This is a genomic window from Azotobacter chroococcum, from assembly GCF_004339665.1.
Lineage (GTDB): Bacteria > Pseudomonadota > Gammaproteobacteria > Pseudomonadales > Pseudomonadaceae > Azotobacter > Azotobacter chroococcum.
The window spans coordinates 56,856-113,622 of record NZ_SMMU01000004.1 but is presented as its reverse complement, the minus strand read 5'-3'; the positions used below and the strand labels follow the sequence as shown (position 1 = coordinate 113,622).

The 56,767-nt window shown below is 70.3% G+C and carries 48 protein-coding genes (1 of these 48 running past the window's edge); 12 read left to right on the top strand and 36 right to left on the bottom strand.

Features of this window, described 5'->3' with window-relative positions; genetic code table 11:
• The 7 genes from EV691_RS05815 to EV691_RS05785 all read right to left on the bottom strand — a co-directional run.
• On the bottom strand, positions 1-973 hold the start of the coding sequence (locus EV691_RS05815) for a non-ribosomal peptide synthetase (RefSeq protein WP_131300745.1). It extends 6,839 nt beyond the left edge of the window; the window shows 973 of its 7,812 coding nt (coding positions 1-973); its start codon is at positions 971-973; its stop codon lies off the left edge, out of view.
• Positions 974-976: 3 nt separating this feature from the next.
• Positions 977-4,324: a non-ribosomal peptide synthetase gene (locus EV691_RS05810; protein WP_131300744.1), complete on the bottom strand. Its 3,348-nt coding sequence runs from the start codon at positions 4,322-4,324 to the stop codon at positions 977-979.
• A gap of 442 nt (positions 4,325-4,766) precedes the next feature.
• Positions 4,767-9,320 carry a type I polyketide synthase gene (locus EV691_RS05805; RefSeq protein ID WP_131300742.1) on the bottom strand — a complete coding sequence of 1,518 codons (4,554 nt, stop codon included), beginning with the start codon at positions 9,318-9,320 and terminating at the stop codon, positions 4,767-4,769.
• On the bottom strand, positions 9,317-14,602 hold the full coding sequence (locus EV691_RS05800) for a non-ribosomal peptide synthetase (RefSeq protein ID WP_131300740.1): 5,286 nt from the start codon (positions 14,600-14,602) through the stop codon (positions 9,317-9,319). The genes EV691_RS05805 and EV691_RS05800 overlap by 4 nt, the downstream gene beginning before the upstream one ends.
• Before the next feature lie 28 nt (positions 14,603-14,630).
• Positions 14,631-15,608, bottom strand: coding sequence for a TauD/TfdA family dioxygenase (locus EV691_RS05795; RefSeq protein ID WP_131300738.1), 978 nt, complete (start codon positions 15,606-15,608; stop codon positions 14,631-14,633).
• An 81-nt stretch (positions 15,609-15,689) separates the two neighbouring features.
• Positions 15,690-16,427, bottom strand: a complete 738-nt coding sequence (locus tag EV691_RS05790; RefSeq protein WP_131300894.1) for a thioesterase II family protein — start codon at positions 16,425-16,427, stop codon at positions 15,690-15,692.
• Positions 16,428-16,435: 8 nt separating this feature from the next.
• Positions 16,436-16,687, bottom strand: coding sequence for an MbtH family protein (locus EV691_RS05785; RefSeq protein ID WP_131300736.1), 252 nt, complete (start codon positions 16,685-16,687; stop codon positions 16,436-16,438).
• A gap of 281 nt (positions 16,688-16,968) precedes the next feature.
• Here EV691_RS05785 and EV691_RS05780 point away from each other — a divergent pair, with 281 nt between their 5' ends.
• The 5 genes from EV691_RS05780 (at position 16,969) to EV691_RS05760 (ending at position 21,566) form a co-directional block, all read left to right on the top strand.
• Positions 16,969-17,370, top strand: a complete 402-nt coding sequence (locus EV691_RS05780) for a FecR/PupR family sigma factor regulator (protein ID WP_131300734.1) — start codon at positions 16,969-16,971, stop codon at positions 17,368-17,370.
• Between the two features lie 103 nt (positions 17,371-17,473).
• On the top strand, positions 17,474-18,667 hold the full coding sequence (locus EV691_RS05775) for an efflux RND transporter periplasmic adaptor subunit (RefSeq protein ID WP_377802444.1): 1,194 nt from the start codon (positions 17,474-17,476) through the stop codon (positions 18,665-18,667).
• A gap of 87 nt (positions 18,668-18,754) precedes the next feature.
• Positions 18,755-20,188 carry an efflux transporter outer membrane subunit gene (locus EV691_RS05770; RefSeq protein WP_242672619.1) on the top strand — a complete coding sequence of 478 codons (1,434 nt, stop codon included), beginning with the start codon at positions 18,755-18,757 and terminating at the stop codon, positions 20,186-20,188.
• 253 nt (positions 20,189-20,441) lie between these two features.
• Positions 20,442-20,987 carry an RNA polymerase factor sigma-70 gene (locus EV691_RS05765; RefSeq protein WP_131300892.1) on the top strand — a complete coding sequence of 182 codons (546 nt, stop codon included), beginning with the start codon at positions 20,442-20,444 and terminating at the stop codon, positions 20,985-20,987.
• A gap of 96 nt (positions 20,988-21,083) precedes the next feature.
• On the top strand, positions 21,084-21,566 hold the full coding sequence (locus tag EV691_RS05760) for a hypothetical protein (RefSeq protein WP_131300729.1): 483 nt from the start codon (positions 21,084-21,086) through the stop codon (positions 21,564-21,566).
• A gap of 248 nt (positions 21,567-21,814) precedes the next feature.
• Here EV691_RS05760 and EV691_RS05755 read toward each other — a convergent pair whose 3' ends face one another.
• The 5 genes from EV691_RS05755 to EV691_RS05735 all read right to left on the bottom strand — a co-directional run bounded on the left by EV691_RS05755 (position 21,815) and on the right by EV691_RS05735 (position 27,692).
• Positions 21,815-23,119 (bottom strand): lysine N(6)-hydroxylase/L-ornithine N(5)-oxygenase family protein, encoded by a 1,305-nt coding sequence (locus EV691_RS05755; RefSeq protein WP_131300727.1) that lies wholly within the window; start codon positions 23,117-23,119, stop codon positions 21,815-21,817.
• Positions 23,120-23,218: 99 nt separating this feature from the next.
• A complete protein-coding gene (locus EV691_RS23775) occupies positions 23,219-23,443 on the bottom strand; it encodes a GNAT family N-acetyltransferase (protein WP_341352488.1) in 225 nt (74 codons plus the stop codon).
• 663 nt (positions 23,444-24,106) lie between these two features.
• Positions 24,107-25,099, bottom strand: coding sequence for a TonB-dependent siderophore receptor (locus tag EV691_RS05745; RefSeq protein WP_165496598.1), 993 nt, complete (start codon positions 25,097-25,099; stop codon positions 24,107-24,109).
• Between the two features lie 211 nt (positions 25,100-25,310).
• The gene (locus EV691_RS05740; RefSeq protein WP_131300721.1) at positions 25,311-27,416 is read right to left on the bottom strand and encodes a condensation domain-containing protein; all 2,106 of its coding nucleotides are present in this window, start codon (positions 27,414-27,416) and stop codon (positions 25,311-25,313) included.
• Between the two features lie 72 nt (positions 27,417-27,488).
• Complete coding sequence (locus tag EV691_RS05735; RefSeq protein ID WP_131256102.1) at positions 27,489-27,692, bottom strand: MbtH family protein; 204 nt, start codon at positions 27,690-27,692, stop codon at positions 27,489-27,491.
• A gap of 244 nt (positions 27,693-27,936) precedes the next feature.
• On the opposite strand from EV691_RS05735, the gene EV691_RS05730 reads away from it, so the two are divergent.
• The 4 genes from EV691_RS05730 to EV691_RS05715 all read left to right on the top strand — a co-directional run bounded on the left by EV691_RS05730 (position 27,937) and on the right by EV691_RS05715 (position 30,933).
• Positions 27,937-28,677 carry a sulfite exporter TauE/SafE family protein gene (locus EV691_RS05730; RefSeq protein ID WP_131300719.1) on the top strand — a complete coding sequence of 247 codons (741 nt, stop codon included), beginning with the start codon at positions 27,937-27,939 and terminating at the stop codon, positions 28,675-28,677.
• A gap of 121 nt (positions 28,678-28,798) precedes the next feature.
• Positions 28,799-29,362 (top strand): HupE/UreJ family protein, encoded by a 564-nt coding sequence (locus EV691_RS05725; protein ID WP_131300718.1) that lies wholly within the window; start codon positions 28,799-28,801, stop codon positions 29,360-29,362.
• Between the two features lie 299 nt (positions 29,363-29,661).
• Positions 29,662-30,060: a hypothetical protein gene (locus tag EV691_RS05720; RefSeq protein WP_089169965.1), complete on the top strand. Its 399-nt coding sequence runs from the start codon at positions 29,662-29,664 to the stop codon at positions 30,058-30,060.
• A gap of 480 nt (positions 30,061-30,540) precedes the next feature.
• A complete protein-coding gene (locus EV691_RS05715) occupies positions 30,541-30,933 on the top strand; it encodes a hypothetical protein (RefSeq protein ID WP_131300716.1) in 393 nt (130 codons plus the stop codon).
• A 735-nt stretch (positions 30,934-31,668) separates the two neighbouring features.
• Here EV691_RS05715 and hypE read toward each other — a convergent pair.
• From hypE to EV691_RS05635, 16 genes are all read right to left on the bottom strand, one after another.
• Positions 31,669-32,694, bottom strand: coding sequence for a hydrogenase expression/formation protein HypE (hypE, locus tag EV691_RS05710; protein ID WP_131300714.1), 1,026 nt, complete (start codon positions 32,692-32,694; stop codon positions 31,669-31,671).
• Entirely contained in the window at positions 32,691-33,830 is a 1,140-nt protein-coding gene (hypD, locus tag EV691_RS05705; RefSeq protein WP_131300712.1) for a hydrogenase formation protein HypD, read from the bottom strand. The genes hypE and hypD overlap by 4 nt, the downstream gene beginning before the upstream one ends.
• Positions 33,827-34,081 (bottom strand): HypC/HybG/HupF family hydrogenase formation chaperone, encoded by a 255-nt coding sequence (locus EV691_RS05700; protein WP_131300710.1) that lies wholly within the window; start codon positions 34,079-34,081, stop codon positions 33,827-33,829. The genes hypD and EV691_RS05700 overlap by 4 nt, the downstream gene beginning before the upstream one ends.
• Entirely contained in the window at positions 34,081-36,387 is a 2,307-nt protein-coding gene (hypF, locus tag EV691_RS05695; RefSeq protein WP_131300708.1) for a carbamoyltransferase HypF, read from the bottom strand. The genes EV691_RS05700 and hypF overlap by 1 nt, the downstream gene beginning before the upstream one ends.
• A gap of 20 nt (positions 36,388-36,407) precedes the next feature.
• On the bottom strand, positions 36,408-37,322 hold the full coding sequence (gene hypB / locus EV691_RS05690) for a hydrogenase nickel incorporation protein HypB (RefSeq protein WP_131300706.1): 915 nt from the start codon (positions 37,320-37,322) through the stop codon (positions 36,408-36,410).
• Between the two features lie 2 nt (positions 37,323-37,324).
• A complete protein-coding gene (gene hypA / locus EV691_RS05685; protein WP_242672618.1) occupies positions 37,325-37,666 on the bottom strand; it encodes a hydrogenase maturation nickel metallochaperone HypA in 342 nt (113 codons plus the stop codon).
• Positions 37,659-38,705 carry a nickel-dependent hydrogenase large subunit gene (locus tag EV691_RS05680; RefSeq protein ID WP_131300704.1) on the bottom strand — a complete coding sequence of 349 codons (1,047 nt, stop codon included), beginning with the start codon at positions 38,703-38,705 and terminating at the stop codon, positions 37,659-37,661. Before EV691_RS05680 ends, hypA begins: the two co-directional genes overlap by 8 nt.
• Positions 38,702-39,163 carry a [NiFe]-hydrogenase assembly chaperone HybE gene (gene hybE, locus EV691_RS05675; RefSeq protein WP_131300703.1) on the bottom strand — a complete coding sequence of 154 codons (462 nt, stop codon included), beginning with the start codon at positions 39,161-39,163 and terminating at the stop codon, positions 38,702-38,704. The genes EV691_RS05680 and hybE overlap by 4 nt, the downstream gene beginning before the upstream one ends.
• A gap of 6 nt (positions 39,164-39,169) precedes the next feature.
• On the bottom strand, positions 39,170-39,388 hold the full coding sequence (locus EV691_RS05670) for a rubredoxin (RefSeq protein WP_131300701.1): 219 nt from the start codon (positions 39,386-39,388) through the stop codon (positions 39,170-39,172).
• On the bottom strand, positions 39,385-40,239 hold the full coding sequence (locus EV691_RS05665; RefSeq protein WP_131300699.1) for a hydrogenase expression/formation protein: 855 nt from the start codon (positions 40,237-40,239) through the stop codon (positions 39,385-39,387). Before EV691_RS05665 ends, EV691_RS05670 begins: the two co-directional genes overlap by 4 nt.
• The gene (locus EV691_RS05660) at positions 40,236-40,685 is read right to left on the bottom strand and encodes a thioredoxin domain-containing protein (RefSeq protein ID WP_131300697.1); all 450 of its coding nucleotides are present in this window, start codon (positions 40,683-40,685) and stop codon (positions 40,236-40,238) included. Before EV691_RS05660 ends, EV691_RS05665 begins: the two co-directional genes overlap by 4 nt.
• Positions 40,682-41,008, bottom strand: a complete 327-nt coding sequence (locus EV691_RS05655) for a HypC/HybG/HupF family hydrogenase formation chaperone (protein WP_131300695.1) — start codon at positions 41,006-41,008, stop codon at positions 40,682-40,684. Before EV691_RS05655 ends, EV691_RS05660 begins: the two co-directional genes overlap by 4 nt.
• Before the next feature lie 2 nt (positions 41,009-41,010).
• Positions 41,011-41,640: a HyaD/HybD family hydrogenase maturation endopeptidase gene (locus EV691_RS05650; protein WP_131300693.1), complete on the bottom strand. Its 630-nt coding sequence runs from the start codon at positions 41,638-41,640 to the stop codon at positions 41,011-41,013.
• 147 nt (positions 41,641-41,787) lie between these two features.
• Entirely contained in the window at positions 41,788-42,510 is a 723-nt protein-coding gene (gene cybH / locus EV691_RS05645) for a Ni/Fe-hydrogenase, b-type cytochrome subunit (RefSeq protein ID WP_131300691.1), read from the bottom strand.
• 16 nt (positions 42,511-42,526) lie between these two features.
• Positions 42,527-44,335, bottom strand: a complete 1,809-nt coding sequence (locus EV691_RS05640; protein WP_131300689.1) for a nickel-dependent hydrogenase large subunit — start codon at positions 44,333-44,335, stop codon at positions 42,527-42,529.
• Positions 44,332-45,408 (bottom strand): hydrogenase small subunit, encoded by a 1,077-nt coding sequence (locus EV691_RS05635; RefSeq protein ID WP_039806931.1) that lies wholly within the window; start codon positions 45,406-45,408, stop codon positions 44,332-44,334. The genes EV691_RS05640 and EV691_RS05635 overlap by 4 nt, the downstream gene beginning before the upstream one ends.
• A gap of 277 nt (positions 45,409-45,685) precedes the next feature.
• On the opposite strand from EV691_RS05635, the gene EV691_RS05630 reads away from it, so the two are divergent.
• Positions 45,686-46,996 carry an MFS transporter gene (locus EV691_RS05630; RefSeq protein WP_131300687.1) on the top strand — a complete coding sequence of 437 codons (1,311 nt, stop codon included), beginning with the start codon at positions 45,686-45,688 and terminating at the stop codon, positions 46,994-46,996.
• 10 nt (positions 46,997-47,006) lie between these two features.
• Here EV691_RS05630 and modC read toward each other — a convergent pair whose 3' ends face one another.
• Genes modC through EV691_RS05610 form a run of 4 tightly spaced genes read right to left on the bottom strand, consistent with a single transcriptional unit; the run spans position 47,007 to position 50,477 of the window.
• Complete coding sequence (gene modC / locus EV691_RS05625; RefSeq protein WP_131300685.1) at positions 47,007-48,149, bottom strand: molybdenum ABC transporter ATP-binding protein; 1,143 nt, start codon at positions 48,147-48,149, stop codon at positions 47,007-47,009.
• Positions 48,150-48,168: 19 nt separating this feature from the next.
• Positions 48,169-48,849, bottom strand: a complete 681-nt coding sequence (modB, locus tag EV691_RS05620) for a molybdate ABC transporter permease subunit (RefSeq protein ID WP_039806939.1) — start codon at positions 48,847-48,849, stop codon at positions 48,169-48,171.
• A gap of 18 nt (positions 48,850-48,867) precedes the next feature.
• The gene (modA, locus tag EV691_RS05615; RefSeq protein ID WP_039806941.1) at positions 48,868-49,623 is read right to left on the bottom strand and encodes a molybdate ABC transporter substrate-binding protein; all 756 of its coding nucleotides are present in this window, start codon (positions 49,621-49,623) and stop codon (positions 48,868-48,870) included.
• A gap of 41 nt (positions 49,624-49,664) precedes the next feature.
• Positions 49,665-50,477, bottom strand: coding sequence for a TOBE domain-containing protein (locus EV691_RS05610; protein ID WP_039806945.1), 813 nt, complete (start codon positions 50,475-50,477; stop codon positions 49,665-49,667).
• A gap of 204 nt (positions 50,478-50,681) precedes the next feature.
• Here EV691_RS05610 and EV691_RS05605 point away from each other — a divergent pair, with 204 nt between their 5' ends.
• Both EV691_RS05605 and EV691_RS05600 read left to right on the top strand, forming a co-directional pair.
• A complete protein-coding gene (locus tag EV691_RS05605; protein WP_131300683.1) occupies positions 50,682-51,110 on the top strand; it encodes a TOBE domain-containing protein in 429 nt (142 codons plus the stop codon).
• 68 nt (positions 51,111-51,178) lie between these two features.
• Positions 51,179-51,946: an ATP-binding cassette domain-containing protein gene (locus EV691_RS05600; protein WP_131300681.1), complete on the top strand. Its 768-nt coding sequence runs from the start codon at positions 51,179-51,181 to the stop codon at positions 51,944-51,946.
• Here the strand turns inward: EV691_RS05600 and EV691_RS05595 are convergent.
• The 4 genes from EV691_RS05595 to modA (EV691_RS05580) form a co-directional block, all read right to left on the bottom strand.
• The gene (locus tag EV691_RS05595; protein ID WP_131300679.1) at positions 51,900-52,793 is read right to left on the bottom strand and encodes a substrate-binding domain-containing protein; all 894 of its coding nucleotides are present in this window, start codon (positions 52,791-52,793) and stop codon (positions 51,900-51,902) included. The genes EV691_RS05600 and EV691_RS05595 overlap by 47 nt on opposite strands.
• Positions 52,794-52,810: 17 nt before the next feature.
• Entirely contained in the window at positions 52,811-55,060 is a 2,250-nt protein-coding gene (locus EV691_RS05590) for a TonB-dependent receptor (protein WP_131300677.1), read from the bottom strand.
• A gap of 63 nt (positions 55,061-55,123) precedes the next feature.
• A complete protein-coding gene (locus EV691_RS05585; protein WP_131300675.1) occupies positions 55,124-55,819 on the bottom strand; it encodes a molybdate ABC transporter permease subunit in 696 nt (231 codons plus the stop codon).
• On the bottom strand, positions 55,816-56,412 hold the full coding sequence (gene modA, locus EV691_RS05580; protein WP_131300673.1) for a molybdate ABC transporter substrate-binding protein: 597 nt from the start codon (positions 56,410-56,412) through the stop codon (positions 55,816-55,818). The genes EV691_RS05585 and modA (EV691_RS05580) overlap by 4 nt, the downstream gene beginning before the upstream one ends.
• Between the last annotated feature and the right edge of the window lie 355 nt (positions 56,413-56,767).

Genomic DNA, 56,767 nt, shown 5'->3' with positions numbered 1-56,767 from the left:
GGTTGGCGATCGGCGCACCGACCCGCAGATCGGTCTGGCCGCCGAAGCGGTAGAGGGTGAGCTTGAGCAGCGCCAGCATCACCATGAACAGCGAGGCATTCTGCGCGCGCGCCAGGCCGCGCAGCCCATCGCTCAGCGTGGCCGGCAGGCGGAAGTCGTGGCGCCCTTCGCGGTCGTCGGGCGACAGGCCGCGCGGCCGGTCCAGCGGCAATGCCGTGGGCGGATGCTCGTTGCCGAGACGATCGCACCACCAGGCGAGCTGACGCTCGCGTTCGCCGGCCTCGAACCAGTTGCGCTGCCAGAGCGCATGGTCGGCGAACTGGATCGGCAGCGGCGCGAGTTGCGCCGGGCGACCGGCGCAGGCGGCCTCGTAGAGGGCGAAGAGTTCGTCGACCAGCACCTGGATCGAGCCGCCGTCGCCGGCGATGTGGTGCAGCGACAGGCCGAGAATGTGTTCGTCGTCCGCCAGCCGCCACAGGGCGGCACGCAGCGGCGGCTCGCCGTCGAGCTGGAACGGCGTCTGTGCGAAAGCCTGTTGCAGGCGCCGCGCCTCGTCCGAGCGCGCCTCGGCCGGCATGTGCCGCAGGTCGGTGAGCGGAACCGCGATCGCCCCCCGGTCAAGAATCCGCTGCTCCGGCTCGCCGCCGTCGCCCGCCGGATAGGTCGTGCGCAGGACTTCGTGCCGCTCGACCAGGGCCTGGAGTGCGGACTCCAGCGCGCCAACATCGAGGAGGCCCCTGAGCTGGAGCGCCCCGGGCATGTTGTAGGCCGGGCTCGCCGGGTCCAGCCGCCAGGTCAGCCACAGGCTGCGCTGGGCATAGGACAGCGGCAGCGCACCGCCGCGCTCGGCCGCCACGATGGGCAGCTCGGCGAAGCTGAGACCGGCCGCCTCGAGCTTGGCGAGGAAGCCACGCCGCGCCTCGGGCGTCAGAGCGGCAAAACGCCGGGCAATCTGCTGATCGTCAAGTGCCATGAATCAAACCTCAAATTCGCTCAGAAGGGAGTCGATCTCCGACAGGCGCTGCGCCCTGGAGCCCTGCGCCAGCAGGCCTCCGGCAGGCAGATGCGCAGCGAGCGCCTTGACGGTCGGAGCGTCGAAGAAATGTCGGACGGCCAGTTCGCAGGCATGCCGCTGGGCGAGCAGCGCGGTGATCCGGATGGCCAGCAGGGAGTGCCCGCCCAGCTCGAAGAAGTTGTCGCAGCGGCCCACCCGCTCGACACCCAGCACCTCGGCCCAGATCGCCGCCAGCGCCGCCTCGGCGTCGCCCTGCGGCGCCTCGTAGGCCTGGCTGCCGGCCAGCTCCGGCTCGGGCAGGGCCTTGCGATCGACCTTGCCATTGGCGTTCAGTGGCAGGGCCTCCAGCACTATCAGAGCGCCCGGCACCATGTAGTCCGGCAGCATCCGGCCGAGGCGCTCGCGCAGCATCGCGCCGTCGAGGGACTGACCCGCGCGTGCCGACACATAGCCCACCAGCCGCGTCCCGCCCGGCCCCTCCTTGGCCAGCACCACCGCCTCGCGCACCTCGGGCTGGGCCAGCAGCTGCGCCTCGATTTCGCCCAGCTCGATGCGGAAGCCGCGCACCTTCACCTGGTGGTCGATGCGCCCCAGGTATTCGAGCTGGCCTTGCGTACTCCAGCGCACCAGATCGCCGGTGCGGTACAGCCGCCCGCCCTGCGGATCGAAGGGGTCGGCCACGAAGCGCTCGGCCGTCAGGCCGGGCCGGTTCAGGTAGCCGCGCGCCAGGCCTTCTCCGGCCACGTAGAGTTCGCCGGGCATGCCGATGGGCACGCGGTTGAAGGCCCCGTCCAGCACGTGCAGCCCCAGGTCCGGGATGGCCACGCCGACCGGGCTGCGCTGCCCATCCAGGTCGCTCCGGGTGACCGGCCGGTACGTCACGTGGACTGTCGTCTCGGTGATGCCGTACATGTTGATCAGCCGGGGCTGCTCGTCGCCCCAGCGCTCGATCCAGGGGCGCAGCCGCTCGGGCTCGAGGGCCTCGCCGCCGAAGATCACGACACGCAGCGCCAGGGGTTCCTCGTACACACCCGGCACGCGGATCAGTTGGCCGAACGCCGAAGGCGTCTGGTTGAGCACCGTCACCTGCTGCCTGCGCAGCAGCTTCAGGAAGTCCTCCGGCGAGCGGCTGATCCAGAACGGCACTATCACCAGCTTCCCGCCCGTGCAGAGGGCACCGAAGATCTCCCAGACCGAGAAGTCAAAGGCATAGGAGTGGAACATGGTCCACACGTCGTCCCGGCCGAAGCCGAACCAATGCTCCGTGGCGCTCAGCAGCCGGGTCACGTTGCGATGGCAGAGCTGGGCCCCCTTGGGCCGACCGGTGGAGCCCGAGGTGTAGATCACGTAGGCGAGGTTGTCGGCGTTCAGTTCGACGTGCGGGTCGTGCCCGGACTCGTCGTCGAGGTCGAGGCGGTCCAGCTCCAGCAGGGTCAGTGCCTGGCTGCCGGGAATGCGCCCGCCGAGATGGCTCTGCGTCAGCAGCAGCCCGATGCCGCTGTCCTCGACCATCCAGGCCAGGCGCTCGGTCGGATACTCCGGATCCAGCGGCACGTAGGCCCCGCCGGCCTTGAGAATGGCCAAAAGGCCCACCACCATCTCGATGGAGCGCTCCACCGCGATGCCCACCCGGGTCTCGGGCGCAACGCCCAGCTTGATCAGCCGGTGTGCCAGGCGGTTGGCCCGGCGGTTGAGTTCGGCATAGCTCAGTTCCCGATCGTCGCAGACCAGCGCCATCGCCTCCGGCTGCTCGCGAGCCTGCCGCTCGATCAGCCGGTGGATCGGCCCGGCATCCGGGTACGGTTGCGTGCGGGCACCCCATTGCTTCAGCAGGGCCCGCTCGGTCTCGCCCAGGATCTCGATGTCGTCCAGCGCCTGTTCCGGGCACTCGGCGAGCGCCTGCAGCAGCGCCTGGTAGTGCTCCGCCAGGCGCTCGATGGTCTGCGGCTCGAACAGCTCGCGGGCGTAACGGAAGCGCACCTCGACCCTGCCGTCTTCGCTCTCCCAGGTCTCCAGGGTCAGCTCGAACTGCGCGGCCTGCTCCTCGAAGTCCAGCCGCTGCACCTCGAGATCCGGCCACTGCGCCAAGGAACTGTGGTCCCGGCGCAGGTGGGTGAACACCACCTGGAAGAACGGGTGGGTATTCAGGCTGCGCTCCGGCTGCAGCGCCTCGACCAGTTGCTCGAAGGGCAAGTCCTGGTGCGCCTGGGCGCCTAGCGCCGTGTCCCGGGTCTGCATCAGCAGCTCGGCCAGCGTCATCCGCCCGTCGAGGCGGGCACCCAGTACCTGGGTGTTGACGAAGAAGCCGACGATGCCGATGGTTTCCACGCGGTTGCGGTTGGCGATGGGTACGCCGACACGGATGTGCGTCTGGCCGCTATGGCGAAACAGCAGCGCCTGGAAGGCCGTCAGCAGGGCCATGAACAGGGTGGCTCCGTGCCCCTGCGCCTGCTGCCTGAGCCGCTCCGTCAGCTCCTCGGGCAGCAGCAGGCTGTGCAGGGCCGCGGCATAACGGCCGTCGGCCCGGCGCGGCCGGTCGGTGTGCAGCGCCAGCACCGGCTGCTCGCCGCCCAGCTGCTGCCGCCACCAGGCGAGCTGGCGCTCGCCCTCCGCTCCCGCGAGCCACTGTCGCTGCCACACGGCATAGTCGGCGTACTGGATCGGCAGGTCCGCCAGCCCTGGCTCCATCCCCTGCAGACAGGCCCGATAGCGGACCGCCAGCTCGTCGAGGATGATCTGGGTGGACCAGCCGTCCGAGACGATGTGGTGCATCACCACCAGCAGCAGGTGCTCGTTCTCCCCGGTCTTGAGCAGCGCCACGCGCAGCAGCGGGCCGCACGCCAGGTCGCAGGGCGTCGCACAGATCCGCCGCACTTCGTCCGCGATGCGCGCTTCGCGCGCGCCGGCTTCGAGGCCGGCGAGATCGATGCAGGGCAGCTCGATGTCCGACGCCGGCTGGACGAACTGCTCCGCCACGCCGTCGCCGCCCTCGCGGAACAGGGTGCGCAGCGACTCGTGGCGGGCGACGAGGGCTTCGAGGCTGGCGTGAAGCGCGGGAATGTCGAGGCGGCCGACGAACTTCAGGCCGCCGCTCAGGTGGTAGGCCGCGCTCGCCGGATCGAGCTTCCACAGGAACCACTGGCGCTGCTGGGCGAACGACAGGGGGGCCTGGTCGCGCTGTGGACGACAGGGGATGGCATGCGGCAGCGTGGCGGCGGCGGGCCCGCCGCGCAGGCGGGCCTGCAGCTTGGCGCGCTGCTCGGGCGTGAGCCTGGCGCGACGTTCGGAAAGGTCTTGCGGGTCGGGCATGACGAGCCTCTCAAGCGGTTGCGGGCGCGCGATCGGGCCACGGCGGGCGGATCGGCGTTCTCGAGTTCTTCGATCGGTCGGGGTTCGACGGGCACCGCCAGCGCGGCGACCGCCGGGGGTCTTGGAGAGGGGCGGCCAACTGGCCGGCGGGGGCTGCCCGGGCGCCGTCAGCGCCTTGGCGTAAGCGGCCGCGGCGCCGGGGCGGCCTTCCAGCGGGACGGCAGGGGGATCGGTTCTACAGGGCCGGCGAGAGCACCGAACGTCTCGTCTTGGCGATCAAAGCAGCTGGGGGACATGGGCAGCCTCGTGCAGTCGGAGGAAGGCGGATCCGCGTGCCGGCTGGGGAACCGGCACGCGGATCGTCTGCCTTCAAAGACGAAGCAGCCGGCGCTTTGTTTAGCCGGCCGGCGACAGACCGGCCCCTGTCCCCCTCGAGAACCTCTCAGGCGGTTTCGGCGTCCTCGATCTCTTCGATCAGGCGGGTCTCGACCAGCATCGCCAGCGCGGCGACCGTCGGGGTCCTGAAGAGGGCCGCCGGGTGCAGCTCCACGCCATAGGCGCTGCGCACCCTGGCGAGCAGCTGGATCGCCAGCAGGGAGTCGCCGCCCAGCTCGAACAGGTTGTCGTCGACGCCGATCGGCGAAATCCCGAGGAACTCGCTCCACAGCGCCGCCAGATCCTCCTCCAGCTCGCCGTCCGGCGCCACGTACTCGGTTTGCAGCGCCGGGCGCGCATGCTGCTGGCGCCTGGCTACCGGCTCGGACAACAGGCGCTCGGCGAGCTCGGAGGTGCGCATCTGCGCGAACTGGCGCTCGAGATCGAGGGTGGAGACCAGGGTCTGCGCCGTCTGCGGACCGCCCAGCAGCGCCTCGAGCAGCCGCCCGCCCTGCTCCGGCGCGATGCCGACCTCCTCCGGCAGCCGCTGTCCGGCCGCCATGCCGGTCTCCCGCCAGGTGTCCCAGTTGACCGACAGCACGAACCTGTCGGCCTGCCGGGACGCCTCGGCCGCCAGCGCATCCAGGAAGCAGTTGGCGGCGCAGTAGTCGGCCTGGCCGAAACCGCCGGTGATCGCCGTGAGCGAGGAGCACAGCAGCACGAAATCCGGCGTCTCGTCCGCGAGGGCTTCCAGCAGATGGCGGGTGCCCTGGAGTTTCGGGGCGAAAACCTTCTCCGCGTCCGCACGGCTCTTGCCGGCGAGCACGCCGCCGCCGGCCGCGCCGGCGGCGTGAACCACCCCGTGCAGGGCCCCGAAGCGCCGCCGCGCCGCGTCGATGGCCTGGCGCAGCTGGGCCGGATCGGCGACGTCCGCCTGCAGGACCAGGACCTCGGCGCCGAGAGCTTCCAGCTCCAGCAGTTGCTGCAGCCGGGCCGCCAGGGCGGCGTCCCGCTCGGCCGAGGCGATGCATGCGGGCCACTGGTCCCGCGGCGGCAGCGCGCTGCGGCCGAGCAGCACCAGCCGCGCCTGCCAGTTCCCGGCCAGATGGCGCGCCAGCGCCAGGCCGATGCCGCCCAGGCCGCCGCTGATCAGATAGACGCCCTGCCGGCGCAGCCGCGGGCTGTCCGCGCCGTCGCGGCGCACGGGCTCGAAGGTCTTGAGCCAGCGGTGCGGACCCCGGTAGGCCAGCACGGGCGTGCCCTCCTGCGGCTCGATCCGCGTCGCCATCTCCGCGGCGATCTGCCCGGCGAGCCGCTCTTCCGCCGCGCTCCCGGCGGGCGGCAGGACGACGTCGATCAGCCGGCAGGCGATGTGCGGGTACTCCTGCGGAATGACCTTGCACGGGCCGTGCAGGGTCGCCTTCTCCGCGCAGAGCGGCTCGACGCCGGTGACGTCCTCCACCTGGTTGGCCACCACGCTGAGCACGACACCCCGCCGGCCGTCCGCCGGGGCCGTCGCCTCCAGGGCCTGTGCCAGGGCGAGCAGGCTGTGGAAGCCGCGCTCCAGCACCTCGTCCGGCGCCGGCAGGCCTGCCGGATCGAGGCTCCACAGGTGGCAGATGTCGGCCAGCGGGCCACTCTCGGCCTCGACGGCGCGCAGCAGCCGCTCGAAATCCTCCCGCTCGCCGGGACGCAGCGCGTAGTGGCGCTCGCCGAGCCGGGCGAACTCCGCGCCCCGCTCCACCCGGATCACCGGCCGCTGCGCGGCCTGCAGGTGCCGGGCCAGCCGCTCGCCCAGGCCGTGCGCGTCGCTCAGCAGCAGCACGCTGCCGCTTTGCTCCGTCGGCTCCGCGGCTTCGCTGCGCTTCCAGGCCGGCACATGGAACCAGTCGGCGATGTCGCGCCGGCTCGTCGCCGGCGGCAGCGGCCTGCCGGCCGCCTCCCCGCTCGGCGCGGCGATCCAGTACGACTGCCGCTCGAACGGATAGGTCGGCAGGGGCACCCGGCGCGGCCGCTCGCCGCCGAACAGGCCGGCGGCGTCGATCGCGACGCCGGACAGCCAGAGCTGCGCCAGGCAGCGCGCCGGCTGCTCGGCGTTCAGCGCGCGACGCTGCGGATGGCATTGCGTGGCGAGGACGGGCCGTGCGCCGGCCTGCGGATGGCGCCGCGCCAGGGCGCTCAGGGTTTCGCCCGGCCCGACCTCGAGGAGGATGCGGTCGGGCTTGCCGAGCAGTTCGCCCAAACCGTCGGCGAAGCGCACCGTGCCGCGCACATGGCGCACCCAGTAGTCCGGGCTGCAGGCCTCCTCGGCGGTGATCCAGCGTCCGCTCAGGTTGGAGACGAAGGGAATCCGCGGCGCGCCGAGCGCGACCCGCGCCAGCAGGGTCTCGAACTCGCCGAGCATCGGCTCGACGAGCGCGGAGTGGAAGGCGCAGGAGACGTGCAGGCGGCGCATGGCGACGCCGCGGTCCGCCAGGTCCCGCTCGGCGGCCTCGATGGCCGCGCTCGGGCCGGCGAGCACGCACAGGTCGGCCGCATTGACCGCCGCCAGGTCGCAGCCGGCCGGCATGCGGGCGCACAGCTCGGCCTCCGGCAGGCTGACGGCCAGCATGGCGCCAGCCGCGGTCGCCTGCAGCAGGCGACCGCGCGCGGCGACCAGCGCGAGCGCATCCTCCAGCGAGAAAACGCCCGCCAGGCAGGCCGCCACGTATTCGCCGATGCTGTGGCCGAGCAGCGCGTCGGGCTGCACGCCCCAGCTCATCCACAGCTGCGCCATCGCGTACTCGACGGCGAACAGCGCCGGCTGGGTGATCGCGGTCTGCTCCAGGCGCGCGGCCGCCGCGGATTCGTCCGCCGCAGCGAACAGCAGCTCGCGCAGATCCAGCCCCAGGTGCGGCGCCAGCAGCTCGCAGCAGCGATCCAGGGTTTCCCGGAACAGCGCTTCACGCTCGTAGAGGGCGCGGCCCATGTCCAGGTGCTGCGCCCCCTGGCCGGGGAACAGGAAGGCCAGCGTCGGCCGCTCCGACAGCACCTGGCCGCTGAAGAAGGCGTCCGGCGCGCGCGACGCCAGGACGCGGGCCGCATCTGCGGGATCGCGGGCGAGTGCGACGGCGCGATGGGCGAAGCGCTCGCGCCCCGCGCGCAGGGTGTGCGCCACGTCGGCCAGCGCCTGTTGCGGATGCTGCCGCAGGTGGGCGGCGAGCCGCTCGGCCGCGGCGTCCAGCGCCGTCGCGCTGCGCGCCGAGAGCGCCAGCAGCCTGAGGCCGGCGTCCTCTCGGGCGGCGGCGGCGGACGGCACCGGGGCTTCCTCGAGGATGACATGCACGTTGGTGCCGCCCATGCCGAACGAGCTGACGCCGGCGCGCCGCGGCGCCCCGGAAGCCGGCCAGGGCCGAGCCTCGGTGTTCACGTAGAAGGGACTTTCGGCGAAGTCGATCTGCGGGTTGGGTTCGCGGAAGTTCAGGCTGGGCGGCAGGGTCTTGTGCCCGAGCGCCAGCGCCGCCTTGATCAGGCCGGTGACCCCGGCCGCGGCGTCGAGATGGCCGATGTTGGTCTTCACCGAGCCGATGGCGCAGTAGCCGCGCCGCTGGGTGCCGGCGCGGAAGGCCTGGGTCAGCGCGGCGATCTCGATCGGATCGCCGAGGGTGGTGCCGGTGCCGTGGGTCTCCACGTAGCCGATGCTGTCGGCCGACACCTCGGCCATCGCCTGGGCGGCGAGGATCGCCTCCGCCTGGCCGTCGACGCTGGGGGCGGTGTAGCCCACCTTCGCCGCGCCGTCGTTGTTGAGCGCGGAGCCCTTGATCACCGCGTGGATGGTGTCGCCGTCGGCGAGGGCGTCGGCCAGGCGCTTGAGCACCACGATGCCGGCGCCACTGCCGAGCACGGTGCCGGCCGCCTCGGCGTCGAAGGCGCGACAGTGCCCGTCGGGGGACAGGATCGCCCCGGGCTGGTAACGGTAGCCGCCCTCCTGCAGCAGGTTGAGCCACACCCCGCCGGCCAGGGCCATGTCGGCCTCGTAGTTCAGAAGGCCCCGGCAGGCCAGGTGCACCGCCACCAGCGAGGTGGAACAGGCAGTCTGCACCGACACCGCCGGCCCGCGCAGGTCGAGCTTGTAGGCGACGCGGGTGGCGAGCGAATCCTTGTCGTTGCCGTTCATCAGACCCAGCAGGGAGGAGACGTCGCTGGCCCGCCAGTCCACCATCGGCAGCAGGTGGCGCAGCAGGTAGAGGCTGGCGCCGCTGCCCGCGTAGACGCCGGTGAGCGCCGGCGCGGCGCCGGAGTAGCCGGCGTGTTCGAGGGCCTGCCAGGCGGTCTCCAGGAACAGGCGCTGCTGCGGATCGAGCTGCTCGGCGTCGCGCGGCGAGTAACCGAAGAAGCCGGCATCGAAGCGGTCCATGTCCTCCAGCACGACCCCCGCCCTGACGTAGCCGGGATCGGCGAGCAGGTCGGCGGGCACCCCCCGGGCGCGCAGCGTTTCGTCGTCGAAGCGCCTGACCGACTCGACGCCGTCGCGGATGTTGCGCCAGAACGCCTCGACGTCCGGGGCGTCCGGGAAGCGGCCGGCCATGCCGACGATGGCGATCTCGACGCCGGTCATCTCGTTGTCCATGGAATCACTCATGTGGGTGTCCTCTCGCTGGCCGGCTTGCGTTGCAGAAAGGCGCCGCGCTGGCGCCTGGCCCGGTCCTCGGCGCGCTGCAGCGAAGCGCCGTCGTGCGGGCCGCCCTCGCCGAGGAAGGCCGCCAGGGACTCGATGGTCGGATATTTGAAGAGCTCGACGACCGAAGGGCAGACCTCGAGCCGCTCCTTCAGGCGATGGTGGACCTTGAGCAGCAGCAGCGAGTGGCCGCCGATCTCGAAGAAGCTGTCGCGGCGCCCCACGCGCGGCATGCCCAGCACCTCGGCCCAGACCTCGGCCAGCCGCTCCTCGATCACGCCCAGCGGCGCCTCGTAGGCCTGGCTGCCGGCCAGCTCCGGCTCGGGCAGCGCCTTGCGGTCGACCTTGCCGTTGGGGTTCAGCGGCAGGCTCTCCAGCACCACCAGGGCGCCCGGCACCATGTAGTCCGGCAGCACCCGGCCGAGCCGCTCGCGCAGCGCACCGGGGTCGACGCCCTGCCCCGCCACGTAGCCCACCAGCTGCGCTCCGCCCGGCCCCTCCTTGGCCACCACCACCGCCTCGCGCACCTCGGGCTGGGCCAGCAGCTGCGCCTCGATCTCGCCCAGCTCGATGCGGAAACCGCGCACCTTCACCTGATGGTCGATGCGCCCCAGGTATTCGAGCTGGCCTTCGCTGTTCCAGCGCACCAGGTCGCCGGTGCGATAGAGCCGCTCGCCGGAGCCGAACGGGTCGGCCACGAAGCGCTCGGCGGTCAGTCCCGGCCGGTTCAGGTAGCCGCGCGCCAGGCCCACCCCGCCCAGGTACAGCTCGCCGGCCACCCCCGGCGGCACCGGGTTCAAGCCCGCGTCGAGCACCTGGGTGCGAATGCCGCCGATCGGCCGGCCGATCGGCACCTGGCTCTGCCCGTCGGCGCGGCAGCTCCAGTGGGTGACGTCGATCGCCGCCTCGGTCGGGCCGTAGAGGTTGCAGAGCGCCGCCTGCGGCAGGCGCCTGAACACCTCGTTCTGCGCCTCGGCCGGCAGCGCCTCGCCGCTGCAGACGATGCGCGAGAGGCTCGTGCAGGCCTCGATGCCCGCATGCGCCAGAAAGGCCTGCAGCATCGAGGGCACGAAGTGCAGCGTGGTCACCCGCTGCTGGCGAATCAGCTCGACCAGCCGCGCCGGGTCGCGATGGTCGCCCGGGTTGGCCACCACCAGCCGCGCACCGACCATCAGCGGCCAGAAGAACTCCCAGACCGAGACGTCGAAGCTGAACGGGGTCTTCTGCAGCACGCTGTCCGCGTCGCCGAGCCGGTAGGCCTCCTGCATCCACGCCAGCCGGTTGTACAGCGCGCGGTGCCGGTTGGCCGCGCCCTTGGGCCGGCCGGTGGAGCCCGAGGTGTAGATCACGTAGGCGAGGTTGTCGCCGTGCAGGGCGACCTGCGGGTCGTGCTCGGGCGCGCCGCCGAGCTCGAGGCGGTCCAGTTCCAGCACGCTCAGCGTGTGCCGGCCGGGAATGCGTTCGCCCAGATGGCTCTGGGTGAGCAGCAGGCCGATGCCGCTGTCCTCGACCATCCAGGCCAGCCGCTCGGCCGGATACTCCGGATCCAGCGGCAGGTAGGCGCCGCCGGCCTTGAGGATGGCCAGCAGGCCCACCACCATCTCGACCGAGCGCTCGAGCGCGATGCCCACCTTGGTTTCGGGGGCGACGCCCAGCTCGATCAGCCGGTGCGCCAGGCGGTTGGCGCGGCGATTCAGTTCGGCATAGCTCAGCGCCTCGGCGCCGAAGACCAGCGCCGTGGCCTGCGGACGCTCGCGCGCCTGGCGCTCGAACAGCCGGTGTACCGGCTCGGCGTCCGGGTAGCGCTGCGGGTTCTCGCCCCACTGGCAAAGCTGCGCCTGCTCGGCTTCGCCCAGCAGCTCAAGGTCGCCCAGCGCCTGCTCCGGCCGCTCGGCCAGCGCGCGCAGCACGGCCAGGTAGTGTCCGGCCAGGCGCTCGATGGCCTGCGGCTCGAACAGCTCCGCGGCATACTCGAAGCTGGCGCGGACCTGCCCGTCGGAGCGCTCGCGGATATCCAGGGTCAGCTCGAACTGCGCGGCCCGCTCGCCCGCCTCCTCGGGCTCCGGAACCAGCCCCGGCAGTTGCCGCAGCGCCCGCCAGTCCTCGCGCAGGTGGTTGAACAGCACCTGGAACAGCGGGCTGTGGCTCAGGCTGCGCTCCGGCTGCAGCGCCTCGACCAGCTGCTCGAAGGGCAGGTCCTGGTGCGCCTGGGCGCCCAGCGCCGCCTCGCGGGTCTGCGCCAGCACTTCGCCCAGGCGGGTGCGCCCGTGCACGAGGTTGCGCATCACCAGGGTGTTGACGAAGAAGCCGATCAGCCCCGCGGTCTCCGTCCGCTGGCGGTTGGCCACCGGCACGCCGACGCGGATGTCCTGCTGGCCGGTGTAGCGGTGCAGCAGCGCCTGGAAGCCGGCCAGCAGCACCATGAACAGCGTCGCGCCGCGCGCCTCGGCCAGTTGGCGCAGACGGGCCGACAGCTCGGCCGGCAGCTCGACGCTATGCCGTGCGGCGCGGTAGTCGGCCCGGGCCTGGCGCGGACGGTCGCAGGACAGTGCCAGGACCGGATGCTCGTCACCGAGCTGCGCGCGCCACCAGTCGAGCTGGCGCGCGCCTTCGCCGGCGGCCAGCCAGTCGCGCTGCCAGAGGGCGTAGTCGGCGTACTGGATGCCCGGGACGGGAAGCTCGGCGGCCTTGCCCTGCAGATGGGCGGCATAGCGCGCGGCGATCTCGTCGATCAGCACCTGCATCGAGGCGCCGTCCGAGACGATGTGGTGCATCACCAGCACCAGCCGCTGCGCCTCGTCGGCGGTGCGGATCAGCGCCACGCGCAGCAGCGGCCCGCAGGTCAGGTCGAAGGGCGTCTCGACGAGGCGGCGCGCCTCCTCCGCCGCACGGGCCTCGCGCTCGCCGGCCGCCACCTCGCGCAGGTCGATGACCGGCAGCTCGACCGCGGCGGCGCTCTGGATCCACTGCGCGGGCGTGCCGTCGGCGGCCGGGCGGAATACCGTGCGCAGGGATTCATGCCGGGCGACCAGGCCGTCGAAGGCGGCGTGCAGGGCATCGACGCGCAGCGGCCCGGACAGGCGCAGGACCAGGCTCAGGTGATAGGCGCTGCTCCCGGGATCGAGCTGCCAGAGGAACCACTGGCGCTCCTGGGCGTGCGACAGCGGTAGGGGCTCGCCACGGCGTTCGGCCGGCAGGACGGGAATCGCCGCCTTCGGCTGGCACTGGCCTTGCGCAAGGATGCTCCGGATTTCCCGGACAAGATCGCTGAAGCGCGGCTGCTCGAACAGCAGGCGTACCGGGAAGTCGATCGCCCACTGCTCGCCGATACGCGCGGCCAGCTGTACCGCCGCCAGCGAATTGCCGCCGCCGGCGAAGAAGTGCGCCTGGCGCTCCGGTGCGCCGCTTGTGCCGAGCACCTGCTGCCAGAGCTGCGCCAGGGCGGCTTCCAGTTCGTCGAAGGGCGGCTGCACGGCTACGGGCTCCGCCGTCTGCGGCCCGGCGCCGAGCACGAAGCGGCCGTGCTCGTAGAGCGCGTAGGCGTCGAGCTTGCCGCGCTCCCAGCCCCGGCGGCAGGCGCTGCGCTGCAGCTTGCCGCTGGAGGTCTTGGGCAGCGCGCCCGGGTTGAGCAACACGGCGACCGACACCGGCTCGCGGCACACGCTGGCGGCGGCCTGGCTCAGCGCCTCGACCAGCGCCTCGACGCGCACGAGGTTCTGCAGGCCGCGCGAGACCTCCACCGCCACCCCGACGCCTTCGCCGCCCGCCGGCAGGGGCACGGCGAAGGCCGCCACGCGGCCCTTGCGCACCACCTCGACCCCGGCCTCGATGGCCCGCTCGATGTCCTGCGGATAGACGTTCTGTCCGCGCAGGATGATCAGGTCCTTGATGCGCCCGGTGATGTAGAGCTCGTCCTCGTGCACGAAGCCCAGGTCGCCGGTGCGCAGCCAGCGCCGGCCGTCGCGCTCGACGAAGCTCTGCGCGGTCTCTTCCGGCCGCTGCCAGTAGCCTTGCGCGATGCTCGGGCCGCTCGCCCAGATCTCGCCCACCGTCCCCTCGCCCAGGGGAGCCAGGGACTGCGGATCGACGATCCGCACCTCGTGCGCCGAGGGCGCGTGGCCGCAGCCGACATGGATATTGCCGCCGTCGTCGCGCTGCGCCCGGCCCTGACCCAGGGACTCGGCCGAGAAGGCCCGGGTGACCATGCCGGTGCCGCGCCGGCCGCCGGTGACGAACAGCGTCGCCTCGGCCAGGCCGTAGCAGGGAAAGACCGTGCCGGCCTGGAAGCCGGCCGGCGCGAAGCGCTCGATGAAGGCCTCGAGGGTGTCGTGGCGCACCGGCTCGGCGCCGGAGAAGGCCAGTCGCCAGCTCGACAGGTCGAGCTGCGCCAGCTGCGCGTCCTTGACCCGCTCCAGGCACAGGCGGTAGGCGAAGTCCGGGCCGCCGCTGATGCTGCCGCGATGCCGGGAGATCGCCTCCAGCCAGCGGATCGGCCGCTCCAGGAAGAACTGCGGGGTCATCAGCGCGACGGGAATGCCGTGGTGCACGGGCTGCAGCAGGCCGCCGATCAGCCCCATGTCGTGGTAGAGCGGCAGCCAGGAGACGAAGACGTCGTCCGGGCCGACCGACAGGCCCTCCTCGATGGCGCGCTCGTTAGCCATCAGGTTGCCATGACTGACCATGACGCCCTTGGGCGCCGAAGTCGAGCCGGAGGTGTATTGCAGGAAGGCGATGTCGTCGTCGGCCGGCGCGTGCGGCCGCCAGGCGTCGGCGCCGGCGGCATCGACCGCGTCGACGGCGATGGCCGCGCAGCCGGCGAAGCCGTCGACCGCCGTGCCGAGCAGCGTGAGGATCGCGCCCGTGGTGAGCAGGCAGCGGGCCTGCGCATCCTGGGCGATGCCGGTCAGCCGCGCCAGATGCTGCGGGCGGGCCGACTCGGGCGGGAACACCGGCACCGCGGTCAGCCCGGCGTAGAGGCAGGCGAAGAAGGCGACGACATAATGGTCGTCATTGTCGAGCAGCAACAGGGCGCGCTCGCCCGGGCCGAAGCGCTCCTGCAGTTGCGCGGCCAGAGCCCTGACGCACCGGTCCAGCGCGGCGTAGGAGATGAGGGTGTCGGCGGGCGCGCCGTCCTGCTCCCTGACCACGATCAGGGCGGTGTCGGCCGGCCGCTCTGCAGCCAGGTGCTGCAGGTGCTCGACGAAATTGCGGGGATAGCGGGGTACTGACGGCGGCATGCTGTTCATCTCGCGTCTCTCGTTCTCGAATCGGTTCTCAGAACCTGTCCAGGTTGCCGTGCGGTTCGGCCATCGCCACGACGACCTTGCGCGCGCCCTTGAACGGCGCGCGGGCATGGGCCGCCAGCATGTTGTCGAGCATCAGCACGTCGCCCTCCTGCCAGCGGAACGACACCGTCTCGGCGTCCAGCACGGCGCGCACCTCGTCGAAGATCGCGTCGGGAATCGGCGAGCCGTCGGCGAAGTAGGTATTGCGCGGCACGTTCTCGATGCCCAGCAGTTCCTCCAGCGACTCGCGCACCTCGGGCTGCAGGTTGGAGACGTGGAACAGGTGGGCCTGGTTGAACCACACCGTCTCCCCGCTCACCGGGTGGACCTCGATGGCCTGGCACAGCTGGCTGGTGCGCAGTTCGCCGTCCGGCTTCCACTCCCAGCGGATGCCGGCCCGGCGGCAGAAGGCCTCGACCTCGGCACGGCTTTCGGTGTTGAAGACCTTCTGCCAAGGCACGTCGAAATCGCCGTAGTTGCGCACGTAGAGGATGCCGGGCGCGAAGCGCTCGCGGATGGCCGCCGGCATGCGCCGGTAGACAGCCCGGCTGTCGGCGATCGGCGTCTCGCCGCCCTCGCTGGCGGCCGTCACGCAGTGAAGCCAGAGCTTCATCGGCCACTCGCGCGTGTAGGCCTGCTCGTTGTGCAGCGGGATGGGCTGGTGGGCCGGGTACTCGGTGGAGGTGTAGACGCCGCCGCCCACCGCGGTGCGCGGCGTCGAACCGAATTCGTAGTTGAGCAGCGGATGGCCGAAGGCGGCCGCGAACTCGCGGAAGGCCTCCAGCGAGGGCACCTCGAAGCCGCGCAGCAGCACGCCGCCCTGCGTGGCGACGTGGCGCTCGATCTGCGCGCGCAGGCGCGGGAGGGCGCTCAGCAGCGGCTCCCCGGCCTCGGACGGGGTGATCAGTATCGGCAGCTCCGAACCTTCCGGGGCGCGGCGTTCGAAGCGGGTCTGCAGTTCGTTCATTGCAACTCCTTGGTTTGGCAGGCGAGCGCCCCTGCCAGGACGGCGGCATGTCAGGAGGGAGCGCTTCCGTGCGCGAGGGGGTCAGGGCGTCGCGGCGGCGCCGTGCCCGGCGGGAAGCGAATGCGCCAGTCCGCGCACGACGGCGGCCAGCACCTCCTGCTCCCGCTCGCGGATGAAGAAATGGCCGCCCTCGAACCAGTCGAGCGAGAAGCGGCCGGCCGCCGCGTGCCGCCACGCCTCCAGGCGCTCGGCGGCGATCTCGTCCTGTCGCCCGCCGAAGGCATGGAGCGGGATGGACAGGGGCGCCGGCGCCGTGTCGCGGAAGCTCGCGCACACCCGGTAGTCGGCACCCAGGGTATCCAGCGTAAGGCGCAGCAACTCGGCACAGCCGAAGACCTCCTCCGGCGTGCCGCCCTGCCGGCGCAGGTCGGCGATCAGCGCCGCGTCGTTGTCCTTGCCGGCGAAACGCTCCGGATCGCGCCGCGACGGCGCGGCGCTTGCCGAGACGAACAGAGCCCGCGGCAGCGGCCGCGACAGCGCGCGCTGGCGCTGGGCGATGCCATAGGCGAGCAGGGCGCCCATGCTGTGCCCGAGCAGGGCGTGGCAGCCGTCCATGACGCCGGCCTGCTCGTCGCAGAGCTGTGCGACGAGCCGCTCGAAGTCCTCGACGAAAGGCTCGCCCAGCCGGGCGCCGCGCCCCGGCAACTCCACCGGGACGAGGCGGATCCATTGCGGCAACAGGCGCCGCCAGCGCAGGTACATGGTCGCGCTGGCGCCGGCGCACGGCAGGACCAGCAGGTCGACGAAGGGCGGCCGCATGGCGCGGCTCACTGCTGGGTCGCGACCGACGCGTCGGCTGTGCGGTGTTCGTCCATCCATTGGCGCAGCGACAGCGGGCGCATGTCGGTCCAGGTCTTCTCGACGTAGTCGAGAACGGACTGCTTGTCGCCCGTCACGCCTTCGACGGCGCTCCAGCCGCCGGGGACGGCCTTCCAGTGGGGCCAGATGGAATACTGTCCTTCGTGGTTGACGAGCACGATGAAGGTCTCGTCCTCGCGGTCAAAGCAACTGGTAGACATGGGCATCCTCGTACGGGTTGAAGGGAAGCGCTCCGGCCGAACGCCGGCGCAGGGGTCGTCTGCCTTCAATGACGAAGCAGCCGGCGGTTTGTTTAGGCGCCGGCCGGAAACGCCCGCCGCGCGGACTTTCGCGGAGGGAGCGGCGGCCGCCGGAAGCAGGGCCATCGCCGACGTGGCGTTTGTCTGGGCTGCTCCCAATGCCCTAGACTCTTGGCGAGGACTCGAAGCCATGAGCAAGGGATCGGCCATAATCGCGGACATCACGCTACGGTATCGATCACATGAACGTTCCCCTTCCTCCCACTCCCGGCACTTCGCCTGCCGAGGAGGCCGCCTACTGGTGCATGCGGCTGCACGAAGAGGACTGCAGCGAAGACGAGCGGCAGGCCTTCCAGCGCTGGCTCGCCGCGAGCCCCGAGCACGCCCGCGAGTTCGCGGCGATGCAGGAGATCTGGGAACTCTCCGCCCATCTTCCGCCCGCGTTCGGTCCCAGCGCGGCCGCCCCCGTCCGCCCGCGCCGCCACAGCTGCCTGCGCCGGATGGGACTGGCGGCCGGTCTGGCGGCGCTCGTTCTGCTCCCGGCCGGTTACGGCGGCTGGCGGATGGGCTGGATTCCGGACACCTACATCCAGGGCCTGATCCACAACCTGGCGCATCCGCTTTCCGCGCACGTCCATCACTGAAGCCGGCCCCGGGCGGGCGCCGCCGCCCGACGCCGGGACTGCGTCGCCCGCGTTTCTAAATTTCCCCCCCGCCCACTCGTCCTGCACCATCTGACCCTCGCAGGTGCGCCGGACACTGCCGGCGCATCGAGCCGATCTGCCGGACCACGACATGACATACCTCCGCTGGACCCTGCTCCTGACCCTGCTCGGCTGCGTCCTGGCCCTGACCGGCTGGCAGACTTTTTCTCCGCCCGTCCGGGCCTACGATGCCGTGCCCGTCGAGCGCGGCGACATCGAAAGCGGCATAACGGCGCCGGGCACCCTGCAACCCCGCCACTACATGGACGTCGTCGCCCAGACCGCCGGGCAGCTCCTGCGCCTGCATGTCGAGGTCGGCGACAGCGTGCGCGAGGGACAGCTGCTCGCCGAGATCGACCCCGCCGCTCAGCAGGCCGCTGTGGATGCCAGCCGGGTGCAGGTCGAAAGCCTCGGGGCCTTGCGCGAGGAGCAGTTGGCCCAGCGCGATCTGGCCCGCCAGCAATACGAACGGCAACGGACCCTGGCCAGAAGCGGCGCAGCGCGCCAGGAGGACGTACAGACCACCCACGCCGAGCTGCGGGTCGCCGAGGCGCGCCTGAAGAGCACCGACGTCCAGATCAGACAGGCCCAGGCCAGCCTGCGCAGCGAAGAGGCCGCGCTGGCCCACACGCGCCTCCATGCGCCGATGGACGGCACCGTGATCGCCGTCGGCCAGACGCTCGATGTCCAGAAACGCACGCCGCTGATCCGCATCGCCCAATTGACCTCGATGACCGTCCACGCCCAGGTTCCCGAGGCCGACATCCACCGGGTGAAACCCGGCATGCCGGCCTGGTTCAGCACCCTCGGCGGCGGCGGCCGGCGCTGGCCGGCGCGCGTCCGGCAGATACTGCCGGTGCCACCGAGGCCGCTGGAACAGCTGGGCCCCGATGCCGGCGAGCCGGCCGCTCAGGAAGCCGGCCAGGGCCGCGGAGTGCTGTACAGCGTGCTGCTCGACGTCGACAACGAGGACCAGGCGCTGATGGCGGAGATGACCGCCCAGGTGTTCTTCGTCGCCAGCCGCGTCCGGGGGGCGCTCACCGCGCCGCTCGCCGCGCTGCAGGGGAGTACCGACAGACCGGACGTCCATCGGGTGCAGGTGCTGCGGCAGGACGGCGAGCCCGCCCCGCGCGAAGTCCGCACCGGCATCCGCGACCAGCGGCGCGTCGAGGTGCTCGAGGGACTTGCCGAAGGCGAGCGGCTGCTCGTCAACAGCGCGCACCGGCAAGAGCAATGAAGATGGCCGCCAATGTTCCGGCCATGGCCGCACTCCCGAGCCGCTTTCGCGCGGCCTGGAAGGCGCCGGCCGACACATGAGGCCGCAGTGAGACGAAAACCGCTCGCCCTGCTCGGCCTGTATCTGTTCTTGCCCGCCTGCAGCGGCCCGCTGCCGCAGCCGGACAGCGGCCTGACCATTCCCGGACAGTGGCAGCACCCGCCGGCGGCGCCCGCGCGCATGCCCGACGCCGACTGGTGGCAGAGCTTCGGCAGCGAGGAGCTGAACCGGCTGATCCATCAGGCCCGCGCCTCCAGCCACGACATCGCCGCGGCGCTCGCCCGGCTGCACCAGGCGCGGGCCACGGCGACGGTCGAGGGCGCGCCGGTCCTTCCCGAGCTGAACGGCGAGGCGAACGCCAACCGCGACCAGTTGATCGGCAGCACCGACGGCTACAGCAACGAGCTGGGCGCCACCGAGGAGGAGCGGCGCATCGAGCATTTCGACGCCCTGCTCACCGTCAGCTACGAGCTGGACCTGTGGAGCGCCAACCGTTCGCGCCGGGCCGCCGCCCGCAAGAGAATCGAGGCCAGCGAGCGGGATCGGGCGGCGGTCGAGCTGACGGTCACGGCCGACGTCGCCGACACCTATCTGCAGGTGCTGGCGTTGCGCGAACAGACCCGCATCGCCCGGCTCAACCTGGACAACGCCGAACAGGTGCTGAAACTGGTCGAGGTCCGCCACGCCGCCGGCGCCAGCCATGCGCTGGAGCTGGCCCAGCAGCGCAGCCTGACGGCCAACCAGCGCTGGCAGATCCCCCGACTGCAGCAAGAGGAGCGGGAGGCGACCATCGTCCTGGCGACCCTGCTCGGCGTTGCCGTGCAGGAGCTGCGGATCCGCGGCGAGTTCGACGCCCTGCGCGCGCCGGGCATCCAGGCCGGCCTGCCCGGCGAACTGCTGGTCCGTCGTCCGGACATCGCCCGGGCCGAGGCCGAACTCGCCGCCGCCGAGGGCGACGTGCGGGTGGCACGCGCCGCGCTGCTGCCGACCCTCGACCTGCAGGCCGGCCTGGGCGGCGGGGCCGAGCGTGCCAGCGTGCTCGCCGACAATCCCTTTCCCTTCCTCATCCTCGAAGCCGGCCTGAACGCACCGATCTTCAACGCCGGCCGGCTGCGCGCCGAACGCGAACAGGCCCTGGCCAAGCAGGAGGAACTGCTGCACGACTACCGCCGGGCGATCGTCGACGGGCTGGCCGACGTGGAGAAGGCCCTCAATGCGCTCGCCGGCACCGAACGCCAGCTGCACGGGCAGCGCGAGGAGCTGGAGCAGGCCCGGCAGAGCTTCGCCCTGGCCGAAATACGCTACCGGGCGGGCGCCGACACCCTGCTCGACAGCCTCGAAGCCCAGCGCACGCTGTTCGAGGCGCAGGATCAGGAAGTCCAGCTGCGCCTCGCCCGCCTGCAGGCGTCGGTCAGCCTGTTCAAGGCCCTCGGCGGCGGCTGGCGGAGCGGATCCGGCGGCGGCAACGGACGGGGGGACTGAGCGACGGACAGGCGTCGGCATGCCGGTCTTCCTGCCGTCGCCTGCCGGGACAAGGTGGCCTTTTGCCAAAGCATCGAACGCTCGGCTCGACCCGGCACCGCCCCCTTGCAGGAACTCCCGCCCTTACATCCAGCAGTACAAACGCTGATAATGATTCTTATTTGACAATGATCATTGACGGATATAACTTCGCGTGGCCTCGAACCCTTTCGCCCACTCCGCGCACAGGAACGCCGCCATGTCGCACCAAGGAATGCTTGCCGACTGTCTCCTGAGCAGACCGTCGCTTGCTCCCCAGATTCAATCCTTCATCGACCACCGAGCCGCCCTGATCAAGATCGCGGCGAATATCACCGGATGTCGCTCCAGGGCCGAGGACGTCGTCCAGGATGCCTTCTTTCGGCTGGAGTCCGCCCACTTGCCCAGCCACTCGATAAAGGCCCAGCTGAGTTACATGTTCCGAACCGTACGCAACCTGGCGATCGACTATTACCGCAAGCAGGCGTTCGAGCAGCGCCACAGGGGAAGCGAGGAAGAAGGGATGACGGTCGAGCAGCAGGAAGGCGCATCGCCGGAAAGCCTGCACCAGTACCAGGAAACCCTCGAATTGATCGCCGAGGCCCTGAGCCAGCTCCCGGAGCGCACCCGCTATGCCTTCGAGATGTACCGCATCCATGGCCAGCAGCAGCGGGAAATCGCCCGCGAACTCGGCGTCTCGCCGACCCTGGTGAACTTCATGATCCGCGACGCCATGGTGCATTGCCGCCAGCACATCGAAGCCAGAGGGCACCACGCCTAGAGCGCCTCGGCAGACCGTGGCCGCCGGGCCGAAGCGGCGCATCGACGCCCGGATGAAGGGCATGGCCGAAGCCTGCAGGATGAGAAGGAAGCGATTTTGAGAGCGACGGGAAGGCTGGCCGCTGCCGCGTTCGCGGCTGCAGTGTGCGCCGGGACGGGCTGGTATGTCTTCAACCTGGAGCGGAGACTGGAACACCCGTTCCGTATGGCCGAGGTGATGGCCGATTATCAGCGCTACGCGGACAAGTTGTATTTTGCGGGCCAGGCCCGGAACTGGGAGCTTGCACGCTGGTACCTGTGGAAACTGACGAAAGCCTCCCGGGTGGTGGCCGATGGCGATGTCGCCGAGTATCGCCCGGTGGAGGAATACGACGTGGCGGAGCTGACCAGGCAGATGCTGAAGCCCGCCCTCCAGGTGGTCGACAGCGCCATCGCCAGCCAGGATGCCCAGGCCTTCCAGAGCGCCTACGCGACGCTGGTCAACACCTGCAATGCCTGCCATCACGCCTCGCAGCACGGCTTCGTGCAGATCGTCGAGCCCGACGAGCCCACCCACAAGAATCAGAAATACGCGCCCTGATAGCCAGCCCTTTCAAGGTCTTCGGCTGAACGCCGATCGGCTACCTGCCACAGAGCTGCAGGAGCAGGTTTATCTGCGATGGCGGCAAGAGCAGAAGCCTCGCCACTATGTTCGCTCCACAGCGCTATCAACCGACCTCACTCCCCTGGCTCTCCTCCGCGGGAAAGTGCTGCCCCGACCATCTGCGGGGCGGTGCCGATCAATAACCCAGCCCTCCCCGCAAGGGAGAGGACTGCTCTCGTTCCGGTTCAGGCGCAGGCCACCTGTGGCTGGCAGCAGGCCTCGAGCAGCGCGTCCGCCACCTCCTGGGAGCGCACCGCCACCACCGACAGCAGGGTGTCGCTGAGCCCGTGACTGTCCTCGCAGCAGCCCTGCAGGAAGATGTTCGGCTGGAATCCGGCGCGGGTCGGCAGACGGTAGCTGCGCTCCAGCTCGGCCTCCTTCTGCAGATGGCGCTCTACCCCTTCCAGCAGGCTCCAGTGGGCGTCGCGGCGGTAGCCGGTGGCGAGCACCAGCAGATCGAACTCGCACAGCTCCTCGCCGCCGCTCTGGGTATCGCGCAGGCTCAGGCGCATGCCCCCGGCGCTGGCCGCCACGGCCTGGATCTGCCGGTTGGCGAGCAGGCGGCGCTGCTCGGAGCCGACCACCTTCTGCTGGTAGAGGTCCTGGTAGATGCTCTCGATCAGATCCAGGTTGACCACCGAATAGTTGGTGTGGCTGAGCGAGCGGATCAGCTGCCGACGCTCGGGCTGCGGCTGGCGGTAGACCACGTCGGTGAAGGCCGGGTCGAAGATCTCGTTGACGAAGGGGCTGTCGTCCGCCGGACGCATCGCCTGGGCACGCATCACCAGGCTGATCTCGGCCTGCGGGTAGCGGCCGGCCAGGTCGCTGTAGATCTCCGCGGCGCTCTGCCCGGAGCCGAGCACCGCCACCCGGTAGCGGCCCTCGCGCTCGGGGCAGCACTGGCCGATGCGCTCCAGGTACTGCGAGGAATGGATCAGCCGCGGCTCGCCCCTGAGGCCGGCGAACAGCTCGGGGATCGCCGCCTGCGCGCCGATGCCGACCACCAGGTTGCGGGTCAGCCGGGTGCGCGTGCGGCCGTCGGCCAGTCGCGAGACCACCCGCAGGCGCTGCACCTCGCCGCGCTCCTCGACCGCCTCCACGGCGATCACCTGCTCGCCGTAATGCACGTGCTCGTCGAAGTACGCGGCGGCCCAGCGCAGGTAGTCGTTGTACTCGATCCGCGACGGGCTGAAGGTGCCGAGGTTGATGAAGGGCAGCAGACGCTGCTTCTCATGCAGGTAGTTGACGAAGGTGAAGCGGCTCGCCGGGTTGCGCAGGGTGGCCAGGTCCTTGAGGAAGGAGATCTGCATGCGGCTGTTTTCCAGCAGCATGCCGCCGTGCCATTCGAAGGCCGGCTTGCTGTCCAGGAAGCAATAGTGCAGACCGGACTCGCGAGTCCTGGAGTCCTCCTCCAGGGCAATGGCGATGGCCAGGTTGGCCGGGCCGAAGCCCACGCCGATCACATCGTATTCCAGCGTTTCTATGCTCATGTGCAATATCGATCCTGTCTTCTAGACATACCAAGGGGTGACAGCCGCTCCGCGCCGCGGGCGCAGGGGGGCCGGGTCCCTGCCTGACCTCATCAGTGGTTATGGCCGCATGGGTCGCGACTCGCTTTTTAGGAATTGCTCACGCCAGCCGACAGCGGGCGAAGAGGCCTCGCGCTCCAGCACCATCGGGGCGGCGCGCTTGAGGGGAAAGTCGATCTCCTTGAGCCGGGCGAAGCCCGGCGCCTGCAGGTGCCGGATCATCCGCGCGCTGCCGGCGCACGGCTCGCAGACGATGCGCCGGGTACGCGGCTCGTCGAGGAACAGGTAGTGGACCAGCGCCCCCCGCCAGGCGGGCGACCTTGTGCGGGCTGCGGTGCTGCCCCTCGCCGAAGTAGCCGGCCTGCACGCCGGCGGTGTAGCGCAGGGCGTCGCTGACGCTGACCACCTTGCGGTCGCGCATCTGCTGCTCGGTGGTGATCGACACCGCCCGCGGGATCTCGTTGAGCGGGATGTCGGTCTTGGTGGCGGACAGGGTCCGCCTGGCGGTGTAGCCGGTGTCCGGGCCGACCGGGCTGTCGGCCTTGTCGATCACGGAGACCTGCTCCAGCTGCAGAGCGCCCTTGTCTTCCTCGTCCTCCTCGACGGCGCCGACCGGCGTGGCGCCCAGGCCCAGTGCGCAGAGCAGCGCCACGGCCAGGCGACGCTGGGCGAAGGGGACCACCGGTCCCAGCAGATGATTCGACGACAGCATGCCCCCACTCCATTACCACGATAAAAACAAGAAGTTTTCTCTTTTGGTATTCATGCCGGTAAGGACGGATGGGGCCGGAAGAAATTTAGGAATGCCGGGGAAAAGTCCGCTTCGCGACGGCACAGACCATCCAGCGCCAGCCGTCCGCGCCGCCCGGAGCGGACGAGAACAGGCAGGCCCGCACGCCTCGACCCTATCGGCCAGACGCTTCTGCGGTTAGCCACGGCAACCCGGGACTACCAGGAGTAGGTGAGAGAGGCTGTGACATTGCGGCGATTCCCATACCAGCAGTAGTAGTCGCAGGTGGCGACGAACTTCTTGTCGGTCACGTTGGTGGCGTTGAGCTGCAGCTTGATAGCGTCCCAGCTGTAGCTGGCCATGGCGTCGTACAGGGTGTAGGACGGGACTTCCATGGTCTCGGTGTTGTCGCCCCAGCTGTTGCCGGTGTAACGCGCGCCGCCGCCCAGGGCGAGGCCGTCCAGCGGACCGCCCCTGAAGGTGTAGACCGCCCACAGCGAGGCCATGCGGTCGGCGACCTGCGAGGGGGTCTTGCCGCGCTCGTTGGCGCGCGGCGACTTGGTGGTCTCGGCGTCGAGGTAGGTCATCGAGCCGGTCAGGCTCAGGCGCTCGGTGACGTTGGCCACCGCCTCGAACTCGATGCCCTTGGTGCGCACCTCGCCCAGCTGGGTCTGGATGCCGCCGCTGGTGTTCTTGCGCACGTTGCTCTGGGTCAGCTCGAACACCGCGAGGTTGAAGGAGCCGTCGAAGCCGGGCGGCTGGTACTTGATGCCGGCCTCCCACTGTTCGCCCTCCTCCGGCTCGAAGGGATCGCCGGTGCGGCCGTTGACCTCGGCGACCGGCAGGAAGAACTCCGAGTAGCTGAAGTAGGGGGTCAGGCCGTTGTCGAACAGGTAGGCCAGCCCGGCGTTCCAGGTGAACTCCTCGTCGCGGACGTTCTTGTCCACCCCGGTGGTGCGGTTGTCGATGTCGGCGCGCGACTTGTCGTAGCGCCCGCCGAGCAGCAGCACCCAGCGGTCGTCGAACTTGACCTGCTCCTGCAGGTAGAGGCCGAGCTGGTCGAAGCGGGTGCGGAAGTCCTGCAGGTCGGCGTCGGTCACCGGGCGCAGGGTGGAGGTGACCAGGCTGACCCGGCCGCCGTAGCTGGGGTTGTAGGGTGCGCCTGGCGGTGTAGCCGGTGTCCGGGCCGAGCGGGCTTTCCCGGTCGGCAAGCACAGTCATCCCGTCCAGCTCCACCAGGTTATCGCCCTCCTCGGCGGCAGCGGCCGGCATGGAACCCAGGCCCAGTGCGCAGAGCAGCACCACGGCCAGGCGACGCCGGGCGAAGGGGACAACCGGTTCCAACGGATGATTCGACAGCTCCATGTCCATAAACCCCATTCCATTACCACGACAAAAACAAGAATATTTCTCACTTGGCATTCATGCCGGCAAGGACGGATGGGGCCGGAAGAAATTTAGAAAGGCCGCGAAAAAGTCCACCCGACGACGGCACAGGCCACGCAGCATCTGCGCCGACAGCTCCGCCGCCCAGTGCTCGAGCGCGCCGTCGCCGCCGGTCGAAGCGCACGGCAGCTCCGCCTCTGCGGACCTCATGCCGTAGTTGCGGCCGAGGCCCTGCATGTGCCTGGACAGGTCGGCGTGCCCGATCGTCACCGCCCTGGGCCGCCCCGGCGGGCCGGCGGCATAGAGCAGGCAGGCGGGATCCCGAGGCCGGAGGGCCAGGCTCGGCGGCTCGCTGCTGTAGCCACTGGCGTCGAGCAGGTCCAGGCAGATCGCCTCCACCTCCTCGCCCAGCGGCACCCGGCCGCACAGCGCCGTGCTGGTGAGCAGCCATTGCAGCCCCGAATCCTCGGCCATGCAGGCCAGCTGCTCGCGGGGACAGTCGGGGTCCAGCGGCACGAAGGCGCCGCCGGCCTTGAGGATCGCCAGCAGGCCTTCGATCATCGCCATGCCGTGCGCCAGACAGAGGCCGACCCGCATGCCGGGGCCGACGCCACATTCGATCAGGTGACGGGCCAGGCGGTTGCTGCGCGTCTCCAGCACGACCTGAGCGAGCCGCGTATCGCCACGCGCCAGGGCGATGGGCTCCGGATGGCGCCGGACCGGCTCGGGCAATGAACACGCGTGGGCGGGCATGGCCGGCGGGGCGGCGCCGGCGAGCCGGGAGCGTGATGCGTGGAGACAGTGAGCGCGGATCCCCCGCAGCTCGTCCTGCAGCCGCTGCAGCAGGCCCTCGAGAGTCGAGCGCTGCCACTGGCTGGGGCTGAAGTCGAGGCGCAGGCGCAGGGCGCCGCCGCGCTGCTCGACCTCGATGCAGAGGGGCGCCTCCAGGAGCGCGTCCGCCTCGCGCCAGCGGCCGGCGTCGACCAGACGCAGCGGCCCGTCGCGCACCTCCCCGACTGGCTCCAGATACCTGAACAGCACCTGCGGGGCCGCCCCGGCCAGTTCGCCGCAGCGCCGCAGCAGGCCGTAGGCCAGACCGCCGTCGACGACGCTGTGCAGCTGCGCCCTGATCGCCCGGAGGTTGCCGGGCAGGTCGGCCGCCGGCTGCAGGCGCAGCGGGTAGCGGCTGGTGAAGCAGCCGACCGTGCGGCCGAGGTCGAGCCCGTCGAACAAGGGCGCACGGCCATGGTTTTCCAGATGCAGGCCGATGCTGTCCTGCTCGCTCCAGGCACAGAGCACCCGGCTCAGCGCGGCCAGCAGCAGCTCGTCGGCGCGCAGCCGGTACGCCTGCCGGGCGGCCTGCAACAGCTCGCGGCTGAACTCGGCGCAGAGGCAGAGTTCCAGGCGCTGACGCTGCTCCTCGCGGGCCGGCTCCCGGGCCAGCAATGGCAATTGCGTGCAGGCGCGCTCCTGGGCCAGCCAGAAGTCGCGCTGGGCCTGCAGCGCCGGAGCGGCGGCCCAGGCCTCCAGGCGCTCGGCCCAGGCCTTGAAGGAGGAGGTCCCGGTCGGCAGTGCGACGCGCCGGCCGGCGACGAGCTGCCCGTAGGCACACAGCAGGTCCTCCAGCAGCACCCGCCAGGAGATCCCGTCCGCCACCAGCTGATGGATCGCCAGCAGCAGGCGGTCGGCGCGGCCCGCCTGGCTCAGGCACAGGGCCCGCAGCAGCGGGCCGCTACGCGGGTCCAGGCTGCGCTGGAGCTCCGTGCAGAGTGTCGCGACCTCGGCCTCGCCGCTCGCCTCGCAGAGCCAGAGCAGCTCGTGACGCTCGCCGGCCTCCGCGCATGCCTGGCGCCAGGCGCCGTCCTCCTCGGCGAAGCGCAGACGCAGCGCGTCGTGGTGCGCCACCAGTGCCCGCAGGGCCTGCTCCAGGAGGATCGGCTCCAGGTCCTCGGCCAGCTCGAACAGCAGGTACTGGCTGCACGGCGCCGCGCCCTGGCGTTCGAGCAGGCGCGCCTGGAGCGGCAGCAGCGGCACGGCGCCGTGCACGTCATCCGGGATCGGCTCGAGGGGAACGTCTCGCTGCGACAGCTGCCAGGCCGACCCGGGCGGGGGCGGGAAAGAACGCGAAGAACGGGCAGTCATGGCGGCACCTCGCAGACTGAACGGCCCGGACGCCGGACGGCGGCCGGGAATGTGACGGGGCGGGCGGCGGCCTTACTCGGCCATGGCGTCGTGCAGGCTGCGCCGGGACAGGTCGGTCCAGATTCCGGAGACGTAGGCCAGGCAGGCCTGGCGGTCGCCGCTGATGCCGACCTCCTGCCAACCGGCCGGCATTGCCTTGTATTCCGGCCAGATCGAGTACTGCTGCTCGGCGTTGACCACCACGTGGAACTGGGTATCGGCTGGGTCGTAACTCATGGCTTGGCTCCTTGTCGTTCGGCGCGGCGGGACCGCATCGCTGATCACAGACGAACAATAATGAGAATAATTTTCATTGAGTCTGTCAAGTCACCCGGCTGGCCGGTCGCCTGCAGATGCGGCAGGCGGGCAATCAGGCGGCTGCCTGCCTTGCCACGATCCGGCGAAACGGGTACAGCTAATCGCCCCTAGCCCTCCCCGGGCCTCTCCGACCACCCGTTTCCCGATCAGGAGCGATTCGCCCATGTTGTCCACGGAACTCCTGCTCGTCGCCGTGCCGGCGGTGCTGCTGACCGGCCTGTCCAAGGGCGGCTTCGGCGGCGCCTTCGGCGGCATCGCGGTGCCCCTGCTGGCGCTCGCCGTGCCGCCCACCCAGGCCGCGGCGATCATGCTGCCGATCCTCTGCACCGCCGACCTGGTCGGCCTGCGCGCCTACTACGGCAAGTGGGACTTGGCGAACCTGAAGATCATGCTGCCCGGCGCGCTGCTCGGCGTGCTGCTCGGTGCGCTGACCTTCGGCATGCTCGACGAGCGGATCATCGCCCTGCTGATCGGCGGCATCGCCGTGGCCTTCGTGCTGCTCAACCTGCTGCGCCCGCCGGCCAGCACGGCCGGGCTGCCGCCGGCCCGCGGCAAGGGCACGGCGCTCTCCACACTGGCCGGCTTCACCAGCTTCGTCGCCCACGCCGGCGGCCCGCCAGTGATGATGCACCTGCTGCCGCAGCAGCTGGACAAGGTGCGCTACGTCGCCACCATCAACGTGTTCTTCCTGCTGACCAACGCGGTCAAGCTGCTGCCCTACGCGCTGCTCGGGCAGTTCTCCAGCGACAACCTGCTGAGCAGCCTCGCCCTCGCGCCGCTGGTGCCGCTCGGCGTGTGGGCCGGCCTCTGGCTGCAGAACCGGGTCAACCACCTGTGGTTCTACCGCATCGCCCGCGCCGGCCTGCTGCTCGCCGGGATCCAGCTGATCGCGCAGAACCTCTGAGCCGACGGCGGCCCGGACGCTGCACCGCGCGGCCCTTTTGCCTTAAGCTGCGCAGCCAGCCGCTTCGCATAGCGCTTCGAAGAGCATCGCCGTTCCCCGACTTGCCCCCAGGATCACCGAGATGAACACACGCCACCTTCTGCCCCTGCTTGCCCTGACCCTCCTGCCCGGCGCCGCCTTCGCCCATCCCGGGCATGGCGAGAACGGCCTGATCGCCGGCCTGCTGCATCCCTTCGGCGGCCTCGACCACCTGCTGGCGATGCTGGCCATCGGCATCTGGGCCGCGCTGCAGCCGCGCGCCCTGAAGCTCGCCGTGCCGGCCGCCTTCCTCGCCGCGCTGCTCGGCGGCTTCGCCCTGGCCGTGGCCGGCGTCGGCCTGCCGCAGGTGGAGACCGGCATCGCCCTCTCCGTGCTGCTGCTCGGCCTGCTGATCGCCTCCGCCGTGCGCCTGCCGGCCACCGTCTCGCTGGCCCTGGCCGGCGCCTTCGCCCTGTTCCACGGCCATGCCCACGGCCTGGAAGCCAGCGGCAGCCTGGCGGCCTTCGCCGTCGGCTTCCTCGCTTCCAGCCTGAGCCTGCACCTGGGCGGCGGCCTGCTCGCCACCGCCGTGCAGCAGCGCCTGCCCCTGCTGGCCCGCAGCGCCGGCGCGGCCATCGCCGCCAGCGGCGCGCTGATGATGATCTGATCGCCGCCCGGCGACAGCCAGCCTCCGGACCGGGTCACGTGCCCGGTCTTTTTTTGCGCGGCCGCACGGACAGGCACAAGACCGATCACCTTTCAGTGACCCAGATCAACAAAAACCCCATTTTCTGCAGGAATTGCGACAAAACCTCTGTCACTATCGCGACACTTTGTCGCGAGAGTTGTTCTCACCAACATATAACCAATTGATTCCTATGAAAGAATCAAGCCTGGCATGATTCGTGAAAAAGAGAAAACAAAGCGAAGCCCACTGAAATGCTCCTCGGAGGAACCGCCATGAACATGCAAGCGTTCGGCATTCTGACCCTGACCTTCAGCCTGTTGGCTCTGAGCAACGTACAGGCCGACGAGATCATCGGGGAAACCGAAGACCGGACGGCCGGCCAGTCGGCCGGCGGCATGACCGGCATGATGGTCGGCGCCATCGGCGGCCCGATCGGTGCGCTGATCGGCGCCGGCGTCGGCGCGCTGGTCGGCAGCTCCGGCCAGGAGGCCGCCAACAGCGGCGAGCACGCCCATCAGGTGCGCACCGACAGCGGCACGGTGAAGACCGTGCGCTCCCCCAACCGCCGCTTCGCGGCCGGCGACCAGGTCGAGACCCGCGGCAACCGCCCCTATCCCACGTCCGCCGGCAAGTCCGCCGCCCTGGCCGACAACGGCGACACGCGCACCCTGCGCTGAATCGCCTGCCGCTGCCCCGGCGGCTTTGGCATCGCGTTTCGCGCCGCCTCGCCGCCCGCTCCGGGTGACAGGCACCGGCGCTCGGCCCTCCAGAGCGTCCGGCTCCCGGCCCGCCCCAGGCCACGCAGCGACGATCCGTGCCGAAGCTCCACACCCACTCTAAGCAAAGGTCCGCACTCGCCGCCGGCGAGTCTCGACTCGCCCCGAACACACCAGCGGCCCTCTCCCGCCGCGCCCGGCGTGTCGCCAGTCCATCCCTCCAGCAGCCTCATCCATGCTGCCGCCCCGCGGGCGGAAGCACGGTCTGCCGTGAAGGTCAACCGGTCCCAAGCACAAAAAAGTGTTTCTTTTCTTGACCCACATCAATCGTAAGGGTAATTTCAGTTCCAACGGAGACGGAAGCCCTGCCAAAAGCAGCGCCTCAGGTCCCGCTCGACGATTTGACCCGGATCGCTGGAATGTTTCCTCGGAGGAACCGCCATGAAAAAGCTCGGCACCCTGGCCCTGACCCTCGCCCTGCTGGCCGCCGGTAGCGTGAATGCCGCCGAAGTTCTCGAGGAAACCAAGGATCAAACCACCGGCAAATCGGTCGGCGGCATGAACGGCATGATGATCGGCGCCATCGGTGGTCCGATCGGCATGCTGATCGGCGCCGGCATCGGCGCCCTGTTCGGCGGCGAAGCCCAGGAGGCCACCGGCCTCAGCGACCGCGCCTACAAGATCCGCACCGCCGATGGCAAGGAAAAGGTGGTGCGCTCGACTGAAACGTTCGCCGTCGGCGACAAGGTCGAGACCCGCGGCAACCGCGCGTTCAGCGATGTCGCCAAGGCGGATGACAGCCTCTACGACAGCGCGCTCAGCTACCGCGAATAAGTTATTCCACAGCAAAAGCCCGGCTCTTCAGCCGGGCTTTTGCTTTCTGGGGCCGCCAGGTTGGTCTGGACCTCAAGCCTTGTGTGTGAGCGCCGCGCGTTCCTCGGCCCGAGCGACAGGTTTCGCCTTGCACGGCGAGTCACTTTTGTCAGTCGCGACAAAAGTAACCAAAACCGCTTGCCCCTTCATCCGGCCCTGCGCTGCGCTCCGGGTCCCCTCCCTCCGTCGTCGCTCCAGGGGCCCGGCCCGCAGGGCCATCCATGGCCCACGGGCCTCTCGCCGCATCCATGCGGCTCAACCCCTTGCGCAACGACTCCGCTCGGCCTCCTTCGGGGCTGCCTGATAGGCTCTGCATAAAGAGCAAAGGCAAATCTGCAGCCAGCGTACTTTGTAAGCATTCCACTCAACCCTCAGCCCACTGCTCAGTCCCGTACAGAAGGCCGAGCGCAGGCGCTGCGCAGGGGGACGCGAGGCATGGACGCCGAGCGACGAACGAAGGGACAGGAACGTCCCTTCGTGAGGGGCCCCCGGAGCAGTGCCGGAGCGAGGGAACCCGTAACGAAGCGCAGCGCAGTGGAGGGCCGGATGTCGGGTGCCCTTCTTCTTTGGTCACTTTCTTCTTGGGCAAGCAAGAAGAAAGTGACTCGCCGTGCAGGGCGAAACCTGTCGCTCGGGCCGAGGAAAGCAGGCAGCTTGAATAACCGAAGGCTAGGCCAACACCGCCCTTCTGACTTGTCAGCAAATCCTCGGTAACTGCTCCCCGTTCAACCAGTCCACCATCCGGCTCCCGCCGAACAGCGTCTCCATCTGCACGAAGCAGCGCTCGTCGGCCACCACCGTGCCGATGATCGCCGCCTCGCGCCCCTGCGGATGCGAGCGCATGACCTCGAGCAGACGCTCGGCCTGCTCGGCCGGGCAGATGGCGATCAGCTTGCCTTCGTTGGCCACGTACAGCGGGTCGAGGCCGAGGAATTCGCAGGCGGCGCGCACCGGTTCGCGCAGCGGGATGGCCCGTTCGACGAGCTGCATGCCGACCCCCGACTGGCGGGCCAGTTCGTTGAGGGTGTTGCCCAGGCCGCCGCGGGTCGGGTCGCGCAGGCAGCGGATCTGCGGCACCGCCTCGACCATCGCGGCGACCAAACGGTGCAGAGCCTGGGAGTCGGAGCCGATGTCGGCCTCGAAGCCGAGGCCTTCGCGCAGCGAGAGGATGGTCACGCCATGGTCGCCGATGCTGCCGGAGAGCAGGATGCGGTCGCCCGGCCGCGCTTGATCGCCGGACAGATGCAGGCCGGGCGGCACCACGCCGACCCCGGTGGAGGTGATGAACACCCCGTCGCCCTTGCCGCGCTCGACCACCTTGGTGTCGCCGGTGACCACCGGCACGCCGGCCTCGCGGGCGGCGGCGGCCATCGACTCGACGATGCGCGCCAGGTCGGCCAGCGGAAAGCCCTCCTCGAGGATGAAGCCGGCGGCCAGGTAGCAGGGCCGGGCGCCGGCCATGGCCACGTCGTTGATGGTGCCGTGCACGGCAAGACTGCCGATGTCGCCGCCGGGGAAGAACAGCGGCGAGATCACGTGGCTGTCGGTGGCCATCACCACCCGCCCGGGCGGCAGCTCGAACTGCGCCTGGTCGTTGCGCTGGTCCAGCCATTCGTTGCGCAGGGCGCGGGCGAACAGTTCCTCGATCAGTTGGCCCATGGCGCGGCCGCCGCTGCCGTGGACCATCTCCACGCTGCCGTTCTTCAGATCGAGCCGGCTCATCGGGCCACCTCCACGGCAGCCTGGCGCTGGCGGCCGTAGGCGTACCAGGCGGCGCAGGCGCCCTCGGAGGAAACCATGCAGGAACCCAGCGGGTTGTCCGGGGTGCAGGGGTTGCCGAACAGCTTGCAGTCGCGCGGGCTCTTCGCCCCGCGGAGGATCGCCGGGCATTCGCAGGCCTTGTTCTCCAGCCCGGTCCGCGGTTCGAGAGCAAAGCGCCGCTCGGCGTCGAACTCGGCGAAGGCCTCGCGGATCTGCAGGGCGCTGTGCGGCACCGCGCCCAGGCCGCGCCACTCGAAACTCTCGCGCACTTCGAAGACCTGCCCGGTCAGCGCCTTCGCCTTGAGGTTGCCTTCGGCGGTGACTGCGCGGGTGAACTGGTTCTCCACCTCGGCACGGCCCTCGTTGAGCTGACGCACCAGCATCAGCAGGGCCTGCAGCAGGTCCAGCGGCTCGAAGCCGGCGATCACCAGCGGCGTGCCGTATTGCTGCGGGAAGGGCGCGTAGGGCGCGCTGCCGATCACCGTGCTGACGTGGGCCGGGCCGATGAAGCCGTCCAGCTGCAGCTTGCCGGCACGCGCCTCCGGCGTGGCGAGGATGGCGTGCATCGCCGCCGGGGTCAGCACGTGGTTGCAGAACACCGAGAAATTCTTCAGGCCGAGCCTCTGCGCCTGCTCGATCACCAGCGCGGTGGGCGGGGTGGTGGTCTCGAAGCCGATGGCGAAGAACACCACCTCTTTACTCGGGTTGTCCTGCGCCAGCTTCAGCGCCTCGGCCGGCGAGTAGAGCATGCGCACCGCGGCGCCCTCGGCGCGCGCCTTGAGCAGGCTGATGCGCCCGGAGGCGGGCACGCGCAGCATGTCGCCGTAGGTGCAGAGGATCACTTCCGGGCGGCGCGCCAGTTCGATGGCCATGTCCAGCCGGCCGATCGGCATCACGCACACCGGGCAACCGGGGCCGTGGATCAGTCGCACGTTGGCCGGCAGCAGGTCGGGGATGCCATAGCGGAAGATCGCGTGGGTGTGCCCGCCGCAGAACTCCATCAGCCGGTACTGGCGCGCGGAATCGGCCTCGGCGGCGATGCGCGCGGCGAGCTGGCGCGCGGTGGCGCCGTCGCGGAATTCGTCGACGTACTTCATGAGGCGTCTCCCTGCGCGGCCTGCTCGGCTTCGGCCAGTTGGCCCAGCTCGGCGAGCAGTGCCAGGGTGCGCTGCGCCTCGGTTTCGTCGAGCTTCTGCAGGGCGAAGCCGACGTGCAGAATCACGTAGTCGCCGACCTTGAGATCGTCGAGCAGGGCGACGTTGATGGTCTTGCGCAGGCCGCCGATGCAGGCGACCGCGCTCTGTTCGTCGAGCAGTTCCTCGATGCGGACCGGAATGGCCAGGCACATCACGCTTGTCCTCGTGTCGATGGGGTATCCGGTGCCAGCAGCACCGCCCAGGCCTGGCCGAGGGCCAGGCCACCGTCGTTGACCGGCACCCGCCGCGGCAGCAGCGGCTCCAGACCGGCGGCACGCAGGCGCGCGCTGAGCCCGTCGCGCAGCACGGTGTTCAGGAAACAGCCACCGCCCAGGGCGATCCGGCGCAGGCCGGTGGCTTTGGCAGCGCGCGCCGCCCAGGCGGCCAGGGCCTCGATCAGCACGCCGTGGAACAGCTCGGCGCCGGCCCGGCTATCGTGCAGATCCGCCAGCTCCGCGAGCAGCGGCGCGAGGTCCAGGCGGTTGTCGTCCCCGATCCGCCAGAGTGCGGGAACCGCTTCCGGCAGGCCGACCACCCGCGACTCCAGGCGCAGCGCCGCTTCGGCCTCGTAGCGCTGTCGCTCGCCCAGGCCCAGGAGGCCCGCGGCGGCATCGAACAGCCGGCCGGCGCTGCTGCTTGGCGGACAATTGAAGCCGCGTTCGAGCATCCGCGCAATGGCCGCGCTGCCCGGCTCGATGGCGAAGCGCGTGGCGATCTCGTCGCCGCGGCCCAGCGCATGCAGGGCGCCGGCGGCCATGCGCCAGGGCTCGCGCGATGCCTGGTCGCCGCCGGGCAGCGGCAGCGGACTCAGCTCGCCGAGCCAGGCGCAGCCGTCCGCCGTCACCTTCAACAGTTCGCCGCCGCGCAGCCGGCCGTCGGCGCCGAGGCCGAAGCCGTCCAGCGCCAGGCCGAGCACCGGCTCGGCGAGGCCGTGCTCGGCCATCACCGCGGCGATATGGGCGTGGTGGTGCTGAACGGGGTGCAGCGTCAGGCCGTGGCGCTCGGCGTAATCGCGGGCGAGGCGGCTGGCGTAGAAATCCGGGTGCAGGTCGCAGGCGATGCGCTCGGGACGGACGCCGAGCAGCTCGCCGAACTGCGCCACCGTGCGCTCCAGGGCGCGGCAGGCGTCGGCGCTATCCAGATCGCCGATGTGCGGCGACAGCCAGGCGCGGTCGCCCCGGGTCAGGCAGATGGCGTTCTTCAACTGGCCGCCCAAGGCCAATATCGACGGACCACTGCGGGCCAGGCAGATTTCCAGGGGCGCCAGGCCGCGGCCGCTGCGGACCACCACGGGTGCATGGCCCAGGGCATTGATCACCGAGTCGTCGCAGCGGTTGAGGATCTCGCGATCGTGCAGCAGCCAGAGGTCGGCGATGCCGGCGAGCTTCTCGCGCGCCTCGCCGTTGCCGGTGATCAGCGGCTCGCCGCTCAGGTTGGCGCTGGTCATCACCAGCACCAGGTCCTGGGGCGCGGCGGTCCAGGCCGTGCCGGCCGGCCGCCCGGCGGCCTCGTGGAACAGCAGCCAATGCAGCGGGCTGTGCGGCAGCATCACGCCGAGCCAGGCGAGATCCGGCGCCACCTCGGCGGCGAGCAAGCCATCGGCGGCGGGCCGCTTGCGCAGCAGCACCACCGGCGCGGCCGGGCCGCTCAGCTCGGCGAGACCGCTCGCGTTCAGCTCGACCAGGGCCTGCAGCGAGGCCGGGTTGGCGGCCATCAGCGCGAAGGGCTTGGCCGGGCGGCGCTTGCGCCGGCGCAGCGCGGCCACCGCCTCGGCATTGCGCGCATCGCAGGCCAGGTGGAAGCCGCCGACGCCGCGCAGGGCGACAACTTCGCCGCGGCGCAGGGCTGCCAGCGCCAGCTCGACGGGATCTCCGGGCAGGCGCCGGCCCTCGCCGTCCTCGCACCACAGCCTGGGGCCGCAGGCCGGGCAGGCGATCGGCTGGGCGTGGAAACGGCGGTCGGCCGGATCTTCGTACTCGCGCCGGCAGTCCGGGCAGAGCGCGAAGCCGGCCAGGCTGGTCTGGGCGCGGTCGTAGGGCAGGCGGCGGATCAGGCTGTAGCGCGGGCCGCAGTGGGTGCAGTTGATGAAGGGATGGCGCCAGCGGCGGTTGTGCGGATCGAAGAGTTCTTCGAGGCAGGCCGGGCAGACCGCGGCGTCCGACGGCGGCGCCAGCGCCCCGCCCGCTTCGTCATGGCTCGGGACGATGGCGAAGCCGGCAAAATGCGCTCCGGCAGGGAGGTTCTCGCGCTGGATGGCATCGAGCCGGGCTAGCGGCGGCAGCTCGGCGGGCAGACGCCGCTCGAATTCGGCGAGCGCCGCCGCCGGGCCCTGCAGGTCGATGCGCACGCCCTCGCCAGTGTTGCACACCGCGCCGGCCAGGCCGAGGGCGGTAGCCAGACGGTGCACGCCGGGGCGCATGCCGACGCCCTGCACCCGGCCGCGCAGCAGCAGGCGCACGCCCGCCTCCGCCGGCTGATTCAGAGCAGCGCCTCGAGGGCCTGCGCCTGGGCCCTGAGGGCGTCGATCCGGGTGCGCAGGCGGGCGCCGCGCTGGCGTTCGATCCAGGCCAGCCACTCGCCCATGCCCTCGCCGCTGCGCGCCGAGACACGGATCACCTCGATGTCCGGGTTGACCCGCCGGGCGTAGGCGATGCAGGCCTCGACGTCGAAGTCCAGGTGCGGCAGCAGGTCGGTCTTGTTGAGCAGCATCAGGTCGGCGGCGTGGAACATGTCCGGGTACTTGAGCGGCTTGTCCTCGCCCTCGGTGACCGAGAGGATCGCCACCTTGTGCGCCTCGCCCAGATCGAAGGCCGCCGGGCAGACCAGGTTGCCGACGTTCTCGATGAACAGCAGGCCGCCTTCCAGGCCTTCCAGCTGCTCGAAGGCGCGGCCGACCATGTGCGCGTCCAGATGGCAGCCCTTGCCGGTGTTGACCTGCACCGCCGGCACCCCGGTGGCGCGGATGCGCGCGGCGTCGTGGTCGGTCTGCTGGTCGCCCTCGATCACCGCCAGCGGCCGGTGCCGGCCGAGCAGCTCGATGGTTTTGGTCAGCAGGGTGGTCTTGCCCGAGCCGGGGCTGGACACCAGGTTGAGGACGAACAGCGACAGGGCCTCGAAGCACGCGCGGTTCTCGGCGGCGTAGCGGTCGTTCTTGCCGAGGATGTCCTGCTCGATCTGCACCATGCGGCTCTGGCTGAGGCCCGGCGCGTGGGCGCGGGCCGGGCCCTGGCCGAAGTGCAGGTTGAGGCCCTCGACCACCAGCGGCACGGCCTCGGCCGGCGCCGGGCGGCGCACGAAGGCGTGCTCGCGGTGATGATGGTCATGGCCGTGATGATGGTGGTGCTCGCCCTCGATCCGGGTTTCGCCCTCGGCGCAACCGCAAACGGTACACATGCTTATTCTACCTCCAGTTCCTTGACCCGCAGCTCGTCGCCCTGGGTGACCTGCAATCGGTAACTGCCGCACTGTGGGCAGGCGTCGTAGCGCTGGCGGATCGCCACGCTGGCGTTGCAGCCGAGGCACCAGGCGCGTCCCGGCAGCTCGACGATCTCCAGGCGCGCGCCCTCGGCCAGGCTGTGGCGGGTCACTGCCTCGAAGCAGAAGCGCAGCGCCTCGACCTCGACCGCGGCCAGCGGGCCGATCTCCAGCCACACCGCCTTGACCCGCTCGAAGCGCTGCGCCGCGGCCTGCTCTTCCAGCAGCTGGACGATGCCCTCGGCGATCGACATTTCATGCATGAATGATCTTCACCTCGAACGCGACGCAGGGATCGACCGCGAGGATCAGCGCGCGCAGCAGCGCCTCGCTGTCTTCCTCGGCCACCCGCACGCCGCACAGCCGACGGCGCAGCGGGCCGTCTTCATGGAAATTCCAGTCGGTCGGCGCCAGCAGTTGCCAGGCGCCGACCGTCCCCTCGTCCAGGCACACCCGGTGCAGCAGAGCGCCGCGGGCGGTCTGCGCCAGGCCGACGCCCTCCCCCGCGTCCAGTCCGGCCACCGCCGGCGGCAGCGGCGGCTGCTGCAGCGAGTCTATCGCCTGCGCCGTGCGCCGCAGCAGCGCGCCGACGTGCTGCTCGATCTGCGCGGCTGCCGTCGCCTGCATCCCGGCGGCGGCCGCCGGGCCGGTGATCCGCGGCGCACCGGCGATCTCGGCGCGGGCATCGCCGGCACGCAACTGCGCCAGCAGTGCCGGCAGATCCGCCGGATCGAAAACCGCCGGCAGCGGACCACCGAGGGCGACCTCCTGCCAGCGGCTCAGACGCGGACCCAGCCAGTCGGCCGGCGCCGGCAGTTCAAGATGCGCCCAGATAGCAGCCAGCTCGGCCAGCGTCTCCTCAAGCTGCAGATCGGCCGGCAGCGGCGAGGCACGGAAGACAGTCAGCGGCTGCAGCCGGGCGGCGGCGCGCTGGCACAGGGCGACCAAGGCCTTGAGCCGCTCCAGCGGTAGCGGCAGCGCCCAGACCTGCACCAGGCGCAGCAGGGATTCGCGGATCAGCTCCAGCTCGGCGAGCCGGGCACGACCCTCCTCCACCTCGGGAACGGCCGGCCAGCAGGCGGCCCGCTCCAGCGCCCGCAGCGCCGCCACCTGCTGGGCCGCGGCGCACAGGCTGAACAGCAGCGGCAGGCGCGCCAGGGCCGCCTCCGCGGTCTGCCCGACCAGCAGGCGGGAAAGCTGCGCCAGCGGGCGCTGCAGACAAGTATCGACGGCACGGATGACGCCGTCCTGCTGGCGAACCTCCACCTGCAGGCGTCCGGCCAGTTCAGCCAGGGCGCTCACGACGCACCGCCCAGGGCGCGACGGAACAGAGTGCGGCGGCTCATCAGGCCGCTTTGCGACGGTTCCGGCTCGGGTTCCGGCACGGCGAAGACCAGCCGCAGCACCTCCTCGGCCATCGCCCGCACCCCGGCCTGGTCGGGGAAGTCCTGCATCGGCGAGCACAGCGAGGCGCTGGCGTAGCGGCCGAGGCTTTCGTCCTCGTGCAGGGTGCATTCGTAGTCGCCGGAGGGCAGCGACAGCACCGCGCGCTCGCCCTTGGCCGGCAATTCGGCCTCGGCCGGCGGCTGCCAGAACAGGTTCATGCACCAGGGCGTGATCAGCACGCCGAGCGCGCCGACGCCCTCGACCGCGCGCCAGCCGAGCAGCTCCACGGCGAGCGCCGGGTTGTAGACCGGCAGCCCGGCCATGCGCGTGCCGACCGCCCGGTAGTAGGCTTCGATGGCTTCGCGGCTGTGCATGAGCCTTCAGTCGTCCACGACCATGAACTGCTCGCGGTCGCCGTCGCACTGCGGACAGCGCCAGTGCGCCGGCAGCGCGGCGAAGGGCGTGCCCGGCGGGATCTGCCAGACCTCGTCGCCCACGGCGGGATCGTAGCGGTGCCAGCAGATCTTGCACTCCAGCACGGCTTCGTCCGCCAGGCGCGCGGCATCGCCCAGGTAGCTGCCTTCGAAGCGCGTGCTCACTCCAGCGCCTCGCGGATCTCGCGCAGCCGCTCGGCGGAGTCGTCGATGTCCTCCTGGGCGGCGCAGGCCGCCTGTGGGATGGCGGTCACCTCCAGGGTATCGAGGATCAGCCGGTCGGTGCTGTTGAAGTACTGCACGCGCCAGATGCCGGGGGTCGCGGTGCTGGCGATGCGGCAGTTGCCGTAGCCGCGCGAGAGTACGGTCACCGGCCCCTCGCCCAGCTGCTCGGCGAGGAAGCGCTGGTCCTCGGCGGAGAACGGCAGCAGCGACAGGTTGATCACGTGCGGCGTGGCGCTCGCGTGCTCGGCATGCTGCTTCGCCGCCTCGAGCAGCTCCACCAGCACCGGGCCGGCATTCAGCAGATCGTCCGGAAGAGTGGCGCCAAGGCGCGGCCAGCGGGCCTCGGCGAAGGCCCGGCGGCGCACCAGCGCGGGGATGTCGGCGACCTCCAGCCACTGGCCGACGACCTCGCCCAGGCCGACCTGCAGTTGCACCCACCAGACCCCGGCCAGCACGGTTTCCTGGATGCGCACCGGGCGCTGGCCGCCGACCTGAATCGCCACCTCGCCTTCGCCGAGGATCTGCTGGAGCAGCTTCAGGTCGGCCTTGGGCTGGCGGTCGAGGCCGATCACCCGGCTCTGCTCGCCGATCCGGTAGGCGCCCAGCGCCTCCTGCAGCCGCTCCAGCAGCGCCAGGGCGATCGGGTGCGAGTCCAGCTGCTCGGGCTCCGGCAGCGAGGGGCGCTCGAAGGTGTGCATCTCGCGCGGCATCGGCAGGTAGTCGAGCCGGTCCTCTTCGCCGTGCGAGCCGGGGCCGAAGCCGGGCGGGAGAATGGACTGGGTGCCGATCATGGTTCGCTAGCCTCCATCTGGCTGCAGGAAGAAGATGCGCCGCCATCCAGCGACAGCACGGGAATGCGTGGCAGGTCTTCGGGCTCGCCGGCGAGGATCGCCGGGATGCGCTCGAGGTATTCGTCCCAGTTCAGCACCCGCGACAGGCTGCCCAGGAAGCGCCCCTCCTTCAGAAACACCAGGGTCGGCCAGACGGCGAAACCGTAGCGCCCCTGCAGGCCGGCTTCGTCCTCGCCGGCGACCAGCGCTGGAGCGAGCTGCGGGAAGGCCTTGACCAGTTCCGGCAGGATCACCGCGACGTCGAGCGATTCGGGAAAGCGCCTGGGATCGCCGGCAAAGAACAGCACGGAGAACGGCTGCGCCTGCACCTGGCGGTCGAAACCGGCGGCGTCCAGCAGCGGGTAGCCGAGCGTCGCGGTCAGGCGCTCGATCAGGGGATGACTCATGGGGAATGCGGCTCCTTGGGTGGCAGTTGCGCCTGCAGGTGGGGCGGCAGTTGCGGCTCACGGTCGAGGTCGGCGAACAGCCCGTCGAGCGCGGCCAGATCGCCCGCCTGCACGGCCTGCAGCGCGCACAGGGCGTCGCGGATCTGCGCGGCGCGCTCGGCGTCGAGGGCTTCGCGGGCGACATCGAGGAACACCAGCAGCCAGTCGCCGGGCGCCGGCGGCTCGATCAGCCGGGTGTCGATCCAGCGCGCCTCCCGGTCGTCGCCGCACAGGGCGCGGCCCGGCGCGCACTCCAGCACCTGCAGGGGAATGCCGATGCACATGTTCAGTCCTCCTCCCGGCCCGGCTGGGCGATGAAGCGGATATCGCCGTGACGGTAGGCCACGTCCTCGGCCGGACGCTCGGCCTCGTAGCGGCCGAGGGCCAGCTGCGCCGGGGCCAGTTGCTCGGCATCGCCCTCGCGCGGCGTGGCGAGCACCCCGCGTTCGGCGAGGAACGCCAGGGCGATCGCCAGCGCCGGCTCCAGCTGGGCGCGCACCGGCTCGCGCAGGCTGCCGCCAAAGTCCTCCAGCTCCGCGGGCTGCACGCCGACCAGCAGCAGCTCGCGCGGATAGGCGCCGGTGAACGCGGCGAGCGCCAGCACGTCCTGGAAACCGGTCTGGTGCAGGCTCATGCGCTTGGCGCCCATGAACCTGGGCACCTCGTCGTCGCGCACGATCTTCAGAGTGCCGGGGACCAGGCCGTAGTCGACGGCGTCGAAGACGATCAGGCAGTCGGCCTGCTGGACGTGCTGCACCAGGTAGATGCCCTGGGTGCCGCCGTCCATCAGCCGCACGCCGTCGGGAAAGCGGTAGCGCTCGTTGAGCAGCTCGACGCAGCGCACGCCGAAGCCTTCGTCCGCCCAGAGCAGATTGCCGATGCCGAGAATGAGGATGTTGGGGCTGGAGCCTGTCATGGATCGTTTACCGCCGGGCTATAAGGCCCGGACCGTGGGTCAACTCGCACGTCCCTGATGGCGAAAGCCCGGGACGACCAGCGGCCCGGGCGGTGAAAAACAGTGCGGCGCAGACTGCCTGCGCCCTCTGGCGGTGCGCCAGGGCGGTCAGTCCGGCCGGTCGTCCTTGAACATCCGCCAGCCGCCGACCATGGTGGAGATCAGCGACTGCCGGGACACGATGTCTTCGCGCACGGCCAGATAGACGTGGATCATGACGAAGACGATGAGGTACCACATGCCAAGATGATGCCAGGTATGCACGTCCTGGCTCTGGCCGAACAGCGGGATCACCCAGCCGAACAGCCGGTCGGCCCAGCTGCCCTGCCCCAGGCCCTCGGCGTAGAGGGCGAAGCCGGTGACGCTCATGAACACCGCGCCGACCACGAAGAAGCAGAACATCGCCAGCTGGCCCAGCGGGTTGTGGCCGATGTACTTCTTCGGGACCTTCTCGAGGAACAGGTACCAGCGCACCTCGTGCCACAGCTCCTTCCACCAGGCCTTGCGGTGCACCGGCACGAGGAACAGCTCGCGGGCGTGATGGTTGCCGACGAAGGCCCAATAGACCCGGCCGACGAAGCCGATCGCCAGCACATAGCCGGCGGCGAAGTGGGCGAAGCGGATGTAGCCCATCAGGTAGTTGTCCATCGCCTCGCCGGGCATCGTCGGCAGCGGCGCGCCGATGAAGTAGCCGGTCACGCCGAGCACGACGATGGACAGCGCCGTGACCCAGTGCCAGAGGCGCAGCGGCGCCTCGTAGACATACACCGCGGTCTGCTTGCGGACCTTCTCCTGGCCGTCGCCGGTTTCCAGGGATTTTTCCAGTGCCATCGCGCAATCCTCCGGTTCAGCGGACCTTCACCCGGGTCAGCTCCTGGCCGTCCGGCGACATCACGTGGGTCGAACAGGCCAGGCAGGGGTCGAAGCTGTGCAGGGTGCGCAGGATCTCCACCGGCTCGTCCGGGCGCTCCATCCTGGTGTTGAGCAGCGCGGCCTCGTAGGCGCCGATGTTGCCCAGATGGTCGCGCGGGGTGCCGTTCCAGGTGGTCGGCACGATCGCCTGGTAGTTCTCGATCTTGCCGTCCTTGATCCTGATCCAGTGGCCGAGGGCGCCGCGCGGCGCCTCGTTGATGCCGACGCCCTTGGCCTCCTTCGGCCAGGTGCTCGGGTCCCACTTCTCGACGTTGGCGGTGGCGCGGTCGCCGGCCTTGATGTTGCCGACCAGGGCCTGCCAGTCGTCGAGCATGCTGTCCACCGCCAGCTCGCATTCCAGGGCGCGCGCCAGGGTGCGGCCGAGGGTCGAGGGCAGGAACTGCTTGAGGCCGAGGGCCAGACCGGTGCTCTGGTTGAAGGCGGACAGCGAGCGGTCGACCTGCTCCTTGACGTATTCGCGGCCGGAGGCGTAGGCGATGATGTAGCGCGCCAGCGGGCCGACCTCCATGGCGTGGCCGCGCCAGCGCGGCGCCTTGATCCAGCTGTACTTGTGCGCCTCGTCCAGCTCCTGGATGTTCGTGCGGGTGCCCTTGGTGTTCGGACCCAACTCGAATTTCGGCTCGGTGACGCCATCCCAGGGGTGCAGGCCCTTGGTCTCGTCGGCGTAGCTGTACCAGGAGTGGCTGACGAACTCCTGGATCTCCTCGGGATCGCGCACGTCGACCGGCAGCACCTCGTCCCAGTTGCCGCCGACGATGGCGCCGGCCGGCAAGAGGTCGCTGGACTTGTCGCCCGGGACCCGGGTGAAGGTGCCGTAGGAGAGCAGGTTGTGGCCGGCCAGGCCGCCGCCGTACAGCCAGTCCTTGTAGATCCCGGCGACCGCCAGCACGTCCGGCAGGTAGACGTTCCTGGTGAACTCGCGGGCCTCGTGGATGCGCTCGAGGACGAAGTTCAGGCTGGTCATGTTGACCGGCGCGCCGGCGGCGCCGACGTCGTCCAGGTTGATGGCACAGGCCACGCCGCCGACCATGTAGTTGGGGTGCGGGTTCTTGCCGCCGAAGATCGTGTGGATCTTGACGATGTCCTTCTGCAGGTCCAGCGCTTCCAGGTAGTGCGCCACGGCCATCAGGTCCGCCTCGGGCGGCAGCTTGTAGGCCGGGTTGTCCCAGTAGCCGTTGGAGAACAGGCCGAGCTGGCCGCTCTCGACGAACTTCTTCAGGCGTGTCTGCACGTCGCGGAAGTAGCCGGGGCTGGACTTGGCATGGGCCGGCGAGACCGCCTGCTGCAGCGCGGAGGTCGCCTTGGGGTCGGCCTTCAGGGCGTTGACCGGGTTGACCCAGTCCAGCGCGTGCAGGTGGTAGAAGTGCACGATGTGGTCGTGCACCTGCAGCGTCTTGTCCATCAGGTTGCGGATCAGGTGCGCGTTGTAGGGGATCTGGATGCCTAGGGCATCCTCCACCGCGCGCACCGAGGTCAGCGCGTGGGTGCCGGTGCAGACGCCGCAGATGCGCTCGACGAAGGCCCAGGCGTCGCGCGGGTCGCGGCCCTTGAGGATGACTTCCAGACCGCGCCACATGGTGCCGGTGGACACCGCGTTGGTGATGATGTTGTTGGCGTCGACGTTGACCTCGCAGCGCATGTGGCCTTCGATGCGGGTCACCGGGTCGACGACGATGCGCCGGCCGGATTTGTCCAGCTGGCTGGCGTTCGGCAGGCTGCTCATGCCTGATCCCCCTTGTTCTGCAGACGCTTGATGGCGGTGACCGCGGCGTGGGCGGCGATGGCGGCACCGACGCCGCCGGCGACCGCGGCGCCGATCTGGTCGGCGTTCTTCTCGATGCCGAACTGCGGGATGGTGGTCAGCCGCTCATAGAACGAGCCCTTGTCCCAGAAGCCGTCCTCCGAGCAGCCGATGCAGCCGTGGCCGGCCTGGATCGGGAAGGAGGTGCCCTCGTTCCAGCGCACCGTGGAACAGGCGTTGTAGCTGGTCGGGCCCTTGCAGCCGACCTTGTACAGGCAGTAGCCCTTGCGCGCGCCCTCGTCGTCCCAGTGCTCGACGAACTGGCCGGCGTCGAAGTGCGGGCGGCGGTAGCATTTGTCGTGGATGCGCTGGCCGTAGAACATCTTCGGCCGGCCCTGGCGGTCCAGCTCGGGCAGCTTGCCGAAGGTCAGCATGTAGGTGATCACCCCGGTCATCACCTCGGCGATCGGCGGGCAGCCCGGCACCTTGATGATCGGCTTGTCGGTGATCACCTTGTGGATCGGCACCGCCTGGGTCGGGTTCGGTTTGGCCGCCTGCACGCAGCCCCAGCTGGCGCAGCTGCCCCAGGCGATCACCGCCTTGGCGTCCTTGGCGGCGTGCTTGAGCTGGTCGAGGAACGGCTTGCCGCCGACGATGCAGAACATGCCGTCCTCGTTGAGCGGCGGGTTGCCTTCCACGGCGAGGATGTACTCGCCCTTGTACTTCCTCATGGTCTCTTCGAGGGCCGCCTCGGCCTGGTGGCCGGCGGCGGCCATCAGGGTGTCGTCATAGTCCAGCGAGATCATCGACAGCACCACGTCCTTGACCAGCGGGTGCGCGGAGCGGATGAACGACTCGGAGCAGCAGGTGCACTCCAGGCCGTGCAGCCAGAGCACCGGGGTGCGCGGCCTGGTTTCCATCGCGTGGGCGATCTGCGGGGCGAAGGTCGGGCCGAGGCCCAGGGCCGCGGCCGTCAGGCTGCAGTACTTGAGAAAGCTGCGGCGGGTGATGCCCTGACGCCGCATCACGTCATAGAAGGTTTCGAGTTGAGACATGCCGTTACCCTTGTGGCCAGGTCGTTTCGGCGCCCCTGCGCGTCGTCCTTCGGCTATGACGGCGCGCCGGCGAAATTGCCCACGGTTGCTGAATAAAAACCGCGCGAATAATGCGCCAATGCCATGCTTTTGTCATGACTCGGCGCGGGGGCATTCGTCGGAGGAAAGGCCCGGCCGCTCTGGCCAGGGCGATGGCGGCCGCAGCTGCCCGGCCGTGCGTAATTTGCTATGGTGCGCCGGCGTTCCCTCTTGCCCCCAGTCCCGAGAAGCCAGCCCCATGCCCGCCGAGCACTCCGGCGCCGCGCCCGCGGCGCGCCCGTTGACCCGCAGCGACCTCAAGACCCTCTCGCTCTCCGCCCTCGGCGGCGCGCTGGAGTTCTACGACTTCATCATCTTCGTGTTCTTCGCCGCGGTGCTCGGCAAGCTGTTCTTCCCTGCCGAGATGCCCGAGTGGCTGCGCCAGCTGCAGACCTTCGGCATCTTCGCCGCCGGCTACCTGGCGCGTCCGCTGGGCGGCATCGTCATGGCCCACTTCGGCGACCTGCTCGGCCGCAAGCGGATGTTCACCCTGAGCATCTTCATGATGGCCGTGCCGACCCTGTGCATGGGCCTCTTGCCGACCTACGCGCAGATCGGCATCTGGGCGCCGCTGGCGCTGCTGACCCTGCGCGTGGTGCAGGGCGCGGCGATCGGCGGCGAGGTGCCGGGGGCCTGGGTGTTCGTCTCCGAGCACGTGCCGGAGCGGCGCATCGGCTTCGCCTGCAGCACCCTGACCGCCGGACTGACCGCCGGCATCCTGCTCGGCTCGCTGACCGCCAGCGCGATCAACCGGGCGTTCAGCCCCGCGGAGCTGGCCGACTGGGCCTGGCGCATCCCCTTCCTGCTCGGCGGGGTGTTCGGCCTGCTCTCGGTCTACCTGCGCCGCTGGCTGCACGAGACGCCGGTGTTCGCCGAGCTGCAGCTGCGCCAGTCGCTGGCCGCCGAGCTGCCGCTCAAGGCGGTGCTGCGCGAACACCGCCCGGCGGTGCTGCTGTCGATGCTGCTGACCTGGGTGCTGTCGGCCGGCATCGTGGTGATCATCCTGATGACCCCGACCCTGCTGCAGACCCAGCACGGCTTCGCCGCCGGCGAGGCGCTCGCGGCCAACAGCCTGGCCATCGTCGGCCTGACCTTCGGTTGCGTGCTCGCCGGCCTCTCGGCGGACCGCTTCGGCGCCGGACCGACCTTCGTCTGCGGCGGCCTGCTGCTGCTACTGAGTTCTTCGGCGTTCTACGCCAGCCTCGCCGAGCACCGCGACCTGCTGCTGCCGCTGTACGCCCTGGCCGGCCTCTGCGTCGGCACCATCGGCGCCATTCCCATGGTGATGGTCAAGGCCTTCCCGGCGGTAGTGCGCTTCTCCGGGCTGTCGTTCTCCTACAACCTGGCCTACGCCATCTGCGGCGGCCTGACGCCGATCCTGGTCAGCCTGCTGCTGAAGTGGAGCCCGCTGGGGCCGGCCTACTACGTCGGCGCGCTGTGCCTGCTGCTGGTGCTGGCCGGCGCGGCGCTGTGGCGGCGCACCGCCCTGGCGCCGGCGCCGGCCGCCTGAAGCCGCGGCCTCAGCCGAGCAGCGCCACCGCCTTGATCTGCGCCCACATGCGCTTGCCGGGCAGGATTTCGAGCTGGTCGCAGGAGCGGCGGGTGATGCGCGCGATCAGCGGCGTGCCCTCGGCGTCCAGGCGCACCAGCACGTGGGCCGGGGTGTCGGCCTCGACCACCTCGCGGACCATGGCCGGCAGCACGTTGGTGATGCTGGTGTCCTCGATCTGGCTGAGCGCCAGGCTGACGTCGCGGGCGTGCACGCGCAGGCGCAGGCGCTGGCCGAGCGCCTCCGGGCGACGGGCGACCAGCACCGCGCCGCCGGGAAATTCGAGGCGGGTGAGGTGGTAGTGGTCGTCGTGCTCGGCCACCACCGACTCGATGACCACCCCGGCGTCCTCGCTGAAGGCGGTGGGCAGGTCGAGCCGCGCCAGGGTTTCCTGCAGGGCGCCCTGGGCGACCACCCGGCCCTGGTCGAGCAGCACCACGTGGTCGGCCAGGCGCGCCACTTCGTCCGGCGAATGGCTGACCAGCAGCACCGGGATGTCCAGCTCGTCGTGCAGGCGCTCGAGGTAGGGCAGGATCTCGTTCTTGCGCTTGAGGTCGAGCGCCGCCAGCGGCTCGTCCAGCAGCAGCAGGCGCGGACTGGTGAGCAGCGCGCGGGCGATGCCGACGCGCTGGCGCTCGCCGCCGGACAGGCGGCCGGGCAGGCGGTCGAGCAGGTGGCCGATGCCGAGCAGCTCGAGCACCCGGTCCCAGGACACCCGCCGGCTGGCGGCATCGACGCGCTTCAGGCCGTATTCCAGGTTGCGCCGCACCGTCAGATGGGGAAACAGGCTGGACTCCTGGAACACGTAGCCGAGCGCGCGCCTGTGGGTCGGCAGGAACACCCCGGCGGCGCTGTCCTGCCAGACCTCGCCGTTGATCTCCAGGTAGGCCTCGGCGGCCCGCTCCAGGCCGGCGACGCAGCGCAGGACGGTGGTCTTGCCGGAGCCGGAATGGCCGAACAGCGCGGTCACCCCGTGTCCCGGCAGCTTCAGGTCGACATCCAGCGCGAACCCGGCATAGTTCACCCGGAAGCGGGCGCGGATGCCGTCCGCCGGCACGCTGGCCGAACGGGCGGCGTCGGCCTTGGCGGCGGCGAGTTCGAGGATGGTGCTCATGGGGAAACCTCCCGGCGGATCAGCTCAGCCCCGGCTTGAAGCGGCGGCTGGAATAGAGGGCGAGCAGCACGAGGAAGGAGAACAGCACCATGCCACCGGAAAGCCAGTGGGCCTGAGCGTACTCCATCGCCTCGACGTGGTCGAAGATCTGTACCGCCACGGTGCGGGTCTTTTCCGGGATGTTGCCGCCGATCATCAGCACCACGCCGAACTCGCCCACGGTATGCGCGAAGCCGAGAATCGCGGCGGTGACGAAACCGGGCCGGGCCAGCGGCAGCACCACGGTGAAGAAGGTATCCCAGGGGCCGGCGCGCAACGTCGCGGCGACCTCCAGCGGGCGCTCGCCGATCGCCTCGAAGGCGTTCTGCAAGGGCTGCACGACGAAGGGCAGCGAATAGAACACCGACGCCACCACCAGGCCGGCGAAGGTGAAGGGCAGCGTGCCGAGGCCCAGGGACTGGGTCAGTTGACCGACAGGGCCGTACGGCCCCATGGTCACCAGCAGGTAGAAGCCGAGCACGGTCGGCGGCAGCACCAGCGGCAAGGCCACCACCGCGCCGATCGCCCCCTTCAGGCGCGAGCGGGTGCGCGCCAGCCACCAGGCGATCGGCGTGCCGATTATCAGCAGCAGCAGGGTGGTCAGCGAGGCCAGCTCCAGGGTCAGGCGGATGGCGGCGAAATCGAGTGCGGACAGCGGCATTGCCGGGGCCTCCTGCGCTTACAGGTCGTAGCCGTAGGCCTTGATCACCGCGGCGGCCTTGGGCCCCTTGAGGTAATCGACCAGCGCCTGGGCCGCCGGGTTGTCCTTGCCCTTGGCGAGAATCACCGCATCCTGGCGGATCGGATCGTGTAGCTCGGCCGGCACGGTCCAGCCGGAGCCTTCGGTGAGCTTGCCGTCCTTGGACACCTGCGACAGGGCGACGAAGCCCAGTTCGGCGTTGCCGGTGGAAACGAACTGGTGCGCCTGGGCGATGTTGGCGCCCTCGACGAGCTTCGGCTTGACCGCCTCGCCCAGGCCGAGCTTGGCCAGCACCTGGATGGCGGCGGCGCCGTAGGGCGCGGTCTTCGGGTTGGCGATGGCCAGGTGCTTGAAGGCGTTCTTCTTCAGCACCTCGCCCTTGCCGTCCACGTAGCCCGGCTTGGCCGACCAGAGCACCAGCTTGCCGATCGCGTAGGTGAAGCGCGAGCCCGGAACGATGGCGCCTTCCTTCTCCAGCCGCTCCGGGGTGGCGTCGTCGGCGGAGAGGAAGACCTCGAAGGGTGCGCCGTTGTGGATCTGGGTATAGAAGCCGCCGGTCGGGCCGAGGGAGGCGATCACCTTGTGGCCGGTGTCCTTCTCGAACTCGGCGGCGATCTCCTTGATCGGCGCGGTGAAGTTGGCGGCGACGGCGATCTGCACCTCCCCGGCCTGGGCGGCGCAGGCGAGCAGACCGGCGCTCAGGGCGATGCACAGGCGGGACAGCGAAAAGCTCATGGGACTACTCCATGTTGAAGGAAACGGAACAGGGAAACGGCTCAGTCGTAGACGGCGAGGATCACGCTGGACGACTTGAAGAAGGCGCAGGCCTCCACCCCCGGGGCCAGGCCGAGCGCCTCGCAGCTGTCGGCGGTGACCACGCAGGTCACGCTGCGCCCGGACGGCAGCGCCAGGGTCACCTCGCTGTTCACCGGCCCCTCGTGGATCTCGACGACCTCGCCCCACAGCTGGTTGCGCGCGGTGAGCTTGAGCGAGCGCTCGGTGGTGAGCATCACCGACGAGGACTTGACCAGCGCGAAGACCTCCTTGCCCATGGCCAGCTCGAGGTTTTCCGCGCTGGCCTTGGTGATGATCGCGGCGATCTCGTTCTCGGCATCCAGGCGGATGCGCACCTCGTAGTCGACGCCACCGACGCGCAGGCCGGTGATGGTGCCGGCGAACTGGTTGCGCGCGCTGGTCTTCAGGCTCATCGAGTGCATGAGGCGCTGGAAGGCCTGGATGTCGCCGCCGGTCACCTCGTTGAGGCGCTCGGAGAGGCGGTCGAGGGCGTGCTGGTACTCGATCTCCAGGGCACGGTACATGGCGATGATGCGCCGGCCGTATTCGGTGAGCTGGGTGCCCCCCCCCTGGCGGCCGCCGGCGACCCGCACCACCAGGGGCTCGGGGGCGAGGTTGTTCATGGTGTCGATGGCATCCCAGGCCGCCTTGTAGGAAAGCGGCACGGCCTTGGCGGCCCGGTTGATCGAGCCCTCGCGCTCGATCTGCTCGAGCAGGCGGATGCGGGTATCGGACAGGGCGGTACCGACATCGGTGTCCAGGGACATGCGGGCAAGAAAGCGGGTGGCAGTCATCGTTTGCGGCCTGTAACTTATCTATCTACATGAGTTTATATAAAGCAATTCACATGCCAAACGGCATTTCGCTATTGTTCCGTGCCTATAATGGACTTGTCTATACTCCCGCTCCACATGAGTTGTCATGTTCACGACAATTTATGTTGCACATGATATAGCGGTTGTGCCAAACCCTGCAGACAATCGGATGAGGAACACAGCATGAAAATCAGCGCCCGCAACGTCTTCAACGGTACCGTCAGCGCCCTGAAGGAAGGCTCGGTCAACGCCGAAGTGGACATCGTCCTGGGCGGCGGCGACAAGCTCGCTGCCGTGGTGACCCTGGAAAGCGCCAGGTCCCTGGAGCTGGCCGCCGGCAAGCCGGTGGTCGCCGTGATCAAGGCGCCCTGGGTCCTGCTGATGACCGACAGCAGCGGCTATCGGCTGTCCGCCCGCAACATCCTGACCAGCACCGTCAAGAGCATCGAGACCGGCGCGGTCAACGCCGAAGTCACCCTGGCCCTGCCGGGCGGCACCGAGATCACCTCCATGGTCACCAAGGAAGCCGTGGCCGAGCTGGGCCTGAAGCCGGGCGCCAGCGCCAGCGCGGTGATCAAGGCCTCGAACGTGATCCTCGGCGTTCCGGCCTGACGGACGACTCCTCCACGGATGGCATGGGGCGTGCTTGCAACGGGCACGCCTCGTCACGAGCCTCCGCCATGCCCCTCTTCACGCTTCCGAACTTCCTTCGCCGTCCCCGCTCCAGCCGTCCGGTACCGCCGGAGCGCCTGCACTTCCACCTGCGCAAGCGCCTGACCTCGGCCAACGGCCCCCTCGAACTCGATATCGAACTGGACATCGCCCGCGGCGAAAGCCTCGCCCTGCTCGGCCCCTCCGGCAGCGGCAAGACCAGCCTGCTGCGCCTGCTCGCCGGCCTGCAGCCGGCCGACGGCGGCTACATCGCCGCCTTCGGCAGGATCTGGCTGGACAGCGCCTGCGGCATCGACCGCCCGCCCCGCGAGCGGCCAGCACGCCTGCCCGGCGGCCAGCAGCAGCGCCTGGCGCTGGCCCGCGCCCTGGCCGCGGAGCCGGAGCTGCTGCTGCTCGACGAGCCGCTCTCGGCCCTCGCCGGCGCCCTGCGCGAGCGCCAGCGCACCACCCTGCTGCTGGTCACCCACGATCCGGGCGAGGCCCTGCGCCTGTGCGAACGCGCGGTGCTGCTGGAGGCCGGCCGGGTCGCCGCCGATGCGCCGCCGGCGCGGCTGTTCGGCGCCGGCGGCCCTGCCGATGCCGAACAGCGCCTGACCCTCGCCGGCCGGGTGGTCGAGCGCATCGCTGCCGCCGACGGCAGCCCGCTCTACCGCATCGAGGCCGAGGGCCGCACCTGCCTCGCCCGCGCGGCGGAGCGCGCCAGGCTGGAGCCGGGCGACAGCGTGCTGGTCAGTGCCGGGGACTGGCTGGCGACGCCGCTGCACGGCCTGCGCTGAGCGCCGGCGGCGCCTCCGCCAGCCCGTAGATCCACGGGCCGCCGGCCTCGGCGTCGGCGGCGGCCAGATCGGCCTGCCCGGCCGGCGAGACCAGGTAGTCGACCACCCGCCGGGCACCGTCGCGCGCCGCGGCGGAAGCCGGATGGGCCGGCCCCGGCTCCAGCGCCACATAGGCCCGGCGCATCCGCCGGTCGCCGCGCAGGAGGATCTCCAGGCCCTCGCCGTGCAGCTTGCCGAAGGCCGCGGGAATCCCGCCGACCACCACGTAGGCCCGTCGCTGCGCGGCCTGGGCGAGGATTTCCTGCGGCCGCTCGCCCTCGTCGGGCAGCACCCAGTCCGCCGCCGGGCGGATGCCGGCCTGCTTCCACAGGCGCTGGACGATCTCGTGGCTGCCGGCATCGCGGAAGGCGACGAAGGGCGCGCGCGCCGCGGCGATGCGCCGCAAGGCCTCGGCGCCGTCCGCCGCGCCGCGCACCCTGGCCGGGTCCTCGGCAGGGCCGACCAGCACGTGCTCGTTGAAGCCCCACACCTGCATCCGGCCGCCCAGCCCTGAAGCCTGCAGGGCGAAGGTCTCGCTGCCGCCATGGATCAGCAAAAGATCGGCCTCGCCGCGCACGAAGCGCGGCACGATGGCTTCCTTGTTCGCCACCGCGACCAGCTCCAGGCGAACGCCGGTGGCCGCCTCCAGGCGCGCCCGCAGCCGCTCGCCGACGCCGCTCAGCTGGATGCCGCCGACCATCGCCAGGCGCAGCGGCTCCCCGGCCCGCGCGCCCGGCGCCAGCCCCAGCAGCAGGCCGAGCAGCAGGGGCGCGCAGCGGGCCAGCCCCCTCAGGTTCCTCAACTGCATGATCCTCTCTCCTCTGCTCAGAACTCGTAGGCGAGCTTGGCCATCAGCGTGCGCGGCGCGCCCGGGAAGAAGCTGCTGCCGTTGTTGGTCTCGTTGGCGTTGTTGAAGCCGATGTAGCGCTTGTCGAACAGGTTGATCACCGCCAGGTTCGCCTGCAGCCGGCCCCGGCTGACCGGCACGCGGTAGGCGAGGTCGAGGTTGGTCACGCTGTAGGCGGCCATGGTCTGGGTGTGCTCGACGTTGGCGTAGCGCCGGCCCATGTAGTGCAGCACCGGCGACAGGGTGAAGCGGCCATGGGTCCAGGAGGCGCCGAGGGTGGCCATGCGCCGGGGCACGTCGGGCAGTTGCTCGCCCTCGGTCTCCAGGGTGGTGTTCGCGCCGGTCTGCAGATCGTCCTCGAACTCGGCGCGGATCCAGCTCAGGTTGCCGAACAGGTTGAGCCCGGGCAGCGCCTCCCAGCCGCCGACCAGCACCAGGCCGAAGCGCCGCGCGTCGGCGATGTTCTGGGTGTAGGAGGCCTTGTACTCTGGGTCGTAGAGCGAAACCCCCTTGTTCCTGTAGCGGGTGTAGAAGAGCAGCGGCTCGAGATAGCCGCGGGCGAAATTGAAGCGCACGGCGAGGTCGATGCCGTCGGCGACCTCCATCTCGCTGTCGCTCCACAGCTGCTGCTTGGACACGCCGGAGACCACCGGCGCATGGAAGGAGTCGAAGGCCGGCGTGCCCAGGTTGCGTCCGGCCGAAGCGCGCAACTCGATCAGCGGACTCAGCTGGTAGCGCAGCGCCAGGTAGGGCGCCCATTCCTCGATGGTGCTGCTGTCGACGCTGCGCGACGCCACCTCGCCCCGCGACCGGTCGAGGGCGTCCTCGTAGGACAGATCGCCGACCCCCGCGGGGTCGTAGTACTTGATCGAGGGCAGCACGTCGCGCACGTAGCGCACCCCGGCCTTGACGCTGAGGGCGCCGAAGCTGCGTTCGGCGACGGCGAACAGGTTGTGCAGGTCGTGACGGTGGTCGACGTCGGCCAGCATGCTCCATCTGGAGAAGGTCAGGCCGCCGGAGGCGTTCGGCGTGTAGTCCTTCCAGCGCGTCGCCGGCGCCGGCGGCTCGCTGGACACCCAGCCGTAGCCGAAGGTCAGCCCGGTTCCGGCCAGCCTGGTGTGCAGCTCGGCGATCGCCCCGTAGGTCTTCTGGTCGATCCGCCACTTGCGCACGACGTTGCCGCTGGCATACAGGTACTCGCCGTCCTCCTTGCTGTAGAAGGGCTTGAACACCAGGTGGGTGTCGGCGCCCAGCGCATAGTCGAACTCGGCGAAGGCCGCGGTGGTCTTGAACGCCTGGCGGTTGTAGCCCTGCCAGTTGGCCAGCGCCGCGGCGCCCTTGCCGGTGGGGCTTTCGTCATAGTCGATCTCGTCGTAGAGCGACTGGTCCTTGGACTGCTCGTAGCTCAGGCCCTTGTAGTTGTCCGCGGCCATCTCGTTGTGGGCGGCGAAGAACTTCATGTCCAGCGGACCGAGCCCCTGGATTAGGCCCATGGCGAAGGTGTCGCGGCGCTTGGGCGACTGCCCGCTGCCGCGCCACTTGTCGGCGCCGGTCTTGGAGGCCGAGACGAACAGCGCGGTGTCGCTGGCCAGCCGGCCCGTGTCGAGGCGCACGAAGCGGCGGCGGAAGTCCTCCTCGCCCACGCCGAGGGACACCACACCGCCCGCCTCGGCCTTGGGCCAGAGGATGCGCGTGTCGAGCTGGCCGGAGCTGTCGTAGAGGGAGAAGCGGTCGGGGGCGACCGGGCCCTGGGCGAGCGAGACGCCGGCGATGTTCTCGGCATCGAGCAGGAACAGGTAGCCCGGCCCCGGTCCCGGGCCGTTGAGCGGCATGCCCTCGACGGTGCCGTTGGCGCCGTGGGTGGCCATCTCCCCGCGCACCCGCAGGCCCTTGTTGCCGCCCTGCTGGTTGACCAGCCCCCAGGCATCGGTGCCGTGCACCTGCACCGCCGGCAGCCGGGAAATCATCGAATAGGGATTGCTGCCGCCCTTGCCGCCGAACAGCTCGATGCCCTCGCGGCCGACCCGGTATACCGTCGAGGGCGAGTCGGGGTCCGAATCGAACCAGGGCGCCTGCGACTCGTCCGCCTCGCCGGTCACCAGGATCGGCGACAGCGCCTCTTCGGCCGCTACGCCGGTGCAGGCCAGCGCCGACAGCAGGGCGGCGCAGCAGCGGGGGAACGCGGGGCGCCAGCCGGCCGGCGGCGCATGGAGGGGAAACTGCTTCATGGGAGTCTTTCTCTGGTAGTACGAAAATCGAAAAAACCCTGGGAATGGAGAGGCCGGGAACCGCTACAGGGCTCCCAGCCGGCGCAACACGGCGAACAGCGCGAGGGAAACCAGGCCGAGCAGCAGCGAGAGCACGGCGGCGCGCTCGAACTCGCCGCCGCCGACCGCGTTGAAGATTTCCAGCGACACCGTGGTGGTGCGCCCGGAAACGTTGCCGCCGAGCATCAGGGTGATGCCGACCTCGCCGAGCGAGCGCCCGAGGCCGAGCACCAGGCCGGCGGCCAGCGGCCCGCGGATGTTCGGCAGCAGCACGCGCAGGAAGATCTCCGGCTCGCCCTTGCCGAGCACCCGGGCCGCCTCGCCGAGCCGCGCCGAGAGGCTTTCCAGCGCCGACTGCACCGGCTTGACCACCAGCGGCAGGCCGGCGACCAGCGAGGCGATCAGCACGCCCCCGAAGGAGAACACCACCTCCACGCCCCAGGTCTCGCCCAGCCAGGCGCCGAGCGGGCCGCGGCGGCCGAGCAGCATCAGCAGCAGAAAGCCGGTGGCGACCGGCGGAAACACCAGCGGCAGGGTCACCAGCACATCGAGCAGGCCGCGGCCGAACCAGCCCAGGCGCGCCAGGGCATAGCCGAGCGCCACGCCGAGCAGCAGGTGCAGCACCAGCGTGGCCAGCGCCACCTCGGCGGTCAGCCGCAGGGCGTCGACGACGGCCGGCTCGCCGAGCACGGCCGCCAGCGAGCGGATCGGCTCGCTCACAGCCCGTGCTTGGTCAGGATGGTCCTGGCCTCGGGCGTGGCGAGGAACTCGGCCAGCGCCTCGACACCGGGCAGGGTTTCGCGTCCCTCGACGACGCCGGCGACGATGCGCACCTCGTCATAGAGCGCCGGGTCGATCTCGAGGAAACCGCCGATGCGCCCGCGCACGCCGAGCGCGTCAGTGAGATTGACGAAGCCGGCATCCACCTCGCCGCTGACCAGATAGGCCGACACCTGCGGCACGTTGGCCACCATGAGCAGCCGGCCCTCGAGCCTTTGCGCCAGCGCGCTGCGCGCGAGGAACTGGCTGGCGGCCTTGCCGTAGACCGCCTGACGCTCGTCCGGCAGGGCGATGCGGGCGAATTTCGGATCGACGAGGTCCTCCGCTTTCGCCAACGTCCGGCCGCTCGGCCAGGCCAGCACCAGGCGGCCCCGCCCGGCCGGCAGGTAGCGGGCGAAGGCGGCGATGGTCAGCGACTCGGCGGCAGAGGCCGGCAGGGCGCCGACAGCGAACAGGCCGGCGATTGCCAGCCAGAAGCGGGAGATCCGCACACCGCGCCAGAGAGCATGTGCGAGAAGAGCGGGCAGGTTCATGCGGTCATGACTCCATTTTCTATATATTCAGAAAACAGAAAGCACAGGACGTGCCAGCCAATCGCCATCACCAACGCAAAATTTATATCAGTAAAATCAATTATTTATTTATATTAAAAGCCGCCTAACGGCGCGATCAGGCTCGAAAACAGAAAATTGTTATATGTATAACAAAAAATATAAATAAGGTGTCGGAAAGTCGACAGGGCATGTATCCCCGTCCGATCCGCCCGCTCGGCGCCCGCCAGGAGCCCACCAGCAACGGGCAGGCGGTGCCGGACTGCGGACACGAGAGAATGGGCGACGGCGTGGAAAGGCGAAGGTACGGCTGGCGGCGGCCCGCGCGACCGACAGG

What these genes read in the sequence shown, in the direction of transcription:
- EV691_RS05780 (WP_131300734.1), top strand. Translation starts at nt 16,969, where the DNA reads ATGAACGTTCCCCTTCCTCCCACTCCCGGCACTTCGCCTGCCGAGGAG.
- EV691_RS05605 (WP_131300683.1), top strand. Translation starts at nt 50,682, where the DNA reads ATGAAAATCAGCGCCCGCAACGTCTTCAACGGTACCGTCAGCGCCCTG.
- hypD (WP_131300712.1), bottom strand. Translation starts at nt 33,830, where the DNA reads ATGAAGTACGTCGACGAATTCCGCGACGGCGCCACCGCGCGCCAGCTC.
- EV691_RS05660 (WP_131300697.1), bottom strand. Translation starts at nt 40,685, where the DNA reads ATGAGTCATCCCCTGATCGAGCGCCTGACCGCGACGCTCGGCTACCCG.
- EV691_RS05765 (WP_131300892.1), top strand. Translation starts at nt 20,442, where the DNA reads ATGCTTGCCGACTGTCTCCTGAGCAGACCGTCGCTTGCTCCCCAGATT.
- EV691_RS05715 (WP_131300716.1), top strand. Translation starts at nt 30,541, where the DNA reads ATGAAAAAGCTCGGCACCCTGGCCCTGACCCTCGCCCTGCTGGCCGCC.
- hypE (WP_131300714.1), bottom strand. Translation starts at nt 32,694, where the DNA reads ATGAGCCGGCTCGATCTGAAGAACGGCAGCGTGGAGATGGTCCACGGC.
- hypB (WP_131300706.1), bottom strand. Translation starts at nt 37,322, where the DNA reads ATGTGTACCGTTTGCGGTTGCGCCGAGGGCGAAACCCGGATCGAGGGC.
- EV691_RS05720 (WP_089169965.1), top strand. Translation starts at nt 29,662, where the DNA reads ATGCAAGCGTTCGGCATTCTGACCCTGACCTTCAGCCTGTTGGCTCTG.
- EV691_RS05610 (WP_039806945.1), bottom strand. Translation starts at nt 50,477, where the DNA reads ATGACTGCCACCCGCTTTCTTGCCCGCATGTCCCTGGACACCGATGTC.
- EV691_RS05795 (WP_131300738.1), bottom strand. Translation starts at nt 15,608, where the DNA reads ATGAACGAACTGCAGACCCGCTTCGAACGCCGCGCCCCGGAAGGTTCG.
- EV691_RS05590 (WP_131300677.1), bottom strand. Translation starts at nt 55,060, where the DNA reads ATGAAGCAGTTTCCCCTCCATGCGCCGCCGGCCGGCTGGCGCCCCGCG.
- modA (WP_131300673.1), bottom strand. Translation starts at nt 56,412, where the DNA reads ATGAACCTGCCCGCTCTTCTCGCACATGCTCTCTGGCGCGGTGTGCGG.
- EV691_RS05655 (WP_131300695.1), bottom strand. Translation starts at nt 41,008, where the DNA reads ATGTGCATCGGCATTCCCCTGCAGGTGCTGGAGTGCGCGCCGGGCCGC.
- EV691_RS05635 (WP_039806931.1), bottom strand. Translation starts at nt 45,408, where the DNA reads ATGTCTCAACTCGAAACCTTCTATGACGTGATGCGGCGTCAGGGCATC.
- EV691_RS05730 (WP_131300719.1), top strand. Translation starts at nt 27,937, where the DNA reads ATGTTGTCCACGGAACTCCTGCTCGTCGCCGTGCCGGCGGTGCTGCTG.
- EV691_RS05725 (WP_131300718.1), top strand. Translation starts at nt 28,799, where the DNA reads ATGAACACACGCCACCTTCTGCCCCTGCTTGCCCTGACCCTCCTGCCC.
- EV691_RS05805 (WP_131300742.1), bottom strand. Translation starts at nt 9,320, where the DNA reads ATGAGTGATTCCATGGACAACGAGATGACCGGCGTCGAGATCGCCATC.
- EV691_RS05600 (WP_131300681.1), top strand. Translation starts at nt 51,179, where the DNA reads ATGCCCCTCTTCACGCTTCCGAACTTCCTTCGCCGTCCCCGCTCCAGC.
- modA (WP_039806941.1), bottom strand. Translation starts at nt 49,623, where the DNA reads ATGAGCTTTTCGCTGTCCCGCCTGTGCATCGCCCTGAGCGCCGGTCTG.
- EV691_RS05595 (WP_131300679.1), bottom strand. Translation starts at nt 52,793, where the DNA reads ATGCAGTTGAGGAACCTGAGGGGGCTGGCCCGCTGCGCGCCCCTGCTG.
- hybE (WP_131300703.1), bottom strand. Translation starts at nt 39,163, where the DNA reads ATGCACAGCCGCGAAGCCATCGAAGCCTACTACCGGGCGGTCGGCACG.
- EV691_RS05700 (WP_131300710.1), bottom strand. Translation starts at nt 34,081, where the DNA reads ATGTGCCTGGCCATTCCGGTCCGCATCGAGGAACTGCTCGACGAACAG.
- EV691_RS05735 (WP_131256102.1), bottom strand. Translation starts at nt 27,692, where the DNA reads ATGAGTTACGACCCAGCCGATACCCAGTTCCACGTGGTGGTCAACGCC.
- EV691_RS05740 (WP_131300721.1), bottom strand. Translation starts at nt 27,416, where the DNA reads ATGACTGCCCGTTCTTCGCGTTCTTTCCCGCCCCCGCCCGGGTCGGCC.
- EV691_RS05785 (WP_131300736.1), bottom strand. Translation starts at nt 16,687, where the DNA reads ATGTCTACCAGTTGCTTTGACCGCGAGGACGAGACCTTCATCGTGCTC.
- EV691_RS05790 (WP_131300894.1), bottom strand. Translation starts at nt 16,427, where the DNA reads ATGCGGCCGCCCTTCGTCGACCTGCTGGTCCTGCCGTGCGCCGGCGCC.
- modB (WP_039806939.1), bottom strand. Translation starts at nt 48,849, where the DNA reads ATGCCGCTGTCCGCACTCGATTTCGCCGCCATCCGCCTGACCCTGGAG.
- EV691_RS05755 (WP_131300727.1), bottom strand. Translation starts at nt 23,119, where the DNA reads ATGAGCATAGAAACGCTGGAATACGATGTGATCGGCGTGGGCTTCGGC.
- hypA (WP_242672618.1), bottom strand. Translation starts at nt 37,666, where the DNA reads ATGCATGAAATGTCGATCGCCGAGGGCATCGTCCAGCTGCTGGAAGAG.
- EV691_RS05640 (WP_131300689.1), bottom strand. Translation starts at nt 44,335, where the DNA reads ATGAGCAGCCTGCCGAACGCCAGCCAGCTGGACAAATCCGGCCGGCGC.
- EV691_RS05810 (WP_131300744.1), bottom strand. Translation starts at nt 4,324, where the DNA reads ATGCCCGACCCGCAAGACCTTTCCGAACGTCGCGCCAGGCTCACGCCC.
- EV691_RS05630 (WP_131300687.1), top strand. Translation starts at nt 45,686, where the DNA reads ATGCCCGCCGAGCACTCCGGCGCCGCGCCCGCGGCGCGCCCGTTGACC.
- cybH (WP_131300691.1), bottom strand. Translation starts at nt 42,510, where the DNA reads ATGGCACTGGAAAAATCCCTGGAAACCGGCGACGGCCAGGAGAAGGTC.
- EV691_RS05800 (WP_131300740.1), bottom strand. Translation starts at nt 14,602, where the DNA reads ATGAACAGCATGCCGCCGTCAGTACCCCGCTATCCCCGCAATTTCGTC.
- EV691_RS05665 (WP_131300699.1), bottom strand. Translation starts at nt 40,239, where the DNA reads ATGATCGGCACCCAGTCCATTCTCCCGCCCGGCTTCGGCCCCGGCTCG.
- EV691_RS05650 (WP_131300693.1), bottom strand. Translation starts at nt 41,640, where the DNA reads ATGACAGGCTCCAGCCCCAACATCCTCATTCTCGGCATCGGCAATCTG.
- modC (WP_131300685.1), bottom strand. Translation starts at nt 48,149, where the DNA reads ATGAGCACCATCCTCGAACTCGCCGCCGCCAAGGCCGACGCCGCCCGT.